Annotated in this window: 57 protein-coding genes and 1 riboswitch (2 of these 58 running past the window's edge); of the genes, 35 read left to right on the plus strand and 22 right to left on the minus strand. The window is 60.4% G+C overall.

The genetic code is table 11. The features are described from left to right. Positions 1-1131, plus strand: the 3' portion of a protein-coding gene (locus HMPREF3169_RS10185) for a YhgE/Pip family protein (protein WP_070456702.1). The gene continues 975 nt to the left of window position 1, outside the view; the window shows 1131 of its 2106 coding nt (coding positions 976-2106); its start codon lies beyond the left edge, outside the window; it ends in the stop codon at positions 1129-1131. A 14-nt stretch (positions 1132-1145) separates the two neighbouring features. Here the strand turns inward: HMPREF3169_RS10185 and HMPREF3169_RS10190 are convergent, their stop codons facing one another. The 6 genes from HMPREF3169_RS10190 to thiC all read right to left on the minus strand — a co-directional run bounded on the left by HMPREF3169_RS10190 (position 1146) and on the right by thiC (position 6823). Continuing rightward, positions 1146-2282: a ThiF family adenylyltransferase gene (locus HMPREF3169_RS10190; RefSeq protein ID WP_070456389.1), complete on the minus strand. Its 1137-nt coding sequence runs from the start codon at positions 2280-2282 to the stop codon at positions 1146-1148. Next, entirely contained in the window at positions 2282-3061 is a 780-nt protein-coding gene (locus HMPREF3169_RS10195; RefSeq protein WP_070456391.1) for a thiazole synthase, read from the minus strand. Before HMPREF3169_RS10195 ends, HMPREF3169_RS10190 begins: the two co-directional genes overlap by 1 nt. A gap of 4 nt (positions 3062-3065) precedes the next feature. Further along, on the minus strand, positions 3066-3263 hold the full coding sequence (gene thiS, locus HMPREF3169_RS10200) for a sulfur carrier protein ThiS (protein ID WP_070456393.1): 198 nt from the start codon (positions 3261-3263) through the stop codon (positions 3066-3068). 47 nt (positions 3264-3310) lie between these two features. Beyond that, on the minus strand, positions 3311-4435 hold the full coding sequence (thiO, locus tag HMPREF3169_RS10205) for a glycine oxidase ThiO (protein ID WP_070456395.1): 1125 nt from the start codon (positions 4433-4435) through the stop codon (positions 3311-3313). Further along, positions 4432-5073: a thiamine phosphate synthase gene (locus HMPREF3169_RS10210; protein ID WP_083281306.1), complete on the minus strand. Its 642-nt coding sequence runs from the start codon at positions 5071-5073 to the stop codon at positions 4432-4434. The genes thiO and HMPREF3169_RS10210 overlap by 4 nt, the downstream gene beginning before the upstream one ends. After that, positions 5066-6823 (minus strand): phosphomethylpyrimidine synthase ThiC, encoded by a 1758-nt coding sequence (thiC, locus tag HMPREF3169_RS10215; RefSeq protein WP_070433255.1) that lies wholly within the window; start codon positions 6821-6823, stop codon positions 5066-5068. Before thiC ends, HMPREF3169_RS10210 begins: the two co-directional genes overlap by 8 nt. Further along, a riboswitch (TPP riboswitch) is annotated at positions 6820-6935 on the minus strand. It overlaps the preceding gene by 4 nt. A gap of 175 nt (positions 6936-7110) precedes the next feature. On the opposite strand from thiC, the gene rplS reads away from it, so the two are divergent. Beyond that, positions 7111-7455 (plus strand): 50S ribosomal protein L19, encoded by a 345-nt coding sequence (gene rplS / locus HMPREF3169_RS10220; RefSeq protein ID WP_062038443.1) that lies wholly within the window; start codon positions 7111-7113, stop codon positions 7453-7455. Between the two features lie 139 nt (positions 7456-7594). Here the strand turns inward: rplS and HMPREF3169_RS10225 are convergent, their stop codons facing one another. Then, positions 7595-7786: a hypothetical protein gene (locus tag HMPREF3169_RS10225; RefSeq protein ID WP_148132125.1), complete on the minus strand. Its 192-nt coding sequence runs from the start codon at positions 7784-7786 to the stop codon at positions 7595-7597. A 160-nt stretch (positions 7787-7946) separates the two neighbouring features. On the opposite strand from HMPREF3169_RS10225, the gene lepB (HMPREF3169_RS10230) reads away from it, so the two are divergent. The 8 genes from lepB (HMPREF3169_RS10230) (at position 7947) to HMPREF3169_RS10265 (ending at position 14815) form a co-directional block, all read left to right on the plus strand. Beyond that, positions 7947-8750, plus strand: a complete 804-nt coding sequence (lepB, locus tag HMPREF3169_RS10230; protein WP_061923229.1) for a signal peptidase I — start codon at positions 7947-7949, stop codon at positions 8748-8750. Beyond that, the gene (gene lepB, locus HMPREF3169_RS10235; protein WP_070433252.1) at positions 8728-9507 is read left to right on the plus strand and encodes a signal peptidase I; all 780 of its coding nucleotides are present in this window, start codon (positions 8728-8730) and stop codon (positions 9505-9507) included. Before lepB (HMPREF3169_RS10230) ends, lepB (HMPREF3169_RS10235) begins: the two co-directional genes overlap by 23 nt. Further along, positions 9494-10135: a ribonuclease HII gene (locus tag HMPREF3169_RS10240; RefSeq protein ID WP_070456400.1), complete on the plus strand. Its 642-nt coding sequence runs from the start codon at positions 9494-9496 to the stop codon at positions 10133-10135. Before lepB (HMPREF3169_RS10235) ends, HMPREF3169_RS10240 begins: the two co-directional genes overlap by 14 nt. A 66-nt stretch (positions 10136-10201) precedes the next feature. After that, complete coding sequence (locus HMPREF3169_RS10245; RefSeq protein ID WP_061923219.1) at positions 10202-10507, plus strand: DUF2469 domain-containing protein; 306 nt, start codon at positions 10202-10204, stop codon at positions 10505-10507. Between the two features lie 266 nt (positions 10508-10773). After that, positions 10774-11142: a YraN family protein gene (locus tag HMPREF3169_RS10250; protein ID WP_061923217.1), complete on the plus strand. Its 369-nt coding sequence runs from the start codon at positions 10774-10776 to the stop codon at positions 11140-11142. Beyond that, positions 11129-12649, plus strand: coding sequence for a YifB family Mg chelatase-like AAA ATPase (locus HMPREF3169_RS10255; protein ID WP_070456402.1), 1521 nt, complete (start codon positions 11129-11131; stop codon positions 12647-12649). Before HMPREF3169_RS10250 ends, HMPREF3169_RS10255 begins: the two co-directional genes overlap by 14 nt. Continuing rightward, complete coding sequence (gene dprA / locus HMPREF3169_RS10260; RefSeq protein ID WP_070456404.1) at positions 12646-13824, plus strand: DNA-processing protein DprA; 1179 nt, start codon at positions 12646-12648, stop codon at positions 13822-13824. The genes HMPREF3169_RS10255 and dprA overlap by 4 nt, the downstream gene beginning before the upstream one ends. Before the next feature lie 91 nt (positions 13825-13915). After that, on the plus strand, positions 13916-14815 hold the full coding sequence (locus HMPREF3169_RS10265) for a tyrosine recombinase XerC (RefSeq protein ID WP_061923208.1): 900 nt from the start codon (positions 13916-13918) through the stop codon (positions 14813-14815). On the opposite strand, the gene HMPREF3169_RS10270 is transcribed toward HMPREF3169_RS10265, so the two are convergent. After that, positions 14793-15350, minus strand: a complete 558-nt coding sequence (locus HMPREF3169_RS10270; RefSeq protein WP_083286117.1) for a M23 family metallopeptidase — start codon at positions 15348-15350, stop codon at positions 14793-14795. The genes HMPREF3169_RS10265 and HMPREF3169_RS10270 overlap by 23 nt on opposite strands. A 393-nt stretch (positions 15351-15743) precedes the next feature. On the opposite strand from HMPREF3169_RS10270, the gene rpsB reads away from it, so the two are divergent. The 5 genes from rpsB to HMPREF3169_RS10295 all read left to right on the plus strand — a co-directional run bounded on the left by rpsB (position 15744) and on the right by HMPREF3169_RS10295 (position 20061). After that, positions 15744-16550, plus strand: a complete 807-nt coding sequence (gene rpsB, locus HMPREF3169_RS10275; protein ID WP_061923205.1) for a 30S ribosomal protein S2 — start codon at positions 15744-15746, stop codon at positions 16548-16550. Positions 16551-16703: 153 nt separating this feature from the next. Beyond that, on the plus strand, positions 16704-17516 hold the full coding sequence (gene tsf, locus HMPREF3169_RS10280; RefSeq protein WP_070433249.1) for a translation elongation factor Ts: 813 nt from the start codon (positions 16704-16706) through the stop codon (positions 17514-17516). Positions 17517-17693: 177 nt separating this feature from the next. Continuing rightward, positions 17694-18440, plus strand: a complete 747-nt coding sequence (gene pyrH / locus HMPREF3169_RS10285) for a UMP kinase (protein ID WP_061923198.1) — start codon at positions 17694-17696, stop codon at positions 18438-18440. Between the two features lie 98 nt (positions 18441-18538). After that, positions 18539-19096 carry a ribosome recycling factor gene (gene frr / locus HMPREF3169_RS10290; RefSeq protein WP_062038477.1) on the plus strand — a complete coding sequence of 186 codons (558 nt, stop codon included), beginning with the start codon at positions 18539-18541 and terminating at the stop codon, positions 19094-19096. A gap of 83 nt (positions 19097-19179) precedes the next feature. Beyond that, entirely contained in the window at positions 19180-20061 is an 882-nt protein-coding gene (locus HMPREF3169_RS10295) for a phosphatidate cytidylyltransferase (protein WP_210387483.1), read from the plus strand. 120 nt (positions 20062-20181) lie between these two features. Here the strand turns inward: HMPREF3169_RS10295 and HMPREF3169_RS10300 are convergent, their stop codons facing one another. Beyond that, on the minus strand, positions 20182-20562 hold the full coding sequence (locus HMPREF3169_RS10300; protein ID WP_061923193.1) for a LapA family protein: 381 nt from the start codon (positions 20560-20562) through the stop codon (positions 20182-20184). Between the two features lie 94 nt (positions 20563-20656). Here HMPREF3169_RS10300 and rlmN point away from each other — a divergent pair, with 94 nt between their 5' ends. Then, positions 20657-21763: a dual-specificity RNA methyltransferase RlmN gene (rlmN, locus tag HMPREF3169_RS10305; protein WP_070456711.1), complete on the plus strand. Its 1107-nt coding sequence runs from the start codon at positions 20657-20659 to the stop codon at positions 21761-21763. Between the two features lie 170 nt (positions 21764-21933). Here the strand turns inward: rlmN and HMPREF3169_RS10310 are convergent, their stop codons facing one another. Further along, complete coding sequence (locus tag HMPREF3169_RS10310; protein WP_061923190.1) at positions 21934-22383, minus strand: DUF2631 domain-containing protein; 450 nt, start codon at positions 22381-22383, stop codon at positions 21934-21936. Positions 22384-22541: 158 nt separating this feature from the next. Between HMPREF3169_RS10310 and dxr the strand changes: the two genes are divergently transcribed. From dxr to map, 5 genes are all read left to right on the plus strand, one after another. Beyond that, entirely contained in the window at positions 22542-23708 is a 1167-nt protein-coding gene (gene dxr / locus HMPREF3169_RS10315) for a 1-deoxy-D-xylulose-5-phosphate reductoisomerase (RefSeq protein ID WP_070456406.1), read from the plus strand. Positions 23709-23723: 15 nt separating this feature from the next. Then, positions 23724-24932 (plus strand): M50 family metallopeptidase, encoded by a 1209-nt coding sequence (locus HMPREF3169_RS10320; protein WP_070433247.1) that lies wholly within the window; start codon positions 23724-23726, stop codon positions 24930-24932. Positions 24933-25057: 125 nt separating this feature from the next. After that, positions 25058-26221 (plus strand): flavodoxin-dependent (E)-4-hydroxy-3-methylbut-2-enyl-diphosphate synthase, encoded by a 1164-nt coding sequence (gene ispG, locus HMPREF3169_RS10325; RefSeq protein WP_070433246.1) that lies wholly within the window; start codon positions 25058-25060, stop codon positions 26219-26221. Positions 26222-26323: 102 nt separating this feature from the next. After that, positions 26324-28180, plus strand: a complete 1857-nt coding sequence (locus tag HMPREF3169_RS10330) for a penicillin-binding transpeptidase domain-containing protein (protein ID WP_070456408.1) — start codon at positions 26324-26326, stop codon at positions 28178-28180. 79 nt (positions 28181-28259) lie between these two features. Beyond that, positions 28260-29129 carry a type I methionyl aminopeptidase gene (gene map, locus HMPREF3169_RS10335; RefSeq protein ID WP_062038499.1) on the plus strand — a complete coding sequence of 290 codons (870 nt, stop codon included), beginning with the start codon at positions 28260-28262 and terminating at the stop codon, positions 29127-29129. Positions 29130-29301: 172 nt separating this feature from the next. Here map and HMPREF3169_RS10340 read toward each other — a convergent pair whose 3' ends face one another. From HMPREF3169_RS10340 to HMPREF3169_RS10355, 4 genes are all read right to left on the minus strand, one after another. Further along, positions 29302-29739: a hypothetical protein gene (locus tag HMPREF3169_RS10340; RefSeq protein WP_070456409.1), complete on the minus strand. Its 438-nt coding sequence runs from the start codon at positions 29737-29739 to the stop codon at positions 29302-29304. A 33-nt stretch (positions 29740-29772) separates the two neighbouring features. Next, complete coding sequence (locus HMPREF3169_RS10345; protein WP_062038504.1) at positions 29773-30126, minus strand: hypothetical protein; 354 nt, start codon at positions 30124-30126, stop codon at positions 29773-29775. 319 nt (positions 30127-30445) lie between these two features. Beyond that, entirely contained in the window at positions 30446-31858 is a 1413-nt protein-coding gene (gene mtr, locus HMPREF3169_RS10350) for a mycothione reductase (protein WP_070456411.1), read from the minus strand. Between the two features lie 56 nt (positions 31859-31914). Then, on the minus strand, positions 31915-32949 hold the full coding sequence (locus tag HMPREF3169_RS10355; RefSeq protein WP_070456413.1) for an alpha/beta hydrolase: 1035 nt from the start codon (positions 32947-32949) through the stop codon (positions 31915-31917). Positions 32950-33264: 315 nt separating this feature from the next. Between HMPREF3169_RS10355 and mqo the strand changes: the two genes are divergently transcribed. Further along, the gene (gene mqo, locus HMPREF3169_RS10360) at positions 33265-34767 is read left to right on the plus strand and encodes a malate dehydrogenase (quinone) (protein WP_070456414.1); all 1503 of its coding nucleotides are present in this window, start codon (positions 33265-33267) and stop codon (positions 34765-34767) included. A gap of 9 nt (positions 34768-34776) precedes the next feature. Here the strand turns inward: mqo and HMPREF3169_RS10365 are convergent, their stop codons facing one another. Continuing rightward, on the minus strand, positions 34777-36111 hold the full coding sequence (locus tag HMPREF3169_RS10365; protein ID WP_070456416.1) for a protein adenylyltransferase SelO family protein: 1335 nt from the start codon (positions 36109-36111) through the stop codon (positions 34777-34779). 2 nt (positions 36112-36113) lie between these two features. Then, positions 36114-36929 (minus strand): PhzF family phenazine biosynthesis protein, encoded by an 816-nt coding sequence (locus HMPREF3169_RS10370; protein WP_070456418.1) that lies wholly within the window; start codon positions 36927-36929, stop codon positions 36114-36116. A gap of 56 nt (positions 36930-36985) precedes the next feature. Between HMPREF3169_RS10370 and HMPREF3169_RS10375 the strand changes: the two genes are divergently transcribed. Continuing rightward, positions 36986-38293, plus strand: a complete 1308-nt coding sequence (locus HMPREF3169_RS10375) for a DUF4921 family protein (protein ID WP_179294359.1) — start codon at positions 36986-36988, stop codon at positions 38291-38293. Between the two features lie 17 nt (positions 38294-38310). Here the strand turns inward: HMPREF3169_RS10375 and yaaA are convergent, their stop codons facing one another. After that, positions 38311-39051 (minus strand): peroxide stress protein YaaA, encoded by a 741-nt coding sequence (gene yaaA / locus HMPREF3169_RS10380; RefSeq protein WP_070433238.1) that lies wholly within the window; start codon positions 39049-39051, stop codon positions 38311-38313. A 31-nt stretch (positions 39052-39082) separates the two neighbouring features. Between yaaA and HMPREF3169_RS10385 the strand changes: the two genes are divergently transcribed. Beyond that, positions 39083-40852, plus strand: a complete 1770-nt coding sequence (locus HMPREF3169_RS10385; RefSeq protein ID WP_070456420.1) for a proline--tRNA ligase — start codon at positions 39083-39085, stop codon at positions 40850-40852. A gap of 424 nt (positions 40853-41276) precedes the next feature. Here HMPREF3169_RS10385 and HMPREF3169_RS10390 read toward each other — a convergent pair whose 3' ends face one another. Then, on the minus strand, positions 41277-41612 hold the full coding sequence (locus HMPREF3169_RS10390; protein ID WP_070456422.1) for a transglycosylase family protein: 336 nt from the start codon (positions 41610-41612) through the stop codon (positions 41277-41279). A 208-nt stretch (positions 41613-41820) separates the two neighbouring features. On the opposite strand from HMPREF3169_RS10390, the gene HMPREF3169_RS10395 reads away from it, so the two are divergent. After that, positions 41821-42198 (plus strand): DoxX family protein, encoded by a 378-nt coding sequence (locus tag HMPREF3169_RS10395; RefSeq protein WP_070456424.1) that lies wholly within the window; start codon positions 41821-41823, stop codon positions 42196-42198. Here the strand turns inward: HMPREF3169_RS10395 and HMPREF3169_RS10400 are convergent. From HMPREF3169_RS10400 to HMPREF3169_RS10410, 3 genes are all read right to left on the minus strand, one after another. Then, on the minus strand, positions 42167-42388 hold the full coding sequence (locus tag HMPREF3169_RS10400) for a hypothetical protein (RefSeq protein ID WP_371326193.1): 222 nt from the start codon (positions 42386-42388) through the stop codon (positions 42167-42169). The genes HMPREF3169_RS10395 and HMPREF3169_RS10400 overlap by 32 nt on opposite strands. After that, positions 42367-42588, minus strand: coding sequence for a hypothetical protein (locus HMPREF3169_RS10405; protein ID WP_070456429.1), 222 nt, complete (start codon positions 42586-42588; stop codon positions 42367-42369). Before HMPREF3169_RS10405 ends, HMPREF3169_RS10400 begins: the two co-directional genes overlap by 22 nt. Positions 42589-42724: 136 nt before the next feature. Continuing rightward, positions 42725-43612 carry a hypothetical protein gene (locus HMPREF3169_RS10410; RefSeq protein WP_070456431.1) on the minus strand — a complete coding sequence of 296 codons (888 nt, stop codon included), beginning with the start codon at positions 43610-43612 and terminating at the stop codon, positions 42725-42727. A 37-nt stretch (positions 43613-43649) separates the two neighbouring features. On the opposite strand from HMPREF3169_RS10410, the gene rimP reads away from it, so the two are divergent. The 9 genes from rimP to HMPREF3169_RS10450 all read left to right on the plus strand — a co-directional run bounded on the left by rimP (position 43650) and on the right by HMPREF3169_RS10450 (position 53338). Beyond that, the gene (gene rimP / locus HMPREF3169_RS10415) at positions 43650-44216 is read left to right on the plus strand and encodes a ribosome maturation factor RimP (RefSeq protein ID WP_070456433.1); all 567 of its coding nucleotides are present in this window, start codon (positions 43650-43652) and stop codon (positions 44214-44216) included. Next, positions 44213-45229 (plus strand): transcription termination factor NusA, encoded by a 1017-nt coding sequence (gene nusA / locus HMPREF3169_RS10420; protein WP_070456435.1) that lies wholly within the window; start codon positions 44213-44215, stop codon positions 45227-45229. Before rimP ends, nusA begins: the two co-directional genes overlap by 4 nt. A gap of 130 nt (positions 45230-45359) precedes the next feature. Beyond that, complete coding sequence (locus HMPREF3169_RS12835; RefSeq protein WP_082778614.1) at positions 45360-45671, plus strand: YlxR family protein; 312 nt, start codon at positions 45360-45362, stop codon at positions 45669-45671. Positions 45672-45835: 164 nt separating this feature from the next. Then, complete coding sequence (infB, locus tag HMPREF3169_RS10425) at positions 45836-48676, plus strand: translation initiation factor IF-2 (protein WP_070456437.1); 2841 nt, start codon at positions 45836-45838, stop codon at positions 48674-48676. 346 nt (positions 48677-49022) lie between these two features. Further along, positions 49023-49466, plus strand: a complete 444-nt coding sequence (gene rbfA, locus HMPREF3169_RS10430; protein ID WP_061923135.1) for a 30S ribosome-binding factor RbfA — start codon at positions 49023-49025, stop codon at positions 49464-49466. A 1-nt stretch (position 49467) separates the two neighbouring features. Then, positions 49468-50460, plus strand: coding sequence for a DHH family phosphoesterase (locus HMPREF3169_RS10435; RefSeq protein ID WP_070456439.1), 993 nt, complete (start codon positions 49468-49470; stop codon positions 50458-50460). A gap of 77 nt (positions 50461-50537) precedes the next feature. Continuing rightward, positions 50538-51812, plus strand: coding sequence for an MATE family efflux transporter (locus HMPREF3169_RS10440; RefSeq protein ID WP_070456442.1), 1275 nt, complete (start codon positions 50538-50540; stop codon positions 51810-51812). A 30-nt stretch (positions 51813-51842) separates the two neighbouring features. After that, positions 51843-52670: a metallophosphoesterase family protein gene (locus tag HMPREF3169_RS10445; RefSeq protein WP_062038545.1), complete on the plus strand. Its 828-nt coding sequence runs from the start codon at positions 51843-51845 to the stop codon at positions 52668-52670. Then, positions 52670-53338: a 4'-phosphopantetheinyl transferase family protein gene (locus tag HMPREF3169_RS10450; protein WP_070456444.1), complete on the plus strand. Its 669-nt coding sequence runs from the start codon at positions 52670-52672 to the stop codon at positions 53336-53338. The genes HMPREF3169_RS10445 and HMPREF3169_RS10450 overlap by 1 nt, the downstream gene beginning before the upstream one ends. A 44-nt stretch (positions 53339-53382) precedes the next feature. Here HMPREF3169_RS10450 and truB read toward each other — a convergent pair whose 3' ends face one another. After that, the gene (truB, locus tag HMPREF3169_RS10455) at positions 53383-54276 is read right to left on the minus strand and encodes a tRNA pseudouridine(55) synthase TruB (RefSeq protein WP_070456445.1); all 894 of its coding nucleotides are present in this window, start codon (positions 54274-54276) and stop codon (positions 53383-53385) included. Positions 54277-54313: 37 nt separating this feature from the next. Between truB and HMPREF3169_RS10460 the strand changes: the two genes are divergently transcribed. Further along, on the plus strand, positions 54314-54968 hold the 5' portion of the coding sequence (locus HMPREF3169_RS10460) for a bifunctional riboflavin kinase/FAD synthetase (protein ID WP_070456447.1). 371 nt of this gene lie beyond the right edge of the window; 655 of the gene's 1026 nt are visible here — the first part of the coding sequence; the start codon lies at positions 54314-54316; its stop codon lies beyond the right edge, outside the window.

The following is a 54968-nucleotide window of genomic DNA, read 5'->3' on the forward strand; positions in this document are numbered from 1 at the left end:
GTGCTGCGCGGAATGGGAATGACGGCTCAGGCAGACCAGCTTTCCACTTTGCTGACGAAGCTGGATCCGGCAAATAGCAGCAACATGGTCTCCCAGCTGGAGAAGCTGCGTGATGGTACGCAGCAGCTGAATTACAACTTGTCCGACCCGAATTCCGAGTACCTAGGTGGCATGCTCAAGCTCAACCAGGGCACCCATCAGCTGGCGGAGGGAACCGGACAGCTGAAAAGCGGCGTGGGCGAGCTATCTACCGGCGCCGTGCAGCTGGATGAAGGTGCGGGACGCTTGGCAGAGGGCACCACGAGCCTTAAGGATGGTACCGGTCAGTTGAAGGGCGGCGGTGCCCAATTGAAAGACGGCATCGATAGGCTCAAGGATGGTTCGGGTCAGCTCGCCACGAAGCTGGGGGAGGGTGCTGAGAAGGCCCCGCATATTACCCAGCCCGACGCGACGGCACAGAATATGGCGGTGCCGATCAACTTCACCGAATCCAACGTCCATCCGGTGCAGACCGGCGTTAGCGCCGTCGACCCAACCAAGAAGGAAATCACGGGCGGCGTCTCGATGCTTCTGGTGCTCGTCTTTGGCTTCCTAGCCATGCTGCTGCTCGCTATGACCCTGCCTTATTATCTGCGTGGCATTTTGCCCGCATTCGCGGTGGTTAGCGGCATCAACTTCCTGTTGTTGCTGGGTATGGCGCTGATGTCCACGCTTATGGGCTGGCACCCGGCAAGCTGGCCGATGATGCTGGGAGTGCTCGCAGCAATCGCGATGGTGGGCGCTGCCACCTACCAGCTGCTGCTGGTGACCTTCGGGCGCAGGATTGGCGCCATCTTCTCGGTCGGCGTTTTTGCCATGGGAGTCATGGTCTTCGGCGGCGTGTGGCCCACGGCGGCCATCCCGGCACCGCTGCGTTTGCTGCATCCTTTGCACCCGATGACCTATGCTAAGAACGCCTTCACCCGCGCCACCGATGGCATTCATGATGGCACCTTCGCCGGCGGCATCATGGTCTTGTTCAGCGTCACCGTCTTGGCGGTAGCCGCCAGCTACCTCATCTTCCGCGCACGCCACCACGGCACCGCGCGCCTGCTGGACGAGCACAAGGTCATGGCAGCGACCACGGCTTAAGCGGCGTGCGCGAGCTAACCAAGCTCCCGGTGTAGGCGCTCCGCGCCGCCGGGGTAGCTGCGCAGCCGCAGTCCAAGCCCCGCGGCGAGCTCGCCATAGCGCAGCGCGAAACCGGCGCTGCGGCTGCCAGAATCACAAATTACCCAGACGGTGCCGCCAGCCGGAGCATCTAAGGAGCCCAGTGCTGCGCGCACCATCTCATCGCCGGCGGTGCCTGCCGCAATTTTGTGAAAAGGCAGAGCGTGCTGGCGCAAGTTCGCCGGCAGCGAGCTATAAAGCAGTGCGGACGGGTCACGGATGTCGAGGAAGCACTCCGCAGCTTCGCCAGCGCTAGCAGCAACGCCAGCGCTAGCAGCAACGCTGGCGTTAGAATTGAGCTCGGCATGAGCTTCCAGTGAGGTGCATAGTGCGCGCCCAGGATCGGCGCTGACGCGGAAGCTGCGCAGGCTCGCTGGGTACGCGGTGTAGCTGGATACCTGGCCCACGGTGGTGTCGATTCCGGTGAACCAGCCAATCGCGGCGGTGGCCATCAGCCCGCCGATGACGGAGGTGGTAGCTCCCAGAACACCGGCGCTGGCGCAATCGGGAAGGGCATCGGCAGTGGGAGCGGCAGGGAAGAGGTCGCGCAAACCGCAGCCGCGGCCATCCGGTGTGTTAGTGCCTGAATGCCATAGTGCTACGTCGCCGCGAAAACCCAAGACGGTGCCCCAGACCAGCGGAGTCGAGGTTGCCTCGCAGGCGTCGGCGATGAGGTACTTCGTGTCGAAGGTATCTGTGCCGTCGATGACGAGGTCTGTGTCCTGACACAGTTGCAGTGCATTGTCTGCGCTAAATTGGGCGACTTTCGCCTCGATGTGTATCTCTGGCTGTAGTTTACGGGCGCGCCGGGCGGCGACCGCGGCTTTGGGCTGGCCCACGTCATCCACGCCGAAGAGCACCTGGCGGTGGATATTGCTCAGCGCTACCTCGTCATCGTCGATGAGCGTAATGTGCCCGATACCCGCGGCGGCCAGCTGCTGCAGGACCGGGCAGCCCAATCCGCCCGCACCCACGATGAGCACGTGCGCGCGGTTAAGAGCAACCTGCGCATCTTGGCCGATTAGCACCTGTTGGCGCGCGGTGCGGGCAGACTCGAGTTCGCTAAGGCCCACTAGAGCACCTCATCGGCCCAGCTGGCAAGGCCTTCAAAGGTTGAAGAGGCTTGGGCATGCTCGCGGCGCGGGATGCGTCCTGCCTGGCGGGCATAGTGCCCGGCGGCCACCGCATGACGCATAGCGTGGGCCATGGCCACGGGGTCTTGGCAGCGGTTGATAGCGCTGGCCAGCAGAACCCCGTCGCAGCCTAGCTCCATCGCGAGGGCGGCGTCGGAGGCGGTGCCGATGCCGGCGTCGACAAGCACGGGTACATTGGCGCGCGCGGCGATGAGCTCGATGTTGTGGGGATTTAAAATTCCCAGCCCCGTGCCGATGGGCGCTCCCAGCGGCATCACGGCGGAAGCGCCCGCATCCTCCAAGCGCAGCGCCGCCACTGGGTCATCGCTGGTATAGGCCAAGACCGTAAACTCCTCTGCCACAAGGAGCTCGGTGGCGTCGATGGTTTCTACGACATCGGGAAGCAGCGTGTGCTCATCCGCAATGACTTCTACCTTGACCCAATTGGTGCCTAGCGCCTCGCGTGCCAGCTGCGCCGTGAGCACGGCATCGCGCGCGGTGCGGCAGCCCGCGGTATTCGGCAGCGGCTCAATGTTAAGCCGGCGCAGCAAGTCAAAGACGCTCTCGCCACCTGCCTGCGCGCTGTGGCGGCGCATCGCCACGGTGGTCAGCTGCGTGCCGGAGGCTACCAGCGCTTTTTCCAGCGCGTCCTGGCTGCTTGCGCCACCCGTTCCCATGATGAGCCGAGATTCAAAGCTCTTATCTGCGATTGTCAGCACTTTACTAGCCTCCCTGGATTGCAGTAAGAACATCGATGACCGCGCCTTCTTCGAGGCGGGTGTCTTTCCACGCCGAGCGTGGAACCACCGCGCCATTTATGGCCACCGCAGTGCCCGCCTCTGGTGCATTGACCTCGGCAATCAGTGCCGCCACTGTTGCTGCGGTGGTATCCATCTTCTGACCGTTGTAGGTGATTGTCATCGTGTTCCTTATATATCTGTCTCGATATGGCTGTCTTTACTTCGGCTCTAGCGCGCAAAGCGCAGCGGGTCGCAGGCCGAAAGGTCGATGCTGGGGTCCTCGCCGAGGACGAGCTCGCGCGTACACCGTGCACCGAAGGCGGCCAGCAGGATACCGTGGCGGAAATACCCGGTGGAGACAATGAGCCTGTCACTCACGCGACCCAGGTAGGGAAGATCATCAGGCGTGCCCGGGCGGGCGCCGGTGGTGGCTTCTAGGAACTCGCAATCTTCGATGCCCGGCAGCACCCGGATGGCATCGCGCAGCAGGTCATAGACACCGCCGGCCAGCGGGGCATTGAGGCTATCCTCGCGGCTGGTCGCGCCCACGGCGATGGTTCCGTCACCGCGTGGAATCAGATAGATAGGACGGTCTTCCACGAATCCGCGCACCACGCGGTCTAGCAGCGGGCGGCGTTGCTCTGGCACACGTAGGCGCAGGATGTCGCCGTAGACTGGGCGCAGCGGTTGCGACCATTCGCTAAGACCATTCGCCCCCAGTCCGGCGGCCAGCACCACCTGGTCTGCGGCGAAAGTACCTCCTTCGGTGTGTACCACTCCGCCGTCGACTCCATCGTCGACGCGTGTGACCTTTGTGCGGTGAAAGTGCACGCCTAGGTTTTCCGCGGCGTCGTATAGCGCGAGCGCCCATTGCCGGGGGAAGACCTGCGTATCCCCGGGAATTGAGACGGCGCCGGCCAGGCGTGGGCTCAGCCCCGGTTCGAGGGAGCGCGCCTGCCGCACGGTGATGCGCTCGACCTGCATGCCGTGCGCATTCTGGTAGTCCATGAGCTCTGACAAATGCTGGGAATCGGCGCGGTCCGCGGCTACCACGAGCGTGCCTTCGTCGCGGTAGCCGGTATCGAGGTCGCTGTGCTTGGCGACGGCCTTGATAAGCTCCGGATACCATTTGCCCGAGGCCTGCATTAGCGGAAAGAGCGGGTCTTGTTGATAGACCACCTCCGCGGCGGGAGCCAGCATGCCGCCGGCATGGTGCGTGGCGCCGGATGCTGGCGCTGGGTCGAAGACATCGACTTTGATCCCTGACTGGGCCAACTCTACTGCGGTGGCAAGGCCGATGACCCCGGCGCCGACGATGGCAACGCTTGAGCTGGCAGTGCTGGCAGTGCTCATGCGCGACCTTTCTCGAATTCGCTCAGGAGACGCTCGCAGTAGGCGGCTGGGTCCGGGGCATTCATGATTCCGCGCACGACGGCCAGGCCGTCGACGCCGGTTGCAGCGAGCTCGGCGGCATCGTCCGCGGTGACGTCGCCGATGGCGACTACGGGCAGCTGCGAGGCGGCGACGATCTCTGGGTAGCCCTCGAGCCCCAGCGGGGTGCGTCCAGAATCCTTCGTCGGGGTAGCGCGGAAGGGACCGCAGCCGACGTAGTCGAGGACGTCCGCGTACTGGTTTGCGTCCCTAATTAACTCAAGCGTTCCCGTGGTCAGGCCGATGATTGCATCGGGGCCGAGCAGCTCACGTGCGGCACGTGGGCAGAGATCGTCCTGGCCGATGTGCACGCCGTGGACGGGCGCGCCCGCGCAACGCAGAGCTAGGGCGACGTCGACGCGGTCGTCGATAAGCACGTGCGCGCGCGGATTTACCTCGTGCACCGCCTCGGCCACGCGGGCGCCCAAATCATAGAGCGTGCGGGCAGAAATTGGCTTTGAGCGCACCTGTACCACGCCCGCGCCGCCACGCACGGCGGCCGCGGCAATCTCCGGTGACATATTGGTGCCGGTGACGAAGTAACAACGCAGATCAAGCACGGTCGGCTGGCTCCGTGTCTGCCGTTTGATAGAGCTTGGAGCCTTGCGCCTTGAACTCGGCTGACATCATTGCCTCGCCGGCCTTGGCATCGGTGGGAAAGCTCGGCATGCCCAGGGAATCCGAGAAAGTATCGCGGATGTCCTGGCTAATCCGCATGGAACAGAACTTCGGGCCACACATCGAACAAAAGTGCGCGGTCTTGGCGGGCTCAGCCGGCAAGGTCTCATCGTGGTATTCCTGCGCGGTCTCAGGGTCGAGCGAAAGCGCGAACTGATCGTGCCACCGGAATTCGAAGCGGGCCTTGCTCATGGCGTCGTCCCACGCCCGCGCGCCGGGGTGGCCCTTGGCCACGTCGGCGGCATGCGCGGCGAGCTTGTAGGTGATGACGCCGGTCTTGACATCGTCACGGTTCGGCAGACCCAGATGCTCCTTCGGGGTGACGTAGCACAGCATCGCGGTGCCGCCCATGGCGATGTGTGCGGCGCCGATGGCGGAAGTGATGTGGTCATATCCCGGAGCGATGTCCGTGACCAGCGGGCCCAGTGTGTAGAACGGGGCGTCGTGGGCCCAGTCCTGTTCCAGCTCGTTGTTTTCCTGGATCATGTTCAGCGGAACGTGGCCGGGGCCTTCCACCATGACCTGCACGTCGTATTCCCAGGCGCGGCGGGTGAGCTCGCCGATGGTCTTAAGCTCGGCGAACTGCGCGGTGTCGTTGGCGTCGGCCAGGCTGCCAGGGCGCAGGCCATCGCCCAAGGAGAAGGCGACGTCGTATTGCGCGAAAATCTCGCAGAGCTCGTCGAAGTTCTCGTAGAGGAAGGACTCCTTGTGGTGGGCCAGGCACCAGCCGGCCATAATCGAACCGCCGCGGGAGACAATTCCGGTGACGCGCTTGGTAGTCAACGGGATGAAGGGCAACAACACACCGGCGTGGATGGTCATGTAGTCCACGCCCTGCTCGCACTGTTCGATGACGGTATCGCGGAAGATCTCCCAGGTAAGGTCCTCGGCCACGCCGTTTACCTTCTCCAGCGCCTGGTAGATAGGCACGGTGCCAATCGGTACTGGGGAGTTGCGCAGAATCCACTCGCGGGTGGTGTGGATGTCATCGCCGGTGGAAAGATCCATCACGGTATCGGCTCCCCAGCGGGTGGCCCAGCGCAGTTTGGACACTTCTTCTGCGATAGAAGAAGTCACGGCGGAGTTGCCGATGTTGGCGTTGATCTTGGTCAAGAACTTGCGGCCGATGATCATCGGCTCGGACTCAGGGTGGTTGATGTTATTCGGGATAATCGCGCGTCCGCGGGCGACCTCGGCGCGCACGAACTCGGGATCGCAGTGCTCGCGCAGCGCCACGAACTCCATTTCCTTGGTGATGATTCCCTTGCGGGCATAGTGCATCTGGGTGACGCGCTTGCCGGCCTTGGCGCGCAGGACGGCACGCTTCTCGCCGCGCCATTCCGCTGAGGCCGCACCACGCTTTTGGGCGGACTTGCCGTCGTCGGCCAGATTGCGCTCGCGGCCGGCGTACTCCTCAACGTCGCCGCGGCCTGCAATCCACTCGCTGCGCAGACCCGGCAGGCCCACCTCCGGCTCACACTCGGGGCCGCGGGTGCGGTAGACGCGGAAAGGCTCGTTGGGCCCAGTGGGTGAGTCATCGAGCTCGATCTGGGTTTCCGGTACCTCCAGGCCATCACGGATGATGGGGGAGTAAGAGTGCTTTGGATGGATCTCGTTAGGGGTAGCCGACATGGCGCCTTCCTCACTTCCTTCGCTGGTGCTAACCAGACAGGTTCGAACGGTCTAGACGCGGCCTTGGCGCCTATCTCAGCCCACTTCTTCGTGGGCACCCGTGGGGTACTTGCATCACACACCATAAACCCTGTGATGCGCGTCTGTCTTGGAATTGCAAGAATTTGCTGTTCGCGCGGTGGGTATGGAAGAATTCCTTTGTTCTATGTAACAGGCACGAACCGGTCAGCTTCTTCAAGGTTGAAGGGGCGCTAGGGTCCTCTGTCTTAAACTGAAAAGGAAAAACAATGGCTAACCTCATTGACAAGGTAGATGCAGCACAGCTGCGTGACGATGTTCCAGACTTCCGCCCAGGCGATACCCTCGACGTAAACGTCAAGGTCATCGAGGGTAAGACCCAGCGTGTTCAGCTCTTTAAGGGCGTGTGCATCCGCCGCCAGGGCGCTGGCATCCGTGAGACCTTCACCGTCCGCAAGGTCTCCTTCGGCATCGGCGTTGAGCGTACCTTCCCGGTTCACTCCCCGAACCTCGAGTCCATCCAGGTTGTACGCCGCGGCCGTGTCCGCCGTGCAAAGCTGTACTACCTGCGCGACCTGCGCGGCAAGAAGGCTCGCATCAAGGAGCGCCGCTAGTTCTAGCGCCGAAAGCGCCCGCCTCCGTCTTCGTTCCTCATTCGAGGTTCGAGAGGGAGAGCGGGCGCTTTTGCTATGTCTAGACTTTTAGGTCTGGACTGTTAGCTTTGCTCTAGTTTTCTTGGTTTTGGTCCGGCGTTTAAATCTGTGCTGAGCTGGTGCCCGGCTGCTGGGTGGAGTCCTGGGCCATTTGCTGCTCGGTGAGCATGTGCTTAATGTCTTGTTGGTCGCTCCTTACCTTTTTCGCCCACCAGACGACGCCCGCGACGATCGCAACGATGATCAGTAGCGGTACGAGTATGAAAAGAAGTTCAATTATTCCCAAAGACATAAACAGCACGCTACTTCAGGCGAAAAAGTAATTCAATACTTTTTGATGGAAGTTTGCGGAGCTCGCGGGGGACTGATGGGGGATTCGGCGAACTTAGAGTTCGCTGAATGCTTTCGTCAGGGTACCGGTTTTCGGGCCCATTGTTGCTAGGATTTAGCCCGTGAATAACGAGAAGGAATTCGAAGACCATGGCGCAGACGTCGCGACTAGCGAGGCCAAGCCGGTAGAAGAAGTATCAGAGAAGAAAGAAAAGAAGGAGAAAAAGGAGCTGCCGTGGCTCCTGGAGACCCTTCTCATCATCCTCTGCGTATTGTGCGTGGTAGGCCTCGTACAAACCTTCATCGGCCGCCAATATGTCATTCCTTCTGGTTCGATGGAGCCAACCCTCCACGGCTGCGATGGCTGCACCAATGACCGCATCTTCACCGAGAAGATTTCCTACTACGGAGATAAGGGCCCAGAGCCTGGCGACGTCGTGGTGTTCAAGGGCACCGATGACTGGAACCGCAATTACCAGTCGCCGCGTTCTTCCAACGAGGTCATTCACAAGATTCAGGATGTACTGAGCTACGTCTCGCTGACCCCGCCGGATGAGAACACCTTGGTCAAGCGCGTCGTAGCTACGGGCGGCCAGACCGTGTCCTGTCAGGAGGGCGATCCAGCTGTGATGGTGGATGGCAAGCCGATTAACCAGGACTACGTCATGGATCCGCCAACCTACAAGGTTGACGAGAAGACCGGTTCCTATGCCTGCGGCGGTGCCTACTTTGGCCCAGTTACCGTTCCGGAAGGAAACATCTGGGTAATGGGCGATAACCGCACGGCTTCCGCGGACTCCCGCTATCACATGCAGGATCAGTACCAGGGCACCATTCCGGTAGAAAACGTCCGCGGCAAGGTCATGTTCGTGTTCTTCCCGTTCAACCACATCGGTGGGGTAGATGACCCAGACATCCAGGCCTAGAAAGCGGCGTCCCAACCTAGAAAACCGCGCCGTTGACCACGCCCCGGAAGAAGAGCGCGTGCGCGTGCGCGATCTTCTGCCTACGGTCATCGTGGTGTTTCTGGTCTTGGCTTTCGTGCAGACGTTCATCGGGCGGATGTATCTGATTCCGTCGGCTTCGATGGAGCCGACGTTGCATGGCTGTGCGGGCTGTAAGAACGACCGTATCTTGGTCCAAAAACTCAGCTATTACTTCTCTGATCCGCAGCCCGGTGATGTCGTGGTCTTCGCAGGCACCGATTCCTGGAATTCTTCCTTCGCAGTAAAGCGCTCCGATAACGTGCTCGTTCGCGGCGTCGAAAATGCCGGCGCGGCCATCGGCTTGCTGCCTAATGGTGAAAACATTTTGGTCAAGCGTGTTATCGCTACCGAAGGCCAGACCGTTTCCTGCGAGGCAGGTGACCCGGCAGTGATGGTGGATGGCCAGCCCATCGACCAGTCTTATGCCAAAACCCCGCCAGAGATGCCGGTGGATACCGCAGCTGGCTCGGAGGCCTGCGGCGGCAGCTATTTTGGCCCCGTCACGGTCCCGGAGGGAAATATTTGGGTGATGGGTGATAATCGCACGAACTCGCTCGACTCCCGCGCGCACTTGGGCGACAACCTGCAGGGCACGATTCCGGTGGACAATGTTCGCGGCAAGGTAGAGGCAGTGGTTCTGCCGATTCCACGCGCACAGCTTATCGACGATCCCAAAATCCAACATGCGGCGGCTTAAACAACAGCGCACCTACGAAGTGGCCTTGAGTAAGGCTGGTCTGGGCCCGGTAGCCGGCGTCGATGAGGCCGGCCGCGGGGCGTGCTGCGGGCCGATTACTATCGCCGCATGCATCCTGCCGGAGAAGATCGTTCCGGAGTTGGATAAGCTCACCGACTCTAAAAAGCTCACGCCCAAGACGCGGGAGAAGCTCTATCCCATCATCAAAGACAAGGCTCTGGCCTGGTCTGTGGTGCATATTGGGGCGGATGACATTGATTCTCGCGGCATCCAGCACGCTAACGTCTCTGGGATGCGTAGGGCGGTAGCGCGCCTGGAGGTGCGCCCGCACTACGTGCTTACCGACGCCCTGAAGATCCCCGGCATGCCCGCACCCCAGCTGCCCATGGTGGGCGGCGATGCCGCGGCGCGCTGCATTGCGGCTGCCAGCGTGCTGGCGAAGGTCTCGCGCGACCACGTGATGGATGAGCTCGATAGGCAGTATCCGGGCTATGGTCTGGGCTCGCACAAGGGCTATGGAACGGCTATTCATCAGGAAGCGATCGCCCAATTGGGTGCCTGCCCGGAACACCGGATGAGCTATCGCAACGTGGCACAAGCCCACGCGAAATTTCTCGCGCGCGCCTGAAACTGTTCAGGTGATTTCCGGGTTAAGCTAAGGCCCATTGACCCCACAACTTTGGAGGATTAGCAAGTGAGCGCCGAGGAACTCGACAACTACGAGGCGGAAGTAGAACTCTCCCTCTACCGCGAATATCGAGATGTTGTAAGCCAGTTCTCCTACGTAGTGGAAACCGAGCGCCGCTTCTACCTGGCGAACGCCGTGGAGCTCATCCCGCACACCTCAGGCCCGGATGTCTACTACGAGGTACGCATGTCTGATGCCTGGGTATGGGACATGTACCGCTCTGCTCGCTTCGTGCGCTACGTCCGCGTTATTACCTACAAGGACGTCAACATCGAGGAGCTGGATAAGCCAGACTTCCTCCTGCCGGAATAGTTATTTCCTTAAAATGTCAGCCCCTGAATAAGGCTGTGCTGGCTTAGCAAACGACACCATCTTTGCGCGCCCTGTCGCGGTAACTTGCCTGAGTCGCGGTGAGTTATCCACAGTTGGCGCGCTTTTTGCGTTTTGGGGCTAGCTATATTCTCTGCTTCTGCGCTGGACTGGGTCTTACAAAGAAAAGTTGATGCGGCTTTTGCGGCGTTTCAGCGGGTGTCGCAGCCCAGGGCGCGGCGAAAGCTCGGAATTTGGGGGAGTAAAGCGTGCTTTTAAGGTCCAATAAGAACCAGGTTTTAGGAAAACGCGGGGAGGCATTTGCCGCGCAGTTTTATCGTGAGCGCGGCGGACAGGTGCTGGCCGCCAACGTGCATTATGCGGTGGGCGAGATTGACCTTATCGTGCAGGAGGGGGCCACGATTGTTTTCGTAGAAGTTAAGACGAGGGCCTCTGATGCTTTTGGGGTAGCCGAAGCCGTTACCCCGCGAAAGCTGGTGCGCATGCGGAAGGCTGCGGCGCAGTGGCTGCAGGATAAACCCTTGTCCGTGGTGCGCTTCGACGTCGTGGCGCTGGTGGCACGCGGCCAGGGATTTGAGCTCACGCACTACGAAGGGGTTGAGCATGGCGCTCGGTAGATGCCATACGACGGCCCTCGAAGGCGTTACCGCGCACGTGGTCACGGTGGAAGCCAACGTGGGAACGGGGCTGCCGGGAGTGCAGGTGGTGGGCATGGCGGATACGGCGATCTCGGAATCGCGAGACCGCATCCGTACTGCGGTGGTTAACTCGCGGCTGCCGTGGGCGAAGACGCGCGTGGTGGTCTCAATGGCGCCGGCGGCTTTGCCGAAGTCAGGTGCACACTTTGACCTTCCCATGGCGTTGGCGATCTTGTCTGCACAGATGCCGCACAATGAACTCCTCGACAATGCGTTGGTGCTTGGTGAGTTGGGCTTAGATGGCAGCGTGCGCCCAGTATCTGGCATCATTCCAGCACTTCTAACGGCGCGGTCCCAGGGCTTCGACACCTTGGTGATCCCGCCGGGCAATGCGGCTGAGGCGACGCTGGTGCCGGATATGAACGTGCTGGTCGCGCACACGCTTGTCGATGCCTTCGCATGGGCATGCGGCAGCCGGGACTTGCCTTCGGCGCAGGGGATGGAAGTACCAGTTCCCGCATGCGAGGAGGTTCCAGACTTTCGCGACATCGCGGGCCAGAGGGAAGCGAAGTGGGCCGCAGAGGTTGCGGCCGCTGGCGGGCATCACCTGTTGATGGTGGGCCCGCCGGGATCAGGAAAGTCGATGATTGCGGCACGTTTGCCTTCCATCCTGCCCAAGCTGAGCACCGACCAATCCGTCGAGGCAACAGCCATTCACTCCTTGGCGGGCACTCCCGGCGCGGTGGTCTCCCGTGCGCCGTTTATTGCGCCGCATTCCTCGGTTACGCGGGCAGCGCTGCTCGGCGGCGGTGCGGGGAATCCGCGGCCAGGCGCGGTGAGCTTGGCGCATCATGGGGTCTTGTTCCTCGACGAGGCCAGCGAAGTATCCGCGCGCGTATTGGACGGGCTGCGCGCTCCCTTGGAGGACGGGCACGTGACCATCTCGCGTGCGCGGCGCGAAGTTACCTTCCCGGCGCGTTTTCAGCTGGTGCTGGCCGCCAATCCATGCCGTTGTGCCGCTGAGGAGCCAAGCAAGTGCCGGTGTAGGGCGTCTGAGCGACGGAACTATCTCACAAATTTGTCGGGGCCGTTGCGTGACCGCTTGGATATGGTGGTGGATATATCGGGCCGGGCGGCGAGCTTGCATGCGGTGGATGAGGAGCCTTCGGCGGCAATCGCGGAAAGGGTCGCGCAAGCACGGGATCGAGCGAAGCAGCGCTGGCGCGGTGATGGACTTGCCGTTCACAATAACGGTGCGGTGCCAGCTTCGTATTTGCGGCGGAATCGTCCTGCGACGGAGACTGCAATGGCGATGCTTGCGGCCTATCTTGCAGATGGCGAGCTAAGCCAGCGCGGCGTTGACCGTGTACTACGCCTAGCGTGGACGCTGGCAGACCTTGACGGCAGAGCCCAGCCTGACATCGACCATGTGGGCAAGGCGCTAGACCTGCGTGGGGCGGGCGTGCTGGAAAGGCTGGCGGCATGAGTAGCTTAAATTTGTCTACTTCGCTGCATGCTTGGATCTATCTCAACCGAGTGGTGGAAGGTCCATCTCGTACCCTGCACGGTTTGTTGTCCCAGTACCCCGTGGATGAGGTGGCGCATGGTGTCTATCACGCGGCGGACTGGATTGGTGCGTTGCGCGATGAGACGACAAGTAGGAGGGACTGGCTGCGGCAGGACGAAGACTTGGCAGCGGCGCAGCGCGTGGGCGCGCGGCTGATTACTCCTGAGGATGCTGAATGGCCTCGGGAAGAATTCGCCCAGGCCTTCGGCTTCTATCAGGCAGGCGGCGCCGATGCCCCGGCGACCTTTGATAGCCAGGCCGTTCCACCGCATGCGCTGTGGGTGAAAGGCAAGTCCGTGCGCGAATGCGTGGCTCAGTCGGTAGCTCTCGTGGGAACACGCGCGATTAGTCGCTACGGCTGGGAGGTCTCCAAGTTGCTGGCTGGGGGCTTGGCCAGCCACCAATGGACCACGGTTTCGGGCGGGGCGCTGGGCGTGGATACGACTATCCATGAAGCAACTTTGGAAGCAGGTGGCCAAACAGTCGCGGTTGCGCCATGCGGCATCGATGTTAACTATCCTGCGCGCAATGCGTCCTTGTTCGCGCGGATCGCGGAAAGCGGATGCGTCATCTCTGAGTTCGCGCCCGGGACTACCCCGCAGCGTCATCGTTTCCTCACCCGCAACCGCTTGGTCGCGGCGCTTTCGGCCGGCACTGTGGTGGTAGAAGCCGCGTTTCGTTCAGGGGCTCTCAACACTTTGAACTGGGCGGAGGCGCTCGGCCGGGTAACCATGGCGGTGCCAGGGCCAGTCACCACAGCAGGCTCGCTGGGATGCCATCAACGCATCCAGGACCAGCGGGCGCAGCTGGTGACATCGGTGGATGAGATTCGCGGGTTGGTGGGCAACGTCGGAAGTGTGGATGCGGCAGGGCAATACGAGCTCGACTTTGCTCCGAGCAAGGTGCAGCAGCTATCTCGCAACGAGCTCAAGGTCTTTGATGCCGCGCCACAAAATAGCGAGGAAGGTGCAACCGCAGAAGACATCGCGCAACAAGCAGGCATGCGCGTGGCCTTGTGTGTCCACCTCTTGGTGGCTTTGCAGAAACAGGGGCTGGTCATGCGCGAGGGCAAGCACTGGCGGCGCAGTGAATGAGATACGAGAACACAAATGACAAAGGCGACAAAGGCGCTGCGCTAGACAGGGGAATGCTGAGCCTTCTGCAACTGGAGTAGACTCCTGGGACATGACACGGAGCGCGGAGGAGCTATCTGGGCAGCTGGTGGAGGCAATCGAGGATTTCGCCGAGCACCAGCTGCTCATCCGTGGGCGCTCGCAGGCCACGGTGAAGGGATACCGCTCCGACCTTCGGGACTTAGCTCGTAGCGTTCCAGATTTTGCGAGTTTCGACCTGAACGCATTGCGCGCCTGGCTCGGTGAGGCTGTCACCGCCGGCAAGTCCCGAGCCACCTTGGCACGCCGCACCGCGGCGGTTCGAGCGTTTTCGACGTGGGCGGTGCGCGAAGGCCATCTTGGCTCGGACGTTGCAGCGCGCTTGGTGACTCCGAAGGTGGGCAAACACCTGCCTAAGGTTCTGGGGGAGAACGAAGCAGGGGAGCTCGTGGGCAATGCCGTCTCGGCCGACGAGGTTCATTTCCTGCGTGATAGTGCGATGCTGGAGCTGCTCTACGCCACCGGCATGCGTGTGGCAGAGCTTGCCGGCCTCGATATCGGTGACCTCGATCTGCGCCGGCAGACCGCGCGGGTTACCGGTAAAGGAAACAAACAGCGCGTGGTGCCTTTTGGAGAGGCAGCCGCTGATGCCTTGCGCACTTGGCTGGATAAGGGCCGCGCGCAATTGGCGGGGGAGACGGAAGCCGTCTTCGTGGGCACACGCGGTGGGCGTATTGACCAACGCCAGGTACGCCGCGTGGTGGAGAAAGCCGCACAGGTAACCGGCGCCAATGGGCTAAGCCCGCACAGCTTGCGGCACACTGCGGCCACCCACCTTCTAGAAGGCGGCGCAGACCTGCGCGTGGTGCAGGAGCTTTTGGGGCACTCGTCCTTGCAGACCACGCAGGTTTATACCCACGTTTCCGCACAGCGGCTCAAGGATGTTTACTCTAAGGCCCATCCACGGGCTTAAGCCGGATCACCGGGGCGTCGAGAAGCGAAAGCGGATCGATATACGTCTTTTCCGGGCCGTCGATAAGCGCGCCCCAGTGCAGGCCAGGCTTGCCGTCCACCGGTGGTGCTAACCTGCCAATGACTTGGCCCTCGCGGACCTTATCGCCCTTGGACACATGCCCGAATACAGGCTGATAGGTCGTGCGCACGCCATCGGCATGCGCGATGGAAACTACGGGTTTGCCCGCCACCTTGCCAACAAAATAGACCTCGCCGTCGCCAGCAGCGCGAACGTCAGAGCCAATCGAAAGCGCCAGGTCCACACCCCGGTGACCAGCGCTCCACTTCTGAGCCGGTGGATCAAAACCTTCCAAAACCCGCGTTGCCATGGCAGCGCCCGTGGTGGGATCGACATATGCCCACGCGGTCGGCGTGTTGGGCGCGCCGGGAGCACAGGGAAGAATGACCAGTTGAAAGGCGCCGAGGCACAGAGCCAGCCAGCAGACATTTGGCTTCGTGCGTATCCAAGAAAAGTTCTTTGCGTTGAGTTTCATAGACCTAGTCTTTGCAATGGGGCAGTGGTGGCGAAAGAGTTGATTAATGCGCTGTGAACAAACTGGGGTTAGTGGGGTGCATGTGAGCGATGTGGTGCCGTTTGGGGCCGCGTCAGCGAAAAATTGTGGAAAAACGCCACTCGTTTTGGACTAGTGCGCAGGATGCGGCTAGAATTTGCCCCAGCAGTGTGTCTGGCATGTTTAAAAACATTTCGATGCGCTGACTACGCGCGGCGAAGTCGTTGCTTCCTGGGTTAAGGAAGAAACAGCCCTGTGTTGACGCGGTCCCCACATGACGTGGGGTGTTGACCAGAGCCTTCGTTGCTAGGGTGCGGAATAAAACACCGCACATTTTCTTGCAAAACCGAAATAACAACAGAAAGCGAGCGAATCATGGCAGTTGTAACCATGCGCGAGCTCCTCGACGCTGGTGTGCACTTCGGCCACCAGACCCGTCGTTGGAACCCAAAGATGAAGCGTTTCATCTTCACCGACCGTAACGGCATCTACATCATCGATCTTCAGCAGACCCTGACCTACATCGATGAGGCTTTCGAGTTCGTCAAGGAGACCGTTGCCCACGGCGGCACCATCCTCTTCGTCGGCACCAAGAAGCAGGCTCAGGAAGCAGTTGCTGAGGAAGCAACTCGCGTTGGCATGCCTTACGTCAACCACCGTTGGCTGGGCGGCATGCTCACCAACTTCCAGACCGTTTCCAAGCGTCTGAAGCGCATGAAGGAGCTTCAGGCAATGGACGCAGCTGAAGACGGCTACAAGGGCCGCACCAAGAAGGAAGTTCTCATGTTGACGCGCGAGCGCGTCAAGCTGGAGCGCGTTCTCGGTGGCATCTCCGAGATGACCAAGGCGCCTTCCGCACTGTGGATTGTTGACACCAACAAGGAGCACATCGCGGTTAAGGAAGCTCAGAAGCTGAACATCCCAGTTGTTGCCATCCTGGACACCAACTGCGATCCGGATGACGTTGACTTCCCGATCCCGGGCAACGACGACGCAATCCGCGCTACCAAACTGCTGTCCGGCATCATCGCCACCGCAGTTGAAGAGGGCAAGAAGGCCCGCGAGGAGCGCCAGCTGGCTGCAGCTAAGGAAGCTGCCGGCGACTCCGCTGAGAAGGAAGCTCGCGACGCAGCAGAGGCTGCTGCTGCTTCCGACCCAGCATCTGCTGAGTCCGCAGAGTAAAAGACTTTAGGCTAAGCCCCCGCTACCGTTGGATTACGGCCGCGGGGGTTTATTCTTCTGTAAAAACTCACCCCCAAGGGCGGCGTAAAACGTTAGCGTCGAGTACGCTGTCACATCGAATACTGTTTGAAACCAAGGAGGATCGCCCGAACTATGGCGAACTACACTGCTGCAGACGTAAAGGCACTGCGCGAGGCTACCGGCTCCGGCATGCTTGATTGCAAGAAGGCACTCGACGAGTCCAACGGTGACTACGACAAGGCCGTAGAGTTCCTGCGCATCAAGGGCGCAAAGAACGTTTCCAAGCGCGCTGAGCGCGAGGCTACCGAGGGCCTCGTTGCTGTTTCCGGCAACACCATGGTCGAAATCAACTGCGAGACCGACTTCGTTGCAAAGAACGAGGCATTCAAGGCTTTCGCTACCAAGATCGCTGAGGCTGCTGGCGAGGCTAAGGTCAACTCCGGCGAGGAGCTGAACAACCTCGAGATCGACGGCAAGAAGGTTTCTGAGATCGTCGACGAAGAGTCCGCAAAGACCGGCGAGAAGCTGCAGGCACGCCGCGCAGTCACCCTTGAGGGCGACAACGTCGCTGTCTACCTGCACCAGCGTTCCGCTGACCTGCCGCCGGCAGTTGGCGTTCTCGTTTCCTACGAGGGCGACGCTGAGGGTGCACACGCTGTTGCTCTGCAGATTGCAGCTATGAACGCTGAGTACCTGACCCGCGAGGACGTTCCGGCTGAGGTCGTTGAGAAGGAGCGCGAGATCGCTGAGGCTACCACCCGCGAGGAGGGCAAGCCGGAGGCTGCTCTGCCGAAGATCGTGGAAGGTCGCCTGAACGGCTTCTACAAGTCCGTCGTTCTGCTTGAGCAGGCTGCACTGTCTGACTCCAAGAAGACCGTCAAGCAGGTTGCTGAGGAAGCTGGCACCACCATCAAGGGCTTCGTGCGTTACGAGGTTGGCGCCTAAGGCTTTGATCTAAAGCTGCTTGCTTTTTAGCTGCAGACTTTCTAGTGGTCCTGTCGCAATTGCGGCAGGACCATTTCGCGTTTTCTGTGCGGGTGGCATCCACCCCATTGAATATGAGCAATAGAGCTTGTGTGGGTAAGATGGAACGGACTTAAAAACGCCCGCATTAAGGAGACGATGAAGGCCGTGGCTAACCCTGACACCAAGCGAACCGGATACAAGCGCGTAATGCTTAAGCTGGGCGGTGAAATGTTCGGAGGTGGCAAGGTCGGCATCGACCCAGACGTTGTAGAAAACGTCGCCCAGCAGATCGCCGAGATTGCAAAGCAGGGCACCGAGGTCGCCGTAGTCATTGGCGGCGGCAACTTTTTCCGCGGCGCCGAGCTTTCCCAGCGCGGCATGGACCGCGCCCGTTCTGATTACATGGGCATGCTGGGCACCGTCATGAACTCCCTAGCACTGCAGGACTTCCTGAAGCAGCAGGGCGTCGATTGCCGCGTGCAGACCTCCATCAACATGGCTCAGATCGCAGAGCCTTACCTGCCGCTGCGCGCAGACCGCCACCTGGAAAAGGGTCGCGTGGTTATCTTCGGCGCTGGCATGGGCATGCCGTACTTCTCCACTGACACCACCGCCGCACAGCGCGCGCTGGAAATTGGGGCAGAGGTGCTCTTCCTCGCCAAGGCTGTTGACGGCGTCTATTCCGACGACCCACGCACCAACCCTGATGCGGAGCTCTACTCCGAAATCACCCCGCGTGAGGTCATCGAGAAGGGCCTAAAGGTTGCAGACGCCACCGCGTTCAGCCTCTGCATGGACAATGACATGCCAATCCTGGTGTTTAACCTGCTGACTGAGGGAAACATCAAGCGCGCCGTCAACGGCGAGCAGATCGGCACCCTGGTTCAGTCCAAGGAAGACTAAGAAAGTACTTTAGGCCACGTCCTTCGCCCCAGAAGGCGTGCGATCCTGCTAGATTCAATCCCAGTTACCTTAAATTCGAAAAGGGGAGTTTTAACCCAATGATCGACGAGATCCAGCTCGAAGCAGAAGAGCACATGACCGCTTCGGTGGAGCACACCCGCGAGCAGCTGGTCACCATCCGTACCGGCCGCGCAAACCCGGCTATGTTCAACGGCCTGGTTGCTGAGTACTACGGTGCGCCGACCCCGATCACCCAGATGGCTACCATCTCCGTTCCGGAACCACGCATGATGCTCATCAAGCCTTATGAGCAGTCCATGATCCACGAGATCGAAAACGCCATCCGCAACTCCGACTTGGGCGTTAACCCAACCAACGACGGCCACGTTCTGCGCGTAACCATCCCGCAGCTGACTGAGGAGCGCCGCCGCGACCTCGTCAAGCAGGCAAAGGGCAAGGGCGAGGACGGAAAGATTGCTATCCGCAACATCCGCCGCAAGGCCATGGACCAGTTGAAGAAGCTGCAGAAGGACGGCGACGCCGGCGAGGACGAAGTCGTTGCAGCCGAAAAGGAAATGGAAAAGACCACTGCGGGTTATATCGACCAGGTGGACAAGCTCGTTGCCAACAAGGAAAACGAGTTGATGGAGGTCTAAGTACCTCGAACCTGGCCGCCGGGCTCTATCAGCTCGGCGGCGCTTTTTTGTGAGTATTCCATCTTCCTGTGGAAGGAGCGCGCGTGACTAGCGAGTCGAATCGTCGTCTGCCCAAGCCGAAGAACGGCGCGGGCCGTGACCTGCCTGCGGCGGTCGGGGTAGGCGTGGGCCTTGGCGCACTCGTTGTCTTTGCCGTCTGGGCCGGTGCCTTTGCTTGGTACATGGTCGTGGCAGTAGCCGTCGCTATCGCAATGTGGGAAGTACTCACGCGCCTACGCGAGCATTCCTTTTTTATGCCTCGCACCCTGCTCATCGTCTTGGGCCAAGCGATGCTCTGGGTCTCCTGGCCGCTGGGAGCCCCCGGCCTCGTGGCGGTCTACGTCGTCGCCGTCTTGGCGCTCATGTTTGGCCGCCTCTTCCACAACGGCCGGCATCGCCCGCCGATTAACTATCTGCGCGATATGGCCGTGGGACTTTTCGTCCTGACCTGGATTCCTTTGTTTGCCACGTTTGCGGCGATGCTGTCTCGCGTGGAGACTCCGTTCGCCTCTGGCGCGGCGTCGATTGTGGCCTTCATGCTCTGCGTCGTGGCCTCTGACACCGGCGGCTACATAGCTGGCGTGATGTTCGGCTCCCACCCCATGGCCCTTGCGGTAAGCCCCAAGAAGTCGTGGGAAGGTTTTATCGGCTCGGTCATCTTTGGCGTTGTCACCGGCGCCCTTAGCGTGAAGCTGCTGCTGCACCACGATGCATGGGTAGGCGGCCTGATGGGCTTGGGGCTGGTGTTCTGCGCTACCTTGGGGGACCTCGTGGAATCCCAATTTAAGCGCGAGCTGGGCATCAAGGACATGTCCCAGATTCTTCCCGGCCACGGCGGCCTGATGGACCGCCTCGACGGCATGCTTCCTTCCGCCATGGTGACCTGGGTGGCCGTGAACTTCTTGGCTAATTTCCACGGTTTCTAAATTTTTAGCCGAAGGCAAAACCTAAAAGACTCCTCCCTCTCTTCCGGCCACGCGTCGAGCGTGACTTAAGAAGATGCGGGAGGAGATTTTTAATGTATTAGTGTTTGGCTCGCTGGGTATTTAGCGGTTGCGTGCCTTGGCCTGCTTGCGCACCTGGCGGCGCAGCTCGAACATGCGCCACATGCCAACCAGTGCCATGATCAGTGCGCCGGCGATGGCGAAGATGAGGTAGGCGATGCCAGCCGGGAATTCGCCCGACCAGTTCAGGAAGTTCATCGGCACCTTCTGCTGGTTCTGCAGGATAAAGACGATGAGGACGATGAGCAGCAGGAATCCCACGATCAGTGCGGCCCAGGTGGAAGCTGCGAAAGATCCTTTGACCTTCGTGTCCTCTTGCTGGGAGTAAGTGGACTCAACTTCGGTGTGCGTGCCAGTGGTGTTATCAGCGGTGGTCTCTGGCGCGTAGGCGGTCTCGTCTGCGGGGAATTCGTTTTGTGTCATATGTCTATTTAATCCTGCGAGCTGTCGATTGTGCCACTTCGCCTCGGTTTCAATTGGGTAAAAGTGCCGAAAACGTGGAAAAATGGGCGGAACCATGGCTGAAGCATTGAAACTTAATTTCTCCGCCCCTCGGCGCGGTTTGCCGCCGAAGCACTTCGCGGATCTGTCCCACGACGAGCGCATTGACGTCCTCGCGGAAATTGGCCTGCCTAAGTTCCGCGCGAACCAGCTGGCAAAGCACTACTACGTACACCGCACCGCGGGTGTCTCCGAGATGACGGACATCCCGGCCGGCAAGCGTGAGGAAGTCCAGGAGCGTCTCTTCCCAACGCTGATGACTCCCATCCGCCAGACCTCCACGGATGACGGGGAGACCACCAAGTCCCTGTGGCGCCTGCACGATGGCACCATGCTCGAGTCTGTGCTCATGCGCTACCCGGGCCGCGCCACCTTGTGTATTTCTTCCCAGGCCGGCTGCGGCATGGCGTGCCCGTTCTGCGCTACCGGTCAGGGCGGCCTCGACCGCAACCTGTCCACCGCAGAGATCGTGGAGCAGTTCCGCCACGCCGCCAAGCTCATGGAGGAAGAAGGCGGCCGCCTGTCCAACGTGGTGTTCATGGGTATGGGCGAGCCGCTGGCCAACTACAAGCGCGTGGTCCACGCCGTGCGCCAGATAACCGGCCAGGACTTGACGGGCTTTGGCCTTTCCCAGCGCAACGTGACGGTTTCCACCGTGGGACTTGCTCCAGCTATCCGCAAGCTTGCCGACGAAGACCTCTCCTGCACCCTGGCAGTCTCCCTGCACACTCCAGACGATGAGCTGCGTGATTCCCTGGTTCCGGTCAACAACCGCTGGCCGGTCGAGGAGGTCCTCGACGCCGCTCGTTACTACGCTGACAAGTCCGGCCGTCGCGTCTCCATCGAGTATGCGCTCATCCGTGACAAGAATGATCAGGACTTCCGCGCCGACATGCTGGGGCAGAAGCTGCACCGCGCGCTCGGCTCCAAGGTGCACGTCAACGTCATCCCGCTGAACCCAACCCCGGGCTCTGAGTGGGACGCCGCACCGAGGGACCGCCAGGACGAGTTCGTCCGCCGTGTCATCGCTCAAGGCGTGCCGTGCACCGTCCGCGATACCAAGGGCGATGAAATCGCCGCCGCCTGCGGCCAGCTCGCTGCCGACGAGCGCGAGTCCGCCTAAAGCTCGGCCAATCCACCCGAGCCATTCACGCCGCCCAACCCATTTACGCCGCCCAATCCACTCACGCCGCCCCAAGCTCGCCTTGGGCGGCGCTTCAGCTAAAGAGCGCATAAAAATCTCCCCGTCACCCAACAACAAGGTGGGTGGCGGGGAGTATTTCGCGTATGCGCTTAGTGCATTGCCTTGCGGGCTGCACGAGCGGTGCCGCGCTCGACGCGCAGGTGGGAAACGCGAGCTGGGTCGATGTTCAGGGCGCGCAGCTCTGCGTCGTTAAGCTCAGCGTAGGAGCCGGAAACCGTCTTCTGGTCATATACCCAGTCCGGCTCAACGTGGCCAACCGGCTGGTTGCGAGCGGTGACGGTGCGCACCTGGGAGAGGTTCGGGCGCAGGGCGAAGATGATAAGGCCCAGAGCAAGAACGACGGCAAGAGCGATGAGCCAGACGGTCTCAACGTGGCCCTTGTGGTTACCGAAGTTGTAGGCCAGCAGGAAGAGTACAGAAATCCAGCCAGCGATCTGAACGCCAGAGCGGCTGATGCGGGACCAACCAAAACCTGCGGACGGGACGTCCTCAGTGGAAACGCCGTCGAAAACCTGCGGTGCCGGCTTGTGGGAAGACACTTGCTCTCCTTTGCGTGTACATGGCGCACTCTGCGCGCGCACATGAAATGCCATTTATTCTGTGTAGTAGTTTAAATCATCCTCGCCGCGTTAGCGAAGAAACACCCCCGGCAATTTCGCTCACCCTATTTTGGCCGCGGCTCGCTAGGGTTGGAGAGGTGAGTACACAGCGCATTCTTATTCTCGGGTCCACGGGCTCCATCGGCACCCAGGCACTGGAAGTTATCGCCGATAACCCGGATAAATTCCAAGTAGTCGGCATCGCCGCGGGCGGTTCCAACCCGCAATTAGTGATAGAGCAGGCCCGTGCTCTCAATCTTTCGTTTGACCACGTGGCGGTGGCGAGTGAGCAGGCTGCACGCGAAGTCTCAGCAGCCTTGGGAGGCCCGGTGCGCACGGGCGCGGATGCCGCTGAGCAGTTGGTGCGCGAAGTCGAAGCAGACAAGGTGCTCAACGCCTTGGTGGGCTCGATGGGCCTGCGCTCTACCATCGCCACGCTGGAGCAGGGGGCGTTTCTCGCCCTGGCCAATAAAGAATCTCTGGTGGCCGGCGGCCATATTGTCACCCGCATGGCAAAACCGGGCCAGATCATCCCGGTCGATTCCGAGCATTCCGCCATGGCGCAGTGCCTGCGCTCCGGCGCGGAAGGGGAGCTGGATAAACTCGTGTTGACGGCGTCGGGTGGCCCTTTCCGCGGCCGCACGCGTGAGGAGATGTGGGACGTGACCCCGCAGCAAGCGGCGCAGCACCCCACGTGGTCCATGGGGCAGATGAATACGCTTAATTCCGCGACCTTAATTAATAAAGGCTTGGAGCTTATCGAGGCCACCTTGCTCTTCGAAATTGCCCCCGAGCGCATCGACGTTACGGTGCACCCGCAGTCCATCATTCATTCCATGGCTACCTTCAAGGATAGCTGCACCATTGCCCAGGCTTCGCCACCTTCGATGAAGCTGCCGATTTCCCTGGCGCTGGATTGGCCGCATCGCGTGCCCGGTGCGCAGCCGGCGCTCGATTTTTCCAAGGCGCACGATTGGCACTTTGAGCCGCTTGACGACGCCGCGTTCCCCGCCGTTTCCCTTGCCCGCGCCGCGGCGGAGGCGGGTGGCACGCATCCGGCGGTCTACAACGCCGCGAACGAGGAGGCTGCGGCGGCTTTCTTGGCAGGCCGCATCCACTTCCCAGAGATCGTCGACGTGGTTGACAAGGTCGTGGGGGAGGCCTCCCAGTTCGCTGGTGTACCCTCATCCGTCGAGGATGTAATCGCCGTTGAGGGCGAGGCCCGCCGGCGCGCAAACGCGCTGGTGGACACTTTGGCTAACTAGAAAGCTTTCACCACTATGGCAAATATCCTGGGCATCGTCTTATTCGCCCTGGGAATCGGTATCACCGTTGCTTTGCACGAGGCTGGACACATGTTCAGCGCTCGTGCTTTCGGCATGCGCGTGCGCCGTTTCTACATCGGCTTTGGCCCCAAGATCGCGGGCTTTACTCGCGGGCACACCGAGTACGGCCTAGCGGCCTTCCCGGTGGGCGGTTTCTGCGACATCGCGGGCATGACGGAACAAGATGACTTCCTCACGGAGGAGGAAGAGCCGCATGCGATGTACAAAAAGCCGGCATGGCAGCGCGTCATCGTGTTGGCTGGCGGCATCACGGTCAACCTCTTTTTGGGTTTTGTCATCTTGCTGCTCATCGCCATGACGGCGGGCATTCCGAACCCGGATGCAGACGTGCGCCCACGAGTGGGCGAGGTGGTTTGCTCAGCAGATCAGAACCAGCAGGGCGAGTTTGCGGACTGCCAGGGCGAGGGGCCTGCGGGCAAGGCTGGAGTGAAGGTCGGCGACATCGTCGTGGCCTTGGACGGCAAGCCTTTGCAAAGCTTTGCGCAGCTGCGCGAGGAGGTCTTCCCGCGCCCGGGGGAGAAGGTGCAACTCGAGGTCGAGCGCGATGGCCAGCACAAGACGCTGGAGATCACTCTGGATTCGGTCAAGCGTTTGAATCAGGAGGGCGCGCTTGTCGACGCCGGCTCCATCGGCCTGGTCAACCAGCCGGTAGATACCACGGAAAAGCATGACTTTATCGGCGCCTTCCCGGCTACGGCGCGTTATGCGGGCTATGTCTTAGACGCGACTGTCGACGGCATCATTCAGTTCCCGGCCAAGGTACCTGGGGTAGTGGCCTCCATCTTTGGTCACGAGCGCGATGTCAACGGTCCGATGTCCGTGGTTGGCGCTTCCCGGGTAGGCGGCGAGCTGGTGGAGCGTAGCCTGTGGTCGACCTTCTTCATGATGCTGGCGACGCTGAACTTCTTCCTGGCTTTGTTCAACCTCATTCCGCTGCCGCCTTTTGATGGCGGTCACATTGCGGTCATCATTTATGAAAAGATTCGCGACGCCATCCGCCGCTTGCTTGGCAAGGAGCCGAAGGGTCCGGCCGACTACACAGCCTTGATGCCTATTACTTATGCCATCGCGGCCGTGCTGATGGTGGTTGGTGCGCTCATCATCGTCGCCGATGTGGTCAACCCGATCCGCCTCTTCGGCTAAGCCTCTTCGGCTTAGCGCTATTGCTCGTCCCGGGCGCAGGGCGGGCATGAGTCTAGGCACTAAGCGGTGCTAAAGTGGTGACGTTAAATCCCCATTTAAATTCCATGCTTGGTTAAGGAGCATTCATGTCGACCCCAATCGGTCTTGGTATCCCAGACGGCCCACCTCCTACCTTGGCTCCGCGACGCAAAACGCGTCAGCTTTTCGTAGGCCCTGTTGGCGTTGGCTCCGAGCACCCGATTTCGGTGCAGTCCATGACCACCACCAAGACCCACGACGTTAACGCCACGCTGCAGCAGATTGCGCAGCTGACCGCCACCGGTTGTGACATCGTGCGCGTTGCTTGCCCGAAGCCAGTCGACGCCGAGGCGCTGCCGGCGATTGCGAAGAAGTCGCCGATCCCGGTCATCGCCGATATTCACTTCCAGCCGAAGTACATCTTCCAGGCCATCGATGCCGGCTGCGCGGCTATCCGCGTGAACCCGGGTAACATCAAGGAGTTCGACGGCCGCGTCAAGGAAGTTGCAAAGGCAGCCGGTGACGCTGGCATCCCGATCCGCATCGGCGTCAACGGCGGTTCCCTGGATAAGCGCCTGCTCGAAAAGTACGGCAAGGCCACCCCGGAGGCCCTCGTCGAGTCCGCTATCTGGGAGGCTGGCCTCTTTGAGGAGCACGGCTTCGGCGACATCGCAATTTCCGTGAAGCACTCTGACCCAGTCCTGATGGTTGAGGCTTATCGCCAGCTGGCTGCGAAGACCGATTACCCGCTGCACCTCGGCGTTACTGAGGCGGGCCCGAAGTTCATGGGCACCATCAAGTCCTCCGTGGCTTTCGGCGCCCTGCTTTCTGAGGGCATTGGCGATACCATCCGCGTTTCGCTTTCTGCCGATCCGGTTGAGGAAATCAAGGTTGGTGACCAGATTCTGCAGTCGCTAAACCTGCGTCCACGCAAGCTGGAGATCGTCTCCTGCCCGTCCTGTGGCCGTGCCCAGGTGGACGTTTATAAGCTCGCCGAGGAAGTTACCGCCGGTCTCGAGGGCATGGAGTTCCCGCTGCGTGTGGCTGTTATGGGTTGTGTTGTTAACGGCCCAGGTGAGGCGCGCGATGCTGACTTGGGTGTTGCTTCCGGCAACGGCAAGGGCCAGATCTTTGTCAAGGGCGAGGTCATCAAGACTGTCCCTGAGTCCCAGATTGTGGAAACCCTCATCGAGGAAGCAATGCGCATTGCTGACGAGGAAGGCTTGGAGGCCGTCGAGGGTGCCAAGGCTGAGGTCCGCGTAACCCGCTAGACCCCACAGAAAACTCAGCACAAAACACGATAAAAATTGTCCGCTTCCCGCTTCGGTGTGGGGCGGACTTTTTGTCCCTTTCGGCTGCTAGTATGCCGAAACATGAGAAAGATGGTGGCGCTGCTATGTGCGGCTTCGTTTGGGGCTAGCTCGCTGGTGGCGTGCACGCCGAAACCTGTTTCGGCGGAGCCTATTGCGGAAAAATTCATCGCGGACATGGAAGCCCGCAACAACGATGAGCTGGCAACGCTGGTGGATAATCCGGACGCCACCACGTCTACGCTGGATGCCACCTACTCGGGCCTGCAGGCAGAAGGTCTTGATATTGAGCTTGGTGATGTAACCCAGGATGACTCGCACGCCACGGCCAAGTACAAGGTGACGTGGGATCTGCCCAAGGACCGCACCTTGAGCTACGACACCGAGATGACCTTGACCAAGAAGGACAAGGACTGGCAGGTGCGCTGGCAGCCGAGCCTGGTTCACCCGAACTTGGGAGCGCATCAGCACTTGGAGTTGCGCGCCATTGACGCCAAGCGTGCGAGCGTGGTTTCCTCCGACGGCGTGGAGCTACTATCGCCGGGCCTGCAGTACCGCGTGGTGGTGGACAAGGAAAAGGCGGGGGATATGCGCCCGCTGGCTGCCAAGATTTCAAGCGCGTTGAACCAGGCGCATGCCCAGGACGATTCCGTGCCGGAGAAGGACGCGGGGGAGTTAGCTAAGGAGCTGGAGGGCTCTGAGGGCAATAGCTACTCGGTGACGATGCTCAATGAGGCCCAGGCGGAGCAGGTGCGCCCGCAGTTGGAGCACATCGAAGGCGTGCGTTTGAACGAGGAGCCTGCGATGGTGACGAGGGAGACGGGCCTGGCCCCGGATATCCTGGCGCGCGTGCGCTCGATTGTTTCGGATGAGGTCGAGGGCAATTCTGGTTGGTCTATTTCGGTGGTCAATGAAAACGGTGCCGCGCTTAGCGACGTCGAGCTGCATCAACCCGAGGAATCTCCCTCCATTCGCGTTGGCTTGGACTACAATGTGCAGCGCGCGGCCCAGGAAGCGGTGAACATGCGCGCTGACTCCGAGGCGATGCTCGTTGCCATCCGCCCCTCCAACGGTGAGATCCTTGCCGTTGCGCAGACTGAGCAGGCAGACAAGAAGGGTGATATCGCGCTGCAGGGTCAGTTCCCTCCGGGCTCGGTGTTCAAGATCATCACGGCCTCGGCCGCGGTGGACAAGCAGGGTGCTACGGCAGATACCATCGTCCCGTGCCCGGGCACGATGAATCTGTTTGGCCGCACCGTCACCAACTACAACGGCTTTTCGCTGGGCAGCGTGCCGATGCGCCAGGCTTTTGCACAGTCTTGTAACACCACCTTCGCTGAGGTCTCGACCAACTTGAAGGAAGGCGAGCTGGCGAAGACGGGCAAGGAGTTCGGCCTGGGCATTGATTACGACATCCCGGGGCTGACCACTATCACGGGCTCCATTCCAGAGGGCAAGACTCCGTTGGAGCGCACCGAAGCAGGATATGGCCAGGGCGCGGACTTGGCTAGCCCGTTCGGCATGGCCTTGGTTTCTGCAACGGTGGCGGCCGGCAAGACGCCGATGCCGACTCTGCTGTCGAACCACAAGACGAAGGCGTCTGAGGACGCCCCGGCACCTGACCCTCACGTGCTGGAGAATGTCCGCGACATGATGCGCGCGGTGGTTACCGGCGGTACGGCATCGGGTATGCAGGCCGGCGGTACCATTTACGGCAAGACCGGTGAGGCTGAGATCAACGAAGGCTCCCACGCCTGGTTTACCGGTTACCGCGAAGATGACATCGCCTTTGCCACGCTCGTTGTCTTGGGCGGTGGTTCCGATACCTCGGTCAACATCACCGACAACTTCCTGCAGAAGCTCGACGCTTACCGCGCCGAGGGCAACGGCTCGGCTCCCGCGCCACAAGAAGGCGAGTAGCACGCACGCAACCCAGCGCTAGCCGCAGCACTTAACCTGGTTAGCCGCGGGGTGGGGAACAGGACTACCATGGTCAAACATGAGTAATCGCGCAAAATTGACCCCTCAGAAGCCCACCCCGATCCGTACCGTTCCGGATTCCATTGAGCGCCCGGAATACGTCTGGAAGGAAACCGTCCAGGAAGCGATGGGTGAGCCTTTCGTTCAGACCCCTGAGACCATTGAGGCCATGCGCGAGGCATCCAAGATTGCCGCTAACGCCCTGCAGGAGGCCGGCAAGGCTGTCGCTCCTGGCGTTACGACTGATGAGCTGGACCGCATCGCGCATGAGTACATGCTGGATCATGGTGCATACCCTTCGACACTGGGTTACATGGGCTTCCCGAAGTCCTGCTGCATCTCGCTGAACGAGATCATCTGCCACGGTATCCCGGATAGCACCGTGATTGAGGATGGCGACATCGTCAACATCGACGTCACCGCATTCAAGAATGGTGTCCACGGCGATACCAACGCTACCTTCCTCGCTGGAAACGTTTCTGAGGAGCACAAGCTCCTTGTTGAACGCACCCACGAGGCAATGATGCGCGGCATTAAGGCGGCAAAGCCAGGCCGTGAGGTTAACGTCATCGGCCGCGTTATCGAGTCTTACGCCAACCGCTTTGGCTACAACGTTGTCCGTGACTTCACCGGCCACGGCGTTGGCCCTACCTTCCACAACGGCCTCGTGGTTCTGCACTACGATTCCACCACGTACCGTGACATCCTCGAGCCAGGCATGACCCTTACCATCGAGCCGATGATCAACCTCGGTTCCCTTGATTACGAAATCTGGGACAATGACTGGACCGTGCAGAACGTTGACGGCAAGTTCACCGCACAGTTCGAGCACACCCTCGTCATCACCAACGACGGCGCCGAAATCCTCACGCTGCCAGACGAGAACTAACCGAAGCTAGAAACCTAAGCCAACACAATATAGTGGCGCCCTCCATCTTGGAAGGCGCCACTTTTTCTATCTGACCCGTCTCAATACTGGGCCCAGATACGCGAAAAGCGCTCCGTCCCCAAAAGGGGAGGAGCGCCAGCGCTTTGAAAGTCCTAGGACCTTCTACCGTAAATTAGCGGCGGAAGATTGGGTCCAGGATGTGCTGCGGCAGAATGCCGGTGTAGACAGCCTGGTTGTAAGCAGCGATCAGGCCACCGATGACGGAAGCTGCCAGTGCAGCGTAGGTGCCATCGCGCCAGAGCTTGGCCCAAAGTGGGTTGGTCTCGTCGTCTACAGAGGAACCGAGGAGCTTCTGGCCCTGTGCCGGCTTGGTGCCGTCGGTCTCACCTGCCCACTTGGAGGACAGGCTCTGCTCCTTGTTGTCGTTCTCGGAGACCTTCTTGCCGGCTTCGATGCCGTCCTTGGCGGAGGTGCTCCAGTTGGAGGAGCCGTATGGCTTGCCGCCGTCCTCGAGCTCAGCAGCGGAAGCAGCGGAAGCAGCGGAAACGCCGCCAAAAGCAACGGTGGTAGCGGTTGCGAGAGCAACTGCAGCAGTGCGGAAGTTACGCATTTATTTACCTTTCAGAATTCTTGACGGAAGGGATTAGCGGGAGAATGGGCCGTGAACGATGAAGTTGTAGACAGGTCCAATGATGCCGCCAAGAAGGGCACCAACGCCACCGATGATGGTTGCGGCGTAGAGAGCCTTAGCCCATGCCGGCTGGGAGGAAAGGGTCTCGTATTCGCCGGTCTCATTAGCGTCACCGTGCTCGGACTTGGAGGAACCGAAGATAGCCTGGCCATCAGCGTTCTGGTCCTTCTCCAAGGCTGCGCCAATCTTGGAGGAAAGGCTGACGTTGGTGGTGTCCTTAGCCTCAGTTGCGGAAGCAACGGTGGTGCCACCGAATGCTACAGCGATTGCGGTTGCGCCGGCGAGGGCTGCATTGCGGATACGCATATCAAAAATCCTTAAATGTCGTACTTGCAAGGCTTTCGATGGAAAACCTAAGTGTTTTGTGGAAACTACTCCCGAAATTGCTTTCAGAGGATTTCCAGAAACACACGGTCGCCGGTTTAATTTCGGCTCGAGCCGGTGTCCTCAATCAAGGTAGCCCATATGTACTTAAATTGCACGTCACGTTTGTAATTTGATTTAGAAAGTTGTCGGGGCTGCCCCCGTAACCGGTCGGATTTACAATGATGGATTTCGGGATGGTCCCCGTGCTCAAGTGGGCAAACTCTCCTTCTGAGGTTCCCTTGTGGGGGTAATTGTGATGTTAGTCACGTAACACAGTCATTTGCCAGTTTAGTCCAAGGACTGCGTTTTCCACGAGCTCCGGCAAAGCTGGATGGATCCAGTATTGCTTCCGAGCAAATGTGCGCATGTCAACGTCATAAACCATGGCGGTGATGAGTTGCTGGATAAGAGTCGATGCTTGGGGTCCCATTAGGTGTGCGCCTAGTAGGCGGCCGGTTTCTTTGCAAGCGATTAGCTTACAAATTCCTGAATTGTCTTCCATGGCCCATCCATAGGCAACATCCCCGTAGTTCTGAACCTTAACGGTAATGCTGTATCCCTGTTCGAGGGCTGCTTCCTCCGTTAGACCAACGCTGGCGATCTGTGGATGGGTGAAAACAGCCGCCGGGACGTGCTCATGTGGCATAGCCTGAAGCTCCTCAGAGTGAAGGAGGTTGTGCTGGACCGCGCGCATCTCTGCATTAGCAACGTGCTTGAGCATGTAGGGAGACGAGACGTCGCCAAGCGCCCAAACGCCCTCCACGGAGGTGCGGCCAAACTCGTCGACCTTGATGCGTCCGTCCTCACGGACCTCAATGCCTGCCTTGTCCAAGTCCATCAAGTCGCCGTTTGGTTTGCGGCCCGTTGCCACCAAGATTGCCTCGGCCTCAACTGTGGAACCATCCTCCAGCGTCAGCGCTACACCTTTCGCAGTTTCCTCCAATTTCTGGGCATTCGCGATGTGGACATCGAAGCGCTCACGGGCGAGCTTGTTGAAGCGCTCCACAATGTCGTGGTCCAAGTGGCGCAGGAGCTTCTCGGAACGGTTGACCACCGTGACCTTCGTGCCAAGACCATCGAAGACGTGCGCAAACTCCATGGCAATGTAGCCGCCGCCCACGATAATCAGGCTCTCCGGCTGCTTAGGCATGCGCATGATGTTTTCGTTCGTATAGAACTTCACGCCGGAATCCTTGTATACCGCAGGAATAGATGGGCGAGAGCCCGCCGCAATGACAATTTGCTCGCCAGTAATCACTTCATCGCCCACCGCAATTGCCTTGGGGCCCACGAACGTGGCGTGCTTGTCAAAGACCGTAATATTCGGCGTCTCATCGCCGCGCCGGTAAGCCTCGCCGCCCTCGGCAATCTTGTCGATGCGGTTGACGAAGACGCGCTCAATAATGGATTCCCAGTCCACATTATTTACCTGCGCATCAATTCCCAGGCGCTTTCCCTCCTTCGCTGCGTGCGCTAAGTCGGCTGCGTAGACGTACATCTTCGTCGGAATGCAACCCACGTTCAAACAAGTGCCGCCAAAGGTTCCTTCCTCGACGATGGCGATCTTCTTATCCTCGAAATCCTCCGAAGGGATCGAGTTACCGGAACCGGTACCGATAATGATCAGATCGAAGTGTTCAGCGTCCGGGAAAGTGGAATCTTGCGAAGTCATTTTTCTCCTTATTAATTAGGAAACGTTTTAGGATGCGTTTATTCAGTTTGTTTTAGTTAGGGCTTAAGTATGTCCGGCAACCATTCATCGACTACGTGGAAGGCCTCGTTGCGGATCGGCTCCCGAGACAAGAACACGTCATGGCGCGCGCCCTCAATCGGGTGCAACGTGTAGTGCGTGCCCAGGTCCTTGGCCCAGCGTTGCGTTTGCTTGACATCAATTACCGCGTCCACGTAGTTGATTTCCTCCGAATACGGTGCGCTGAAATTCGACTTGGTGGACGTCAGCGTCAGGATTGGCACACCGACATCGATGCGGCCGGAGTGGATGGCGTCGAATGCCTTAAACACCGCGCGGATCCATCCCATATATTTCTTGTGGCCCGCTAGGGGCTTCTTCTCAAGGTCATAGTTCCACTCGCCATAGCGGCTGGAATGGATGGAATCACCGAATGCTGTGAGATTGCCGCCGTAAAGCGGGAGAGTGGGGGCGAGCTTGCCTAAAGCGAAGATGGCTGGTTTGAGCGCCGTGTAAGCCGGCTTCGGCACACCCATCATGTCAAGCCATGGGCTATTGAGGATAAGCCCTGCAATGCGGTTGTGGCGCTGCTCGTCGCGACGGCGTAACTGGTCAAGCCACAGCGGAAGGATGCAACCCGCGGTGGAGTGGCCCAAGAACACGACCTTGTCCTGCGGGAGGGCGTCGAGTGCCGCGTTTAAGTCCATAAAGTAGTGGTGCATGTCCGTGATGTAATGCCACTTCTGGTTCGGCTTCCGGGAGCGGCCGCACTTGCGAAGATCGAGGGCGTAGAACGCGTAACCCTTCTCGTGGAAGTGCTTTGCCACGTGCGCCTGGAAGAAGTAATCAGTCATGCCGTGAACCCACACGACGGCGACCCGGTTATCTAACGCGGTGTGCTCGGCGTCTTGTCGGTCCGTGGCTTCGTCGGCGTTGTTCGCGGTTCCGGTATAGCGGATTAAGGTGGCCTCGACTTCGCCTTCGCCGTCGGGGTCGGTGCCTAGAGGCAGGGCCGCGGCTTGGAAACCTGTGCCCAAGATGTCTTGTTTCCATTGCAGAGTTGACTCAGTCATATGCACAGTCTAGGCAAAGTGGGGTGATACGGACGGTGAAAAATCGGACACTTTCCCGGTTGAAGAATCCCAATTTCTACATTAAGGGCGTATGGTGGTTTGGTAATGCGTGACGCGTCCCTTGTTATGTGCCGTTGTCAGCGACAAAGGATTAGGGCAGTTGTCTGGCCTTTGCGTGACCAAAGCCGCAGGCTTTGTCCTCCTGATAGTGGAACGTAAAAGGTGGGCGAGAACGTAAGACACTAAAGGCTCTTGTTCACCAGCGAGAGCTTTGTCCAGGAGCAATAACTTTCAATCTGAAGAGGTAATAGCAAGGTGTCCTCCGACAAGAAGACAGCACAAGTTGTAGATGAGGTAGATGTAGCCCTCGTAGGCGCCGGTATCATGAGCGCCACCCTGGGCGCTATGCTCCGCGAGCTGGAGCCAAGCTGGACCCAGATGGTCTTCGAGCGCCTCGATGGACCTGCTCTGGAGTCCTCCTCCCCATGGAACAACGCTGGTACCGGCCACTCTGCGCTGTGCGAGCTGAACTACACCCCAGAAAAGAACGGTCGCATCGACATTTCTAAGGCTCTGGGCATTAATGAGAAGTTCCAGGTTTCTCGCCAGTTCTGGTCTCACCAGCTCAACAACGGCATCCTGACTGACCCGAAGGCATTCATCAACCCGGTCTCACACGTGTCCTTCGCACAGGGCTCCATCCAGGTTGAGTACCTGAAGCGCCGCTTCGAGGCCCTCAAGGACAACCACATGTTCCCGAACATGCAGTTCTCCGACGACGACGCAGTATTCCAAGAGAAGCTGCCGCTGATGTCCGAAGGCCGCGACTTCAACTCCAAGAAGGTTGCAATTTCTTGGACCGAGGCAGGCACCGACGTAAACTTCGGTGCACTGACCAAGCAGTTCTTCACCGCTGCAAAGGCGTCCGGCACCGAGATCCGTTACGGCCACGAGGTCGTTGACATCAAGCGCGACGGCTCCACCTGGAAGGTTTACTCCAAGAACCTGCACACCGGTGACTACTCCGTGGTCCGCGCGAAGTTCGTCTTCGTCGGTGCTGGCGGATACGCACTCAATCTGCTGCGCAAAGCAGGCGTCCGCGAGGTTTCTGGCTTCGCTGGCTTCCCAGTTTCCGGCCTGTGGCTGCGTTCCAAGAACCCTGAGCTGGTCAAGCAGCACCACGCGAAGGTGTACGGCAAGGCTGCCGTCGGCGCTCCTCCGATGTCTGTTCCGCACCTTGACACCCGCGTTATCGACGGCGAGGAGGGCCTGCTGTTCGGCCCATACGGTGGCTGGTCTCCGAAGTTCCTGAAGAAGGGCTCCTACCTCGACCTCTTCAAGTCCATCCGCCCAGACAACATTCCTTCTTACCTCGGCGTTGCCGTGCAGGAGTTCGGCCTGACCAAGTACCTGGTTTCCGAGGTTCTCAAGGACTTCGATAAGCGCGTCGAGGCGCTGAAGGAATACGTTCCTTCCGCAGACCCAGCAGACTGGGAGACCGTCATCGCCGGCCAGCGCGTTCAGGTCATCAAGCCGGCCGCTGCACCGCACTTCGGCTCCCTCGAGTTCGGCACCACCCTCGTTAACAACCCTGAAGGCAACATCGCCGGCCTACTCGGCGCTTCCCCGGGCGCTTCTATCACCCCGGCCGTCATGATCGAGCTGCTTGAACGTTGCTTCGGCGAGAACATGATCCAGTGGGGCGACAAGATCCAGGAGATGATTCCTTCCTACGGCATCAAGCTGGCCAAGGATAAGAAGCTCTACGACGAGATGTGGGACTACACCCAGAAGACCCTCAAGCTCGACGAGAAGTAAAAACTTCGCCTAAGTTCCGCAGTACGTCCGGTAACCCTCAGGGTTGCCGGGCGTTTCGTATTTGGCGTTGGGCGCAAACGGGCGAGTAACGGCGTCCAAGAACTCCTGGAAGGCGTCCATCTCGAGCAGCGCTTCCTCCACGTTGTGCGGGCGCGGGATGACTCGCGGAACGGTGCTGTTCTTCGGGCCGCCGGGCGGATTCGTTGGCTGCGTACCGTGCAGCTTCTCCCACAGCTCTAGGTTGGCCAGCGTGAAGTCCGGCTGCTTTTCTACCAGCTCGGTGAAGTACTCACTGCGGAGATTAGCGGGCTTGCTAGCGCTGACTTCAGCATCGGTGCTGATGCCAAAGCGCTTGACGAAGTCGCGCTCAAGTTGAGAAGCGAAGCGCTCGTGGTAGCTGTTGATGGTTTCTTGGGCGAAGTTGATGGCCTCGTTGGGGGAGGCGTCGAAAAGCGGCAACATGCTCTCCGCCAGACGCGCGAAGTTCCAGCCCAGGATCTCGGGCTGGTGCCCAAAGCGGTAACGGCCGCGGGTGTCGATGGAGCTAAAACAAGTATCAGGATCGTAGGTCTCCATGAAGGCACACGGGCCATAGTCGATGGTTTCACCAGACAGGGTGGTGTTGTCCGTGTTCAACACGCCGTGGATGAAACCTACGTGCTGCCAGGCTACGACCGTAGCAATCTGGGCGTCGAGGGCGCGGGTAAACAGCTCCTTGTAGCTCGCGCCAGGGTAATGCCGGGCGATCGTGAAATCCGCCAGCTGCTGTAGCTGGCCTGTTTGCGCCGCGTAGTGGAAAGAACCGATGCGGATGTGGCTGGCAGCTACTCGTACCAAGATGCCGGCTTCTTCCTCCACCTGGCGCTGGATGCGCCGGCCAGTAGAAAGGACCGCTAGCGAGCGTGTCGTCGGAATGCCCAGCGCGTGCATCGCCTCCGAGAACAGGTACTCGCGCAACATAGAACGGACTGTTCCGCGCCCGTCAGCCCCAGGGCGCGAGTACGGGGTAGGGCCGGTTCCCTTCGCATGGAGATCGCGCAGGCCTTCCGGAGTCTCGATTTCACCCAGTAGTAAGGCGCGGCCGTCGCCCATGCGCGGATTGAATTGGCCGAATTGGTAACCGGCATAGGCCATCGCGTGTGCCGGGCTATCCTCGCTGCGCCCACAAAGGAAATCGACTCCAGCGGGGCTGCGCAGCCACTCTGGGTCGAGGCCCAGCTCCGTAGCTAGATCCTCGTTCAAGATGAGCAAGCGGGGCGCAGATTGCTGCTCGCCGCGGCTTTCCCGCGCCATGCCGGGAAGGTGCTTAGCAAAGGTGTGGTGCAGTTCGAAGGGAAGTGACATGCCTAAACCTCCAAGCTTCCGCGAACTCGTACGTGGACGTTTCCACCGACCCAGACATTAGCGCCGTCGTCAGTAATGTGCACCAAGCCGTTCCTGCCAAGCTGGCTGCCCTGCCGTGCGGTGTAACTAGCCGGTACCAGGCCGCGCTTGCGCATGAATTGGGCTGCTGTGCCATTGAGAGAGCCTGTGACTGGGTCTTCGAAACCAGGGGTAAAAGCCCGTATCTCGTAGAGCGGTTGACCTGCTTGTTGAGGGGACTCAAGTCCCACGACACCGACCTTGATGTCGCGCGCGTTGTTGGGCTGCAGTGTGCGGACCGCGGCGGCGTCGCGAAGCTGCACCAGGCGCCAGCCGGGGCCGTTGTCTGCCCATGCGGCGTCGTAGATTTCAGCCTCATCGATGCCGAGTGCTGCGGCGGACTCGCTCAGCTCGGCCGCGCTCAATGGCCCAGATTTGTAAAGCGCAGGGGTGGCAAAGGAAAAGACTTCCCTTTCTTTCTTGATATCTACTAGCCCAACGCCGCATTCCTGAACGAGGTCGCCTGTATGTCCGGTGAGCTCGCAGAACACCCGTGCTGTGCCCAACGTGGGGTGACCTGCGAAAGCGAATTCTTCGTGCGGCGTGAAGATACGCACCCGGTAGTCAGCGTCTGCGGTCGTAGGGCGCAACAGGAACGTCGTCTCCGAGAAGTTGATCCAGTTAGCAATGCGCTGCATCTGCTCGGTCGAAAGCTCATCCGCCCCGGCGATGACAGCTAGTGGATTGCCGCTAAAGGCCGTGGTGGCGAAGACATCGACTTCGAAGTAATCAAGGTGCATGGCCACCAGCTTACGAGCCCGAGCAAGCCGCCATGCCGCGGTCTATCCTATGGAACATGAGCGAAGCACTTTTTAGCCGCATCGAGCCAATTCAAGTGATGGCGGATGGCACAGTCAAACAGGTCAATCCCTTCTCCGGAACCGAGGTATGGACCGTTCCAGGCCGCGGGAATCGTCCGTTTGCGCATACCGCCTCTAGCTCCCAACCGCTGGCTGCCGATGCCGCGCGAAACACCTGTGCTTTTTGTTCTTCGCGCAAGCTGGAAACCCCGCCTGAGAAATCACGCATCTTAGCCTCTGGCGAGATAGTGCGTGGGGTTGCGCCAGATTCGTTGGATGCAACCCAGCCTGCTTTTAGGCGCGTACCGAACCTCTTTGAGATCGTCTCCTTCGACTACTGGAAGGCCAACTACGAGTATGAGATGGACGCGGAGACTAAAGAGAGGATGGAGGGCTACATTGCGAATCCTGTAGGCCGCGAGCACGTTCTAAACATCGTGCGGACGAAGCTCAGGGCGGCCGGTCGAGATGCGGACCTAGGGGAGCAGGAACTGCTTACACACGCCGGCTGCTTTTTCGGTGGCGGTCACGATGTCATCATTGGCGCGCGCCACTTTGTGGACGGTGCTACCGATGATTCGCAGTTGGCCTCGTCTGGCACGCTCAGCCCCGACGAGCATTTCCTCTTTACTTCGTTTACCGCAGACTCCATGCGTGACCTTTATGAGCGCAACCGCTACGCCGACTATGTGGTGGCCTTCCAGAACTGGCTGGCGCCCGCCGGGGCTTCCTTTGACCATCTGCACAAGCAGCTGGTGGCCATTGATGACCTCAGCATGTCGGCCGCGCATGAAAACGACATCCTGCGTGCACACCCCAACATGTACAACGACTGGGCCGTAGGCTACGCGGCGCAGCACAACCTGGTGATTGCAGAAAACGATTATGCGGTACTCTTTGCCGGTTTTGGCCATCGCTATCCCACACTGGAGATCTTCTCCAAGTCCGAGCACTGCGAGCCGTGGAAGCAAACGCCTGGGGAAATCCGCGGAATGTCTGACCTTATCCACGCGGCCCATGCGGCAGTTGGCCCCGATGTGGCCTGTAATGAGGAATGGCACCACAAGGCGCCATCGGTCGACCTCGCGCAGCCGTGGCGAGTGATGATCAAACTGCGCGTGTCCACGCTGGCCGGCTTTGAGGGCGGGACCAAGATTTATATCAACACCATCTCGCCGTGGGGATTGCGCGACCGCATCGTTGATTCGCTGTACCGCCTGCGCGAGCGAGGCAAGCTTGCCTCCGGGATTGCGATTGCCACCGAATGCAGCCTAGAGCGCAATAGCCTGCGCTATAACAGCTAATTTGCCGGTGTTCGGTCCTAGGAGTCAAGCACGAGCACCAATTCTGGGGCGCGCTCGCTGCCGCGGATTTCCGTCTCCCACTCGGGGAAGCTTGCGGCGGCTGCGGAAAATTCCTCGAAGGTGGTTGGAAGCACCGGCTGGCTGAGCACGTGGCGGGCGAGTAGGCCCTTGTAGTGCTTGTTGAAGTGAGAGATGACCTTGCGCGAGCCATCAGGCTGAACCGATTCCACGCGAACCGTGGCCGCCGTCTTGAGCTTGCCCAGCTGCTGGTAGGTGCCAGAGCGCATATCGACCACCAGCTCATGGGCCGCGACTTCCTCCAAGGCCTCAGTGATCGCCTTACCCCACCAAGACTTCATAGTGTTTCCACTCAGCTTCGTTCCGCCGGAGAGACGATAATGCGGAATCAGATCATCGGCGCGGACGATGCCGAACAAGGCGGAGCCGATGGCTAGGTGGGAACGAGCGGCGTCGGAAAGCGTGGCGGCATCCAGCGCGTCATAAAGCACACCCGTATACCGTTCGATGGCCGGCAGGGTAGGAGAGCTATAAATTACCTGGTTGGCCTCGGCCTCCCCGCGGAGCTTTTCCGAGAGCTTTAGCTGAATCATCGCCTCATCCACCTCGAGAGAGGCAAGCGCCTGCGCGATCTCCTGGCGCGCCGGGTTCAGCGAGGGGAAGGACAATGCTCCGAAGTCGAGCGGGGCACCGGTGCCGCCGGGGGCTTTCGTCTCAGAAGGAGGGAGGAGAATGAGCATAGCTAAATACTAGCGGGGTAGAGTGCTAGGCATGATTACTCGCCTTTCGAATCTCTTCCTTCGCACCTTGCGCGAAGATCCGGCAGATGCCGAAGTAACCAGCCACAAGCTCCTCGTTCGTGCAGGCTACGTCCGCCGCGCCGCGCCGGGCGTTTACACCTGGCTGCCACTCGGCCTGCGCACCCTGTCCAAGATTGAAGACATCGTGCGCGAGGAGATGAACGCAATCGGCGGCCAGGAGATGCTCTTCCCGGCCCTTTTGCCGCGTGAGCCGTATGAGCAGACCCAGCGCTGGACCGAGTACGGCGATAACCTCTTCCGCCTGAAGGACCGCAAGGGCGCAGACATGCTGCTCGGCCCGACGCACGAGGAGATGTTCGCCTCGGCGGTAAAAGACATGTACTCCTCTTATAAGGACTTCCCGGTTACCCTGTACCAAATCCAGACCAAGTACCGCGATGAGGAGCGTCCGCGTGCGGGCATCCTCCGCGGCCGCGAGTTTGTGATGAAGGATTCCTACTCCTTCGACATGAGCGACGAGGGCCTGGACGAGTCCTACCAGCGCCACCGCAAGGCTTACCAGAACATCTTCAACCGTCTGAAGATTGATTACGCCATCTGCAAGGCAACCTCTGGTGCCATGGGAGGTTCCGCGTCCGAGGAATTCCTGGCTGTCTCTCAGGCAGGTGAGGACACCTTCGTGCGCGCCACGGAGGGCGAGTACGCGGCTAACGTTGAGGCCGTGGTTACTCCTGTGCCGGAAGAAAAGGCAATTGAAGGCCAGGCAGAGGCGAAGGTATACCAGACGCCTGATGCTGCGACCATTGACTCTTTGGTGCAGTGGGCTAACTCTGAAGGCATCGAGGTTGAAGGCCGTGCGGTGGAAGCCGCTGACACCCTGAAGTGCATGGTTATCAAGGTGGCACAGCCTGCGGCAAGCGAGGAAGAAAAGGAATGGCAGCTAGCTGCTGTTCTGATTCCGGGCGACCGCGAGCTGGACGAAAAGCGCCTCGAGGCCTCCCTTGAGCCTGCCGAGTTTGAGCTGGCCGGTGACGAGGACTTCAAGAAGAACCCATTCCTGGTTCGCGGCTTCGTGGGCCCGCGTGCGCTCAACGCAAACGACGTGAAGGTTTATGCGGATCCGCGCGTGGTAAAGGGCTCTTCCTGGATTACTGGTGCTGATGAGGCTAACCACCACGTGGTGGGCTGTATTGCTGGCCGCGACTTCGAGGTTGACGAGTTCATCGAGGCCGCCGAGGTCAAGGAAGGCGATCCGGCACCGAACGGCATGGGCACCCTGACCCTGGAGCGCGGCATCGAGCTGGGCCACATCTTCCAGCTGGGCCGCAAGTACACCGAGGCATTCGATGTTCAGATCCTGGATGAGAACGGCAAGCGTGCGGTTCCGACCATGGGCTCCTACGGCATCGGTATCTCCCGCATGATGGCTGTCTTGGCCGAGCAGATGGCTGACGAGAAGGGCCTGCGTTGGCCGGTTGAAGTTGCTCCTTTCCAGGTGCACGTGGCTGTGGCGAACAAGGACGCCGCTGCGCTTGAGGCAGGGCAGAAGCTGGTCGAGGACCTTGATGCTGCTGGAATCGAGGTTCTCTTTGATGACCGTCCGAAGGTATCTCCGGGCGTGAAGTTCAAGGACGCTGAGCTGCTGGGTATGCCGTTCATCGCCATCCTTGGCCGCTCGTTTGCCGATGGCATTATCGAGCTGCGCATCCGTGGTGGCGAGACGCTTGAGGTGCCGGCTGAGCAGATCGTGGACAAGCTCTTGGAGCTCGTGCGCGGTTGAGGCGTGCCGTTAGAGTGCGCTGTTGGCGCGTGCTGTTAAGAGCGCGCTGTTAAGGCGCAGGTACCGCTGTATGTAAATAAGGCTTCCAATCTTGTGATTTGGGGGCCTTATTTGCATATATAAGTACCTGGCAGTTGGGGTCACTCCGGCCGCGCGGGTTCGCGGGGCGTTTCCGTGTGGGGTGGTGCGGTTTGTGGGGTGCGGTGCGCTTTGTGGGGTGCGGTGCGCGGGGTTGAGGTGAGCCGCTAGAGGGTGAGTACCGCTCTGTGTAAATAGGGCAGCTGTTTGCCGTGTTTTAGGCGGCCTATTTGCACACAGAAGTACGTTGATGGGGGATGCAAAGCGGTGGGTTGCTGTGGATACGCGAAGGCCCTGCCCCTTTCGGTTCGAGGGGCAGGGCCTTATGGCACGTATGAGTGTGGCTTTAGTAGCCGCCTACCGGGCCACCACAGTTTGGCCAAGCACCGGCGCCCTGGGTAGTCAGGACCTGCTCGGCAACAGCAATCTGCTGCTCTTTTGTTGCCTGGTCAGCGGTTGGGGCGTGCTGCTGGCCGCCGAAGCTGCTCCAGGTCTGTGCATTGAACTGCAGGCCACCGTAGTAGCCGTTGCCCGTGTTGATCTGCCAGTTACCACCGGACTCGCATGCTGCAACCTGTTCCCATGCGGAGGCCGGGGCAGCGTTTGCGGCAGGTTGCGCCAGTGCGGCAACGCCCATTGCAGCGGCAGCGGACAGGGTTGCAAACTTCTTCTTTGAACGCATTGAGAAAGCTCTCCTTCTCTTTGTGTCATTAAAGGAACACCCACGCGGTATCTCCGGTGTGTCCATGGCCAACCAACGTAAAAGCGGTGGGAGGGCCCTCGCAATGAAATGCGTCGTAAAGTTTGCTGCTCATTGTCTGGCCGCTACTCAGTAAGCCTTAAGCGGCTGTGGGCTCGGTGGAGAAAACTCGGCGATGTAGAGTCAGGGCATGGCTATTGATTGGAAGCGTGCCCGTGCCCTTACGTTTGGCTCTGTGATGCTAAGCATGGGCACGCTGCACTTTGTGAAGAAGGAAGAATTTGAATCCATCGTGCCGCCGCGTCTGCCAGGCGGTGCGCGGTTCTATAACTATGCCTCAGGTATCTGGGAGCTGGCCACCGGTGCAGCAGTAATTAATGAGCGCACACGTTCCGCCGGCGGCTGGTCCGCAGTAGCACTGTTGCTCGCGGTATGGCCCGCCAATATGTATCACGCCCGCAAGGATTGGAATCAATCCTCCACGGGAGTAGGTAAGAAGCTCTATCACGTGCTGCGTCAGCCAGCACAGTTGCTGATTATTCGCGAGGCGTTGCAGCTTGTGCGCTAGCGCTGTTCGTAGCAGCCCGCTTTAGGTGTGCGGGCCACCAGAACTTCTCGCCGAGGATCTGGACCAAGGCCGGTACCAAGACGGTGATGCCGAGCTGCGCCAGGACTACCAGCGGCAGCACGCCCAATGTGGCGAAGACTGCCGCGAGCAGGATGCCAGCGGAGGTAATCACGCCGCCCGTCGCGGACAACGCACTAAGGATGCCGCGGCGGGTATCGGATCGGGCATCCTCGCGGCCGCGGATTCTTCGTCAGCTAGCTGGGAGTCGGGGCCGCCTACCAGTACAGAGCCCTCGCTGCGGGTGCCGGCGTGCTCACCGAAGTACTCGCGCAGCTGGGTGACCTTGTCGGCGTTTTCGGTAGAGGTCCCGGCCGTTACCTGGACTGGCACGATGGCTGAGTTGCCGTCCTTGCTAGGGATGAGCGAGCCATCTAAAGTGGCGTATTTTCTGGTGAGACACCCTGGCCATTGTAAAAGCCCAGCCTTAAGGCGGGGCCCGAAAACTTGTTTAGGGATTCACGCTTTTCTATAAACCGCGGGATTGGGCAGCAACGGCGATGAGCCAGTTGCGCCAGGCCACGCGTTCCTCGCCCTCGGCAGTGGGGGCGGCGGCTTGTGACGCGGCAGAAGACCACTCGAGGGAGTCATTCCACCCCAGGTGGTCGACGAAAGCTTGGGCGGAAGCAGCGTCGCTAGGCAGCGGCATTTCCTCAGGCGTTGGCTCGTAAGCGGGAGCCGGTTGGGGGACTTCGCCAAGCGGAGCGAGTGACTTTTGCAGCGCTGCGATGCGTTTTTCGTGCATCTCGAGGCGGTCATCGATGTTTTCTTCCATCGACGGCGCGGCGTAGGAGCGGGCGAAGTCCAGGCCGTAGACCTGCTCGTATTCCCATTCCAGAAGCTCTCGGGCGCGGGCGGCTTCGCTGGGTTCAAGCTCCGGGGACTCCGGCAGCTGGGAAGGCTCCCACGCGTCCAAGATGATGGCCTGGTTGGTCACCAGCGCGCGGGACTCCGCGCTGACCTCGCTCAGGGCGTCGCGGGTATGCACCGCGGCTTGGTCCATGACTTCGTTGACATCGACATTTTCTGCGGCCGACTCTTGGTCGGCGGCTTGCGGGTCGCGTTGGACCTCGCAGGAGCGCGGGGCAGTGCCTTCCTCATTGCGGCCGCAAAGCCGCTCGACCTCGGCGTAGAGGGCGTCGGCCTGCTCGGAACGCAACTGCGAAGCGTGGGGATTGACCGCAGCGAGCTGTTGCGCGTCCGCGTCGGCGCTGCGGCCTAAGCCCACGAGTGCCTCATCGGGGCGGGGGCCGAAGTAATCGACGATGGAGTCGACAGCTTGGCATCCGCTCAACGCGGGTGCGAGTGCTCCAAGGGCGGTAAGCGTTGCGATGGGGGTTAGGGCACGGCGGTTCACGCAAAAGACCTTACACGTAACAGTTAGGCTAGAGCGCATGGCTTTTCCAGATGCAGAACAATTAACTGAACTACTCCAACCATTGCTGGAGCCCCGCGGGCTCGACGTGGAGGACGTAAAGACTACCAAGGCGGGAAAGAAATCCCAGGTCATCATCCGCATCGATGGTGATACGCGCCCGAGCTCCGATGTCCTGGAAGAAGTCTCCAATCAGATCTCCCAATTCTTCGATGCCAAGGAAGAATCAGGCGAGTTGAACTTTGGCGCAGGCTACACCCTGGAGGTCTCGACACCGGGCGTCGATCTGCCATTTACCGCCCCGCGCCACTGGCGCCGCAACCGTGGCCGCCTCGTCGCCTTTGAAACCGCTCCGGGCAAGACCGAAGTGGCTCGTATTGGTGCGCTTTCCGCGGATGAGACTGCAGTAGCGCTTATCACTACGGTGAAGAAGGAAGTCCAATTCCGCATCGAGCGATTGGAAAATATCCACCGCGCGGTGGTAGAAATTGAATTTGCTAAACCTTCTGCGGACGAGCAGGAGGCAGCGCAGCAGACGTTTGAATACGCCGAGCAGAACTCGGCAACCCGAGAGGATGAAAAGTGAATATTGATCTAGAGGCACTCCGTACGATCCAGAACGAGCGCGGCGTCCACGTCAAGGACCTGCTCGAAGCGATCGCGAGTGCCTTGTTGTATTCGTACCTGGATTATCGCAAACAGTCGGCAGAAACCAAGGCGGAGGGCACCAAGTCCCGCGTAGACATCGACGCCGACACCGGTGCCGTTTCCGTCATCGTCACGGAGACCGACCTGGAAACTGGCGAGATTTTAAGTGAATACGACGATACGCCAGAAAACTTTGGTCGTTTCGGCGCGCAGGCAGTGCGCGAGGCCATCATCCGCAAGCTGCGCGAGGCAGAAGCCGAGCAAACCTATGAGTCCTATTCGGAACTGACTGGGCGCGTCGTATCCGGCGTCGTCCAGCGCGATGTGCGCGCCAACGAGCGCGGCGTCGTTGTGGTCCAGCTCGGTACTGAACTGGATTCCCAGGACGCTATTTTGCTGCCCGCTGAGCAGCTGCCGGGTGAGAAACTCGAGCACGGTGACCGTATCAAGGCATATGTTGTGGGAGTTACCCGCAACGGCGCGCAGGTGCAGATCACCCTTTCGCGCACCCACCCGGAGCTGGTGCGCGGCCTGTTCGAGCTGGAAGTCCCTGAGGTGGGCGACGGTACCGTTGAGCTGGTGGCCATCGCGCGTGAGGCCGGACACCGCTCCAAGGTGGCAGTGGTGGGCCACGCCAAGGGGCTTAACGCCAAGGGTGCCTGCATTGGTCCACGCGGCCAGCGCGTCAACAACATCATGCGTGAGCTCGGCGGTGAGAAGATCGACATCATCGATTACAGCGAGGAACCAAGCGTCTATGTGGGCAACTCCCTGGCACCGTCTAAGGTTGTCCGCGTTGAGGTCATCGACCACGAAGCACAGGTTGCGCGCGTGACCGTTCCGGATTACCAGCTGTCTTTGGCAATTGGTAAGGAAGGCCAGAACGCCCGCCTGGCGGCGCGTCTTACCGGGTGGAAGATCGACATCCACTCCGATGCAAAATCCAACTAGTAGTCGGGCTGCACAGGGATAAAGGTACTAATTAAGGTTCTGCCAGGTTTTCGCGTAAGCTAGATAACGGCCCACATGCAGAAAAAGCTGTGGCGTTTTTCAGGTAAGCGCGAAAACGTAAGGGAGTTGGATGTCACTTAGACAACCACAGTCAGACCCTCACGTACGTATTCGTACCTGTATTGCTACGCGCCGCCGCTTTCCCGATACGCAGCTATTGCGTGTTGTCGTTGACCGCGATGACCCAAGCGGCCGGCGTGTCGTGGCGGATCCGCGGCGCCGCCTTCCCGGAAGGGGAGCCTGGATTAGCCCGGAACTTTCTGCATTAGAGCTGGCGGAGCGCACCCGAGCATTTCGGCGCGCGCTTCGGTTATCCACTGACGTGGATACAGGTCACGTACGTGAGTACCTGGAGAAGTTGGCGAAAGCCGGCGAATCATAGGTGCATTCGTGAAAGCACCGCGCCTTCACGAGCCAGAGTTAAAGGAAGACCGAACACTGATGAGCGCACAACGATGAAGCATCAGCGATGAAAGTCCATAGCCATTAACTAGGGGTCAGGCCACTTCCAGGCCTTGGCTCCTAGTAACGATCACAAGGAGACAAGTGCCCGGAAAGCTACGTGTTCACGAGCTCGCAAAGCAGCTCGGAGTAACCAGCAAGGAACTACTCGCCACGCTCAAGGAGCAGGGCGAATTCGTCAAGACTGCTTCTTCTACCATTGAACCTCCAGTGGTAAAGAAGATGCGCGCCCACTACGAGGCGCAGTCCGGCGGCGAGAAGCCGGCCGGTGAGAAGTCGGCAGAGAAAAAGCCTGCCGCAAACAAGGCTGCCAAGGATGCCAAGCCAGCTAAGGCTGAAGGCGCTGCCAAGGCAGAAAAGCCTGCAGCTAACGCGCCAAAGCCAGGCGCCCCGAAGCCGGGAGCTGCCAAGTCAGGTGCAAAGCCTGCCGCAAAGGATTCCGCTTCCGCACAGGCAGAGCAGAAGTCCGCTGCCAAGCCAGGCGCCCCGAAGCCAGGCGCCCCGAAGCCAGGTGCTGCTAAGCCGGGCCCGACGGGTGGCCAGAAGCCACAGGCAAACGGCGCGGACAAGTCCGGTTCCAAGTCTGCCCCGAAGCCGGGCGCAGAGCGTCCAAACCCAGGCAACGCTATGCCTCGCCCAATGCCGAAGCCGGGCGGCACCCGCCGCGTGGCCAACAACCCGTTCTCCACGGGTGGTGGCGAGGGCGGCCGTCCAGGACCACGTCCGGGCGGCTCCAAGGGCCAGCGTCCTGGCGGCAAGCCAGGCGATAACCGCGGCGGCAAGGGCGGCGGACGCTCCGGCCAGGGCGAGGGCAACCAGCGTCAGGGGCAGGGCGGCGGTCGTCGTCCATCGCCGGCCATGATGCCTTCGCATCCAAACCCGGCAGCCATGCCGTCTAAGTCCTCCAACGGTGGCGGCGGTGGCCGCGGCCGCGGTGGACGTGGCCAGGGTGGACCCGGCGGCCCAGGTGGCTTCCGTGGTGGCGGACGCGGCGGACGTCGCGGCGGCACCGCAGGTGCATTCGGCCGTCCAGGTGGCGCACCGCGTCGCGGCAAGAAGTCGAAGCGTCAGAAGCGCCATGAGTTTGAAGAGCAGCAGAAGCATGAGGTAGGCGGCGTACGCCTGCCTGACGGCAAGGGCAAGACCATTCGTCTGCGCCGCGGTGCTTCCTTGGCTGACTTCGCAGAGAAGATTGGTGCAGATCCAGCAGCATTGGTGCAGGCACTGTTCAACTTGGGCGAGATGGTTACCGCAACCGCCTCCGTTTCCGAGGAAACACTGCAGCTGCTCGGCGCTGAGATTCACTACGACGTCCAGGTCGTCTCCCCAGAGGACGAGGACCGTGAGCTGCTCGAGTCCTTCGACCTGAAGTTCGGTGAGGACGAGGGTGGCGAAGAGGCGCTGGAGAATCGTCCTCCAGTTGTTACCGTCATGGGTCACGTCGACCACGGTAAGACCCGCCTTTTGGACTCCATCCGTAAGACCAACGAGCGCGAGGGCGAGGCCGGCGGCATCACCCAGGGCATCGGTGCATACCAGACCACCGTTGAACTGGAAGATGGCGAGCGCACCATTACCTTCCTGGATACCCCGGGTCACGAGGCGTTTACCGCTATGCGTGCACGTGGTGCGAAGTCCACTGACTTGGCAATCCTGGTTGTCGCAGCCGATGACGGCGTCATGCCGCAGACCGTTGAGGCAATCAACCACGCCAAGGCTGCGGACATCCCAGTCGTGGTTGCAGTCAACAAGATCGATAAGCCAGAGGCTTCCCCGGATAAGATCCGTGGCCAGCTCACCGAGTACGGCCTGGTGCCGGAGGAGTACGGCGGCGACACCATGTTCGTCGACATCTCTGCAAAGCAGGATCTGCACATCGATAGCCTGCTTGAGGCAGTCATCCTGACTGCTGATGCAGCGCTTGAGCTGACTGCTAACCCAGAGATGGACGCACAGGGCGTTGCCATCGAGTCTCACCTCGACCGTGGCCGCGGCCCGGTTGCCACCGTCATCGTCCAGCGCGGTACCCTCCGTGTTGGTGACTCCATCGTCGTCGGCGATGCGCACGGCCGTGTCCGCCGCATGCTCGACGAGTTTGGTAACGACGTCGAAGAGGCTGGTCCGTCCCGTCCGGTTCAGGTCCAGGGCCTCAACGGTGTTCCAGGTGCCGGCGACAACCTGCTCGTGGTCGAAGATGACCGCGTGGCACGCCAGATTGCTGCACAGCGTGATGCTCGTAAGCGTTCCGCTCTGCAGGCAAAGGCTCGCAAGCGCGTCTCTCTCGAGGATCTGGATGCAGTTCTCAAGGAGACCTCGACCCTCAACCTCATCCTCAAGGGCGACAACGCCGGTTCGGTGGAAGCCTTGGAAGATGCGTTGTTGGACATCGAGATCGATGACGAGGTACAGCTCAACATCATCGATCGTGGCGTCGGTGCTGTAACCCAGACCAACGTCTCCCTGGCAGCGGCTTCCGACGCCATCATCATCGCCTTCAACGTTCGCGCTGAGGGTAAGGCAACTGAGGAAGCTAACGCCGAGGGCGTGGATATCCGCTACTACACGATTATCTACCGCGCCATCGAAGAGGTCGAGGCTGCTCTCAAGGGCATGCTTAAGCCAATCTACGAGGAGCGCGACACCGGTGCTGCGGAGATCCGCGCGCTGTTCAAGTCCTCCGCCGTCGGCACCATCGCGGGCTGCATGGTCACCGAGGGCAAGGTCAAGCGCAACGGCAAGGTCCGCCTCGTTCGCGATGGCAACGTCATCACTTCCGACGCCAAGATCGAGTCCTTGCGCCACGAAAAGGACGACGCAAACGAGATCAACGCCGGCTACGAGTGCGGTATGGTCCTGTCCTACCCAGACATCCAGGTGGGCGACCAGATTCAGGCCTACGAAGAGGTCGAGGTTCCGCGTACCTAGTCCGCAAGCAGTGTAAATAAAATCGCCAGGTGTTTCCCCGCTGGGGAAGCCCTGGCGATTTTATTTGTAGCTTCTGCTGAACCTTAGTGTTTCAACTATCCAGACCGGTTTAAGACAAGTTGGGTTTGCTAATGCGTGCCTTGTTTAGCAGAGAAGCTTGCGTGAGTTCAGCCCTTTCGAGGCAGCTTGCTGCTTTGTTCGGAGCATCGGCATGAAACTCATTTAAAGGATGGGGCATGACGCTTCCTCTTTCTGCTGCAGGACATGTATGCGGAGTAATGTAAGATGAACACGATTTTATAGATCTTGGTAGAGATCGCTAGTTCGACGGAGAAGGAGTTGCACCATGGTTGACCACGCTCGTGCTGCACGAATGGCCAAGCGTATTCAGGAAATCGTGGCGAGTGCTATCGAACGCGAGATCAAGGATCGTCGCCTCGAGATGGTGACCATCACCGATACTCGCGTCACGGGTGATCTCCATGATGCCACCGTTTACTACACCGTGCGCGGCAAGGACATCGACTCCGAGCCAGACTTCGACAAGGCAGCAGAGGCACTCAACCGCGCGAAGGGCCAGCTGCGCAAGATTGTGGGCGATCAGCTCTCCGTGCGCTTTACCCCGACGCTCGCCTTCGAGGTCGATACCGTTCCGGAAGCTTCCGCCCACATGGAGGATTTGCTGGAGCGTGCCCGCGCCCGCGATGCCGAACTTGCCAAGCTGAAGGCCAACGCGAAGCCGGCTGGAGACGCAAACCCATACAAGGATTCCGATCGGGAAGAGGCCTAGGGTGCGCCGCGCTGATTATCAAGGCGCCGCCGACGCCTTGATAGAAGCGAGCAGCATCTGCATCATTACGCACCTGCGCCCCGATGCGGATGCTATCGGCTCTGCCGCCGCGTTGAACCTGGCGTTGCGCCAGCGGGGCAAGCAGACCCGCACCGTCATCGGCCAGGAACGCCCGTTTTCGAACAATCTCTTCACCATCCCTGCCGCCGACGAGATTGAGCTCGTCAACACCCTGCCAAAAGGCTATGACCTTTATGTCACGGTGGACTGTGGTTCCATCGACCGCACCGGCGCTCTCATGGGGGAGTTGGAGAAGATGGCGGGCACCGGCCGGGTACTGTGCATCGACCACCACGCATCGAACCGCGGTTTCGGTTCCATCAATCTGATTGATCCGGAGTGCGAGTCCACCACTGTGGTGCTTCTCGACGTCCTCGATATGCTCTCCGTGCAGATCGATCGTGGGATTGCGCATTGCCTTTATGCCGGTCTGGTTACCGACACCGGCAGCTTCCGCTGGGGTCGGCCAGTCATGCACGACATCGCTGCCCGCCTGATGTTCTATGGGCTCGATACCAAACAGATCGCAGTGGATCTGATGGACTCCAATACTGCCGACGACGTGCAGATGGTCGGCCGCGTGCTGTCTGGTCTGCGCATCATCGAGGCCGGCGAGCACCGCCTCGGCACGCTTATTGTGCCCGTTGAGGAAGTACAGTCGCACTCCGATTCCGCCGTGGAATCCATGGTGGACTTCGTTCGCGCGCTCAAAGGCACCGACATGGGCGTGGTGTTCAAAGAGCAACGCGCGGGAGTCTGGGCGGCGTCGCTGCGTTCTTCCACCGTTAACTGCGCGCAGGTGGCGCTCATGTTCGACGGCGGCGGGCACATCCCGGCGGCCGGTTATACGGCCCTAGGCAAGCCAGAAGAAATCATTGCTCATCTCGTCGACGCACTTGCCGCTTACGACGAAGAAAATGCTGTAGAGGAGTAACCATCACGCGGCGCGAACAGGACAATGCTTCGGCAGAAGCAGAAGATACTTCGAAGCTAGGTAAGGCAGTCACCCACGTGAGCGCTGGTGAGGTATTTCGCCTCGCGTTTCCGGCGCTCGGCGTGCTCGCTGCCATGCCGCTCTACCTGTTGTTGGATACGGCAGTGGTGGGCCGCTTGGGCGCGCATCAGCTGGCCGCACTCGGCGCTGCGGCGACCATCCACACGGTTGTCACTACCCAACTGACTTTTCTTTCCTATGGCACAACCTCACGCGCCTCGCGGCTTTTCGGCGCCGGTAAAAAGGACGAGGCCGTAGCCGAGGGCGTGCAGGCTACCTACGTGGCCATCGGCGTGGGCATGACTCTGGCGGTCATCATGTGGTTGGGCGCAGGGCACTTTGCGCGCTGGCTAACCGGCAATCCAGAAACTGCCCAGGACACCGCGCTGTGGCTGCGCATCGCTGCCTTCGCTATCCCGCTCAATCTCATCGAGATGGCAGGCAACGGTTGGATGCGCGGCGTTCAAAACACTGTAAAACCGCTGCTTTTTACCCTGGCCGGCCTCATTCCTGGCGCCATTGCTGTGCCAGTATTCGTCCACCAGTGGGGCCTTGCCGGCTCCGCCTGGGCCACGGTGCTGGGCATGGCGATCATGGCCTCGCTCTTCCTGTGGGAACTTCACCGTGAGCACGTGGGCTCCTGGCGGCTGCAGTGGGGCGTCGTCAAGCGCCAGCTCGTGTTGGGCCGCGATCTCATCGTGCGCTCTGCCAGCTTCCAGGTGGCCTTCCTTTCGGCCGCCGCCGTGGCCTCCCGCTTCGGCACGGCCCAGCTTGCTGCGCACCAGATCATGATTCAGTTGTGGAACTTCCTATCCCTCGTGCTGGATTCTCTGGCCATCGCCGCCCAGGCGCTGACCGGCGCGGCGCTCGGCGCGGGCTCAGCCAAGCATGCGCGCAGCGTCGGCACCAAGGTCACTTTCTACTCCACGGCCTTTGCACTCGGGCTCGGCGCAGTCTTAGCCCTGGGCATCGGCATCATTCCTGCGCTTTTCACCACCGATGCAGTGGTGCTCGAGGTCATCCGGCTGCCGTGGCTCATCATGATTGCCATGGTGGTTCTGGGAGGCGTGGTTTTTGCACTCGACGGCGTCCTGCTCGGCGCCAGCGATGCCGCCTTCCTGCGCACGCTGACCATCGTTTCGGTGCTTTGCGGATTCCTGCCCGGCGTGTGGGCGGCCTACGCCTTGGGCGCGGGCCTGCCCGGCGTGTGGTGCGGCCTTGCGCTGTTTGTTTTCATCCGTTTCCTCGGCGTGGTCTATCGCTTCCGCTCGATGCGCTGGGCCGTGGTCTAACCTGAAGGAGAACGAAGAAAGGAGCACGCCATGGCCACCTTATGGGCGGTGTCAGATCTCCACGCGGCAGTGCGCGCTAATTCTAGCCGCATCGATGAGCTCTACCCGCAAGATCCTGCCGATTGGCTCATCGTGGCCGGTGACGTGGCCGAGCGCACCGAACTCGTACTGCGCATCCTCACCAAGCTTTCGCGGCGCTATGCCAAGGTGATCTGGGTGCCGGGAAACCACGAGCTCTTCTCGCGTTCCCAAGATAGGTGCCAGGGCCGCGCCAAGTATGACGAGCTGGTGGAGGGCTGCCGCGAAATCGGCGTGGTGACTCCGGAAGACCCATATCCCGTCTTCGGCGGCGTGACCATCGTGCCGCTGTTTACCCTTTATGATTACAGCTTCCGCCCACCCGGCACCACCGTCGAGGGTGCCCTAGAGCGTGCCCGTGAACGCCAGATTGTCATGACCGATGACTTCGCCATCGCTCCCTTCGTCGACGTTCGCGCCTGGTGCTGGGATCGCCTTGCCTATTCCATCAAGCGCCTTTCCCGGGTAAGTGGGCCTACGGTGTTGGTCAATCACTGGCCGCTGGTTCAAGAACCCACTCTGCGCATGGCGTGGCCGGAAATCGCCCTGTGGTGCGGCACTCGCCATACCCACTCGTGGGCGCGGCGCTATAACGCGCAGGCGGTCATCTACGGTCACCTGCATCTGCCCGGCCGCACCAACGTCGATGGGGTAGACCACATCGAGGTCTCACTGGGCTATCCCCGCGAGTGGGAGGCGCACGGACATCTCCAGCAGTGGCCCTATCCGGTCCTACACAGTGATGAGCCGGCGTCCTCGGCGCTTGAGGAGGTGCGCTAATGCTGGAACCACACCTGTTCCCAGATACCGCCCGCTACTGCTACGTGCGCACCGACGCTGCGCTTACGGATTTGGTGAATTACACGCAGCTGGATCCGGAGGAGCAATCCTTGGTCTCCCAGGCAGTTGACGTGCGCAAGGCGGAATTCGGAGACGCCCGTTGGTGCGCGCATCGCGCTTTGCAGGAGCTGGGCTGTGCAAATCAGGAGCCCATCATGCGCGGCGAGCGGGGCATGCCGCTGTGGCCGCACGGCTATACCGGTTCCATGACGCATACAGAGGGCCTGCGCGCGGCGGTAGCGGCTCCGAGTAGACATGTGCGCTCCATGGGCCTCGACGCCGAACCCGCCGAGCCATTGCCCGATCACGTGCTGACCATGATCGCGCGCGCAGGGGAGATGGCGCAGTTAACGCAGCTTGCCGACGCCGGGATTGACTGCCCCGATCGCCTCTTGTTCTGCGCCAAGGAAGCCACGTACAAGGCGTGGTTTCCCATGACACATCGCTGGCTGGACTTCGACCAGGCAGAGATCGACCTGCGCCTCGATGGCACCTTGATCTCCTATATCTTGGCCCGTCCGACCCCCGTGCCGCTGATTAGCGGCCGCTGGATTATCCGCGATGGCTTCGTCATCGTCTCCACGGTCGTTCCCGCGGTGGGCTTTTAGTGGTGGGCTTTTAATAGCCCACCTTTAATAGCCCACCTTTACGCTTAAAGCGTCGACGGGCGGGCCACGAAGATCGTGGCCAGGCGCTTTCCTTTTTCCTTGATGAGCGCAATCGAGCGACCATCAGGATCTACCGCCGCATAGGTGCCCTTTAGCCGGCGCGGCTCGAGCCATTTGCCCATGGCGAGCGCCTTTGCCTCGTCTTCGGTGACCTGAAGGACAGGGTAGGAGCGGGCGAGCGCCTCGTCGAGGCTAAGCGATAGGGCCGGAGCCTCTGCAAGCTCGTCGAGGGTGCGGGCGTCGTCAAGCTTAAATGGCCCCACCTCCGTGCGGCGCAGGGCGGTGAGGTGACCGCCCACGCCGAGCGCCTCACCTAAGTCGCGGGCGAGGGAGCGAATATAGGTGCCAGACGAGCAATCAACGGTGACGTCGAGGTCCAGGTACTCACCTTCGATGCGGTGGGCGAGGATGTCGAAGCGGCCGACCGTAACCGGGCGGGCGGGGATTTCTACCTCTTCGCCCTCGCGCACGCGCTCGTGGGCGCGCTTTCCGTCGATCTTGATAGCAGAGACCGCAGCGGGGCGCTGCATGATGTCACCGGTGAGAGCTGTGACCTCTTTATTGACCTGCTCCATATCGAGTTCGCTTGCAGGCTCGCCCCAGGTGCGCTCGCCCTCGGCGTCGTCAGTATGCGTCGCCATGCCAAGGCGAATGGTGGCGTCGTAGGACTTGGTTGACGCGACCATGTGCGCGAGGAACTTGGTGCCGCGTTCCAAACCGACCACCAAAACGCCGGTGGCCATCGGGTCGAGGGTGCCTGCGTGGCCCACCTTGCGGGTGTGAAATATGCGGCGGAGGCGGCCCACCACATCGTGTGAGGTCATGCCTTGCGGTTTGTCCACTACCACCAGGCCAGAATTTGCGAGCGCATCAGTCATGCCCTGCAGTCTATTCCACGCCTCGCCGTGCATTAGCATGGTGGCCGTGGATATTTGGTACGGAATCGACAGCATCCCCGGTGACTTTGGCCCGACTGCGGTGACCATCGGCGTCTTTGACGGCGTGCACCGCGGCCATCAGCAGCTGATCAATAATGCGGTGAGCTATGCGCGTGCGGAGGAATTGCGCACGGTGATGGTGACTTTTGATCCGCACCCCGTCGCGGTCTTCCTCCCGGAGCGCGCGCCGCTGTCCGTGGTGACGTTTGAGCGCCGCCTGCAGCTGGCGGAAGAGATGGGCATCGATGCGGTGCTCGTCATCGACTTCACCAAGGAGCTCGTGGGCACGACTCCGCAGAACTACGTCGAAGACTTGATTGTGGGAAAGCTGCATGCGCGTCACGTGGTCGTGGGGGAGAACTTCACGTTCGGTGCGGGCGCGAGCGGCACGGCGGACGCGATGGTGGAGTTCGGCAAAACCCATGGCTTTAGCGTCGACGTGGTGCCGCTGCTTGACGACGCCGGGGTGCGAATCTGCTCCACAAATATCCGCGCCAACCTGGCGAAAGGTGAGATTTCCAAGGCTAACTGGGCTCTTGGCCGCCACTTCTCAGTGACTGGCCCGGTGGTGCGCGGTGCCGGGCGCGGCGGCAAGGAGCTCGGTTTTCCCACCGCCAATCAGTACTTCCCGG

The organism is Corynebacterium sp. HMSC08C04 (assembly GCF_001807495.1).
In the GTDB taxonomy this organism is placed as follows: Bacteria; Actinomycetota; Actinomycetes; order Mycobacteriales; family Mycobacteriaceae; genus Corynebacterium; species Corynebacterium simulans.

Excerpts from the sequence above, each read along its gene's own strand:
- thiS (WP_070456393.1), bottom strand. The coding sequence starts at position 3,263 with ATGACAATCACCTACAACGGTCAGAAGATGGATACCACCGCAGCAACA.
- thiO (WP_070456395.1), bottom strand. The coding sequence starts at position 4,435 with ATGAGCACTGCCAGCACTGCCAGCTCAAGCGTTGCCATCGTCGGCGCC.
- thiC (WP_070433255.1), bottom strand. The coding sequence starts at position 6,823 with ATGTCGGCTACCCCTAACGAGATCCATCCAAAGCACTCTTACTCCCCC.
- rplS (WP_062038443.1), top strand. The coding sequence starts at position 7,111 with ATGGCTAACCTCATTGACAAGGTAGATGCAGCACAGCTGCGTGACGAT.
- HMPREF3169_RS10225 (WP_148132125.1), bottom strand. The coding sequence starts at position 7,786 with ATGTCTTTGGGAATAATTGAACTTCTTTTCATACTCGTACCGCTACTG.
- lepB (WP_070433252.1), top strand. The coding sequence starts at position 8,728 with ATGACCCAGACATCCAGGCCTAGAAAGCGGCGTCCCAACCTAGAAAAC.
- HMPREF3169_RS10240 (WP_070456400.1), top strand. The coding sequence starts at position 9,494 with ATGCGGCGGCTTAAACAACAGCGCACCTACGAAGTGGCCTTGAGTAAG.
- HMPREF3169_RS10255 (WP_070456402.1), top strand. The coding sequence starts at position 11,129 with ATGGCGCTCGGTAGATGCCATACGACGGCCCTCGAAGGCGTTACCGCG.
- dprA (WP_070456404.1), top strand. The coding sequence starts at position 12,646 with ATGAGTAGCTTAAATTTGTCTACTTCGCTGCATGCTTGGATCTATCTC.
- HMPREF3169_RS10265 (WP_061923208.1), top strand. The coding sequence starts at position 13,916 with ATGACACGGAGCGCGGAGGAGCTATCTGGGCAGCTGGTGGAGGCAATC.
- HMPREF3169_RS10270 (WP_083286117.1), bottom strand. The coding sequence starts at position 15,350 with ATGAAACTCAACGCAAAGAACTTTTCTTGGATACGCACGAAGCCAAAT.
- rpsB (WP_061923205.1), top strand. The coding sequence starts at position 15,744 with ATGGCAGTTGTAACCATGCGCGAGCTCCTCGACGCTGGTGTGCACTTC.
- tsf (WP_070433249.1), top strand. The coding sequence starts at position 16,704 with ATGGCGAACTACACTGCTGCAGACGTAAAGGCACTGCGCGAGGCTACC.
- pyrH (WP_061923198.1), top strand. The coding sequence starts at position 17,694 with ATGAAGGCCGTGGCTAACCCTGACACCAAGCGAACCGGATACAAGCGC.
- frr (WP_062038477.1), top strand. The coding sequence starts at position 18,539 with ATGATCGACGAGATCCAGCTCGAAGCAGAAGAGCACATGACCGCTTCG.
- HMPREF3169_RS10300 (WP_061923193.1), bottom strand. The coding sequence starts at position 20,562 with ATGACACAAAACGAATTCCCCGCAGACGAGACCGCCTACGCGCCAGAG.
- rlmN (WP_070456711.1), top strand. The coding sequence starts at position 20,657 with ATGGCTGAAGCATTGAAACTTAATTTCTCCGCCCCTCGGCGCGGTTTG.
- HMPREF3169_RS10320 (WP_070433247.1), top strand. The coding sequence starts at position 23,724 with ATGGCAAATATCCTGGGCATCGTCTTATTCGCCCTGGGAATCGGTATC.
- ispG (WP_070433246.1), top strand. The coding sequence starts at position 25,058 with ATGTCGACCCCAATCGGTCTTGGTATCCCAGACGGCCCACCTCCTACC.
- HMPREF3169_RS10330 (WP_070456408.1), top strand. The coding sequence starts at position 26,324 with ATGAGAAAGATGGTGGCGCTGCTATGTGCGGCTTCGTTTGGGGCTAGC.
- map (WP_062038499.1), top strand. The coding sequence starts at position 28,260 with ATGAGTAATCGCGCAAAATTGACCCCTCAGAAGCCCACCCCGATCCGT.
- HMPREF3169_RS10340 (WP_070456409.1), bottom strand. The coding sequence starts at position 29,739 with ATGCGTAACTTCCGCACTGCTGCAGTTGCTCTCGCAACCGCTACCACC.
- HMPREF3169_RS10345 (WP_062038504.1), bottom strand. The coding sequence starts at position 30,126 with ATGCGTATCCGCAATGCAGCCCTCGCCGGCGCAACCGCAATCGCTGTA.
- mtr (WP_070456411.1), bottom strand. The coding sequence starts at position 31,858 with ATGACTTCGCAAGATTCCACTTTCCCGGACGCTGAACACTTCGATCTG.
- HMPREF3169_RS10355 (WP_070456413.1), bottom strand. The coding sequence starts at position 32,949 with ATGACTGAGTCAACTCTGCAATGGAAACAAGACATCTTGGGCACAGGT.
- HMPREF3169_RS10365 (WP_070456416.1), bottom strand. The coding sequence starts at position 36,111 with ATGTCACTTCCCTTCGAACTGCACCACACCTTTGCTAAGCACCTTCCC.
- HMPREF3169_RS10370 (WP_070456418.1), bottom strand. The coding sequence starts at position 36,929 with ATGCACCTTGATTACTTCGAAGTCGATGTCTTCGCCACCACGGCCTTT.
- HMPREF3169_RS10375 (WP_179294359.1), top strand. The coding sequence starts at position 36,986 with ATGAGCGAAGCACTTTTTAGCCGCATCGAGCCAATTCAAGTGATGGCG.
- yaaA (WP_070433238.1), bottom strand. The coding sequence starts at position 39,051 with ATGCTCATTCTCCTCCCTCCTTCTGAGACGAAAGCCCCCGGCGGCACC.
- HMPREF3169_RS10385 (WP_070456420.1), top strand. The coding sequence starts at position 39,083 with ATGATTACTCGCCTTTCGAATCTCTTCCTTCGCACCTTGCGCGAAGAT.
- HMPREF3169_RS10390 (WP_070456422.1), bottom strand. The coding sequence starts at position 41,612 with ATGCGTTCAAAGAAGAAGTTTGCAACCCTGTCCGCTGCCGCTGCAATG.
- HMPREF3169_RS10395 (WP_070456424.1), top strand. The coding sequence starts at position 41,821 with ATGGCTATTGATTGGAAGCGTGCCCGTGCCCTTACGTTTGGCTCTGTG.
- rimP (WP_070456433.1), top strand. The coding sequence starts at position 43,650 with ATGGCTTTTCCAGATGCAGAACAATTAACTGAACTACTCCAACCATTG.
- HMPREF3169_RS12835 (WP_082778614.1), top strand. The coding sequence starts at position 45,360 with ATGTCACTTAGACAACCACAGTCAGACCCTCACGTACGTATTCGTACC.
- rbfA (WP_061923135.1), top strand. The coding sequence starts at position 49,023 with ATGGTTGACCACGCTCGTGCTGCACGAATGGCCAAGCGTATTCAGGAA.
- HMPREF3169_RS10445 (WP_062038545.1), top strand. The coding sequence starts at position 51,843 with ATGGCCACCTTATGGGCGGTGTCAGATCTCCACGCGGCAGTGCGCGCT.
- HMPREF3169_RS10450 (WP_070456444.1), top strand. The coding sequence starts at position 52,670 with ATGCTGGAACCACACCTGTTCCCAGATACCGCCCGCTACTGCTACGTG.
- truB (WP_070456445.1), bottom strand. The coding sequence starts at position 54,276 with ATGACTGATGCGCTCGCAAATTCTGGCCTGGTGGTAGTGGACAAACCG.